The organism is Bradyrhizobium vignae (genome assembly GCF_004114425.1).
Lineage (GTDB): Bacteria > Pseudomonadota > Alphaproteobacteria > Rhizobiales > Xanthobacteraceae > Bradyrhizobium > Bradyrhizobium vignae.
Window position 1 is genome coordinate 1 of the sequence record NZ_RDQF01000023.1, and the last position, 55137, is coordinate 55137.

At 64.1% G+C, this 55137-nt stretch carries 57 protein-coding genes and 1 pseudogene; 37 read left to right on the top strand and 21 right to left on the bottom strand.

Going from position 1 to position 55137, the window contains the following annotated elements:
- Positions 1 to 333 (top strand): hypothetical protein (locus EAV90_RS40175; RefSeq protein ID WP_208738522.1); only part of this gene is annotated, 333 nt, incomplete at its 5' end.
- 454 nt (positions 334 to 787) lie between these two features.
- On the opposite strand, the gene EAV90_RS20400 is transcribed toward EAV90_RS40175, so the two are convergent.
- Positions 788 to 1174: a hypothetical protein gene (locus tag EAV90_RS20400; protein ID WP_162500186.1), complete on the bottom strand. Its 387-nt coding sequence runs from the start codon at positions 1172 to 1174 to the stop codon at positions 788 to 790.
- A gap of 290 nt (positions 1175 to 1464) precedes the next feature.
- Between EAV90_RS20400 and EAV90_RS20405 the strand changes: the two genes are divergently transcribed.
- Positions 1465 to 1716 (top strand): DUF2798 domain-containing protein, encoded by a 252-nt coding sequence (locus EAV90_RS20405; RefSeq protein WP_122406541.1) that lies wholly within the window; start codon positions 1465 to 1467, stop codon positions 1714 to 1716.
- Positions 1717 to 1723: 7 nt separating this feature from the next.
- Here the strand turns inward: EAV90_RS20405 and EAV90_RS20410 are convergent, their stop codons facing one another.
- From EAV90_RS20410 to EAV90_RS20420, 3 genes and pseudogenes are all read right to left on the bottom strand, one after another.
- Positions 1724 to 3511, bottom strand: coding sequence for a chloride channel protein (locus EAV90_RS20410; protein WP_122402211.1), 1788 nt, complete (start codon positions 3509 to 3511; stop codon positions 1724 to 1726).
- Between the two features lie 12 nt (positions 3512 to 3523).
- Complete coding sequence (locus EAV90_RS20415) at positions 3524 to 4177, bottom strand: class II aldolase/adducin family protein (protein WP_208738523.1); 654 nt, start codon at positions 4175 to 4177, stop codon at positions 3524 to 3526.
- A gap of 180 nt (positions 4178 to 4357) precedes the next feature.
- Positions 4358 to 4969: pseudogene (locus EAV90_RS20420) on the bottom strand (MarC family protein); the annotation flags it as partial.
- An 89-nt stretch (positions 4970 to 5058) separates the two neighbouring features.
- Here EAV90_RS20420 and EAV90_RS20425 point away from each other — a divergent pair.
- The 5 genes from EAV90_RS20425 (at position 5059) to EAV90_RS39570 (ending at position 9029) form a co-directional block, all read left to right on the top strand.
- Positions 5059 to 5265, top strand: a complete 207-nt coding sequence (locus EAV90_RS20425) for a hypothetical protein (RefSeq protein ID WP_122402209.1) — start codon at positions 5059 to 5061, stop codon at positions 5263 to 5265.
- A gap of 110 nt (positions 5266 to 5375) precedes the next feature.
- The gene (locus EAV90_RS20430) at positions 5376 to 5942 is read left to right on the top strand and encodes a YciE/YciF ferroxidase family protein (RefSeq protein ID WP_129144488.1); all 567 of its coding nucleotides are present in this window, start codon (positions 5376 to 5378) and stop codon (positions 5940 to 5942) included.
- A 152-nt stretch (positions 5943 to 6094) separates the two neighbouring features.
- Positions 6095 to 6478 (top strand): Hsp20/alpha crystallin family protein, encoded by a 384-nt coding sequence (locus EAV90_RS20435; protein WP_027574581.1) that lies wholly within the window; start codon positions 6095 to 6097, stop codon positions 6476 to 6478.
- An 8-nt stretch (positions 6479 to 6486) separates the two neighbouring features.
- Positions 6487 to 8868, top strand: coding sequence for an endopeptidase La (lon, locus tag EAV90_RS20440; RefSeq protein ID WP_129144489.1), 2382 nt, complete (start codon positions 6487 to 6489; stop codon positions 8866 to 8868).
- Positions 8865 to 9029, top strand: a complete 165-nt coding sequence (locus tag EAV90_RS39570) for a hypothetical protein (protein ID WP_160118809.1) — start codon at positions 8865 to 8867, stop codon at positions 9027 to 9029. Before lon ends, EAV90_RS39570 begins: the two co-directional genes overlap by 4 nt.
- Positions 9030 to 9099: 70 nt before the next feature.
- Here the strand turns inward: EAV90_RS39570 and EAV90_RS20445 are convergent, their stop codons facing one another.
- The 5 genes from EAV90_RS20445 to EAV90_RS39575 form a co-directional block, all read right to left on the bottom strand.
- Complete coding sequence (locus EAV90_RS20445) at positions 9100 to 9402, bottom strand: HU family DNA-binding protein (RefSeq protein WP_027574583.1); 303 nt, start codon at positions 9400 to 9402, stop codon at positions 9100 to 9102.
- 338 nt (positions 9403 to 9740) lie between these two features.
- Positions 9741 to 10973, bottom strand: a complete 1233-nt coding sequence (locus tag EAV90_RS20450) for an acetyl-CoA C-acetyltransferase (protein ID WP_129144490.1) — start codon at positions 10971 to 10973, stop codon at positions 9741 to 9743.
- Between the two features lie 113 nt (positions 10974 to 11086).
- Positions 11087 to 12550 (bottom strand): GH1 family beta-glucosidase, encoded by a 1464-nt coding sequence (locus EAV90_RS20455; RefSeq protein WP_164937027.1) that lies wholly within the window; start codon positions 12548 to 12550, stop codon positions 11087 to 11089.
- A 150-nt stretch (positions 12551 to 12700) separates the two neighbouring features.
- Positions 12701 to 13108, bottom strand: a complete 408-nt coding sequence (locus EAV90_RS20460; RefSeq protein ID WP_122402204.1) for a hypothetical protein — start codon at positions 13106 to 13108, stop codon at positions 12701 to 12703.
- 60 nt (positions 13109 to 13168) lie between these two features.
- Positions 13169 to 13336 carry a hypothetical protein gene (locus EAV90_RS39575; protein ID WP_164937028.1) on the bottom strand — a complete coding sequence of 56 codons (168 nt, stop codon included), beginning with the start codon at positions 13334 to 13336 and terminating at the stop codon, positions 13169 to 13171.
- 125 nt (positions 13337 to 13461) lie between these two features.
- On the opposite strand from EAV90_RS39575, the gene EAV90_RS20465 reads away from it, so the two are divergent.
- Positions 13462 to 13671: an SDR family oxidoreductase gene (locus EAV90_RS20465; protein WP_129144492.1), complete on the top strand. Its 210-nt coding sequence runs from the start codon at positions 13462 to 13464 to the stop codon at positions 13669 to 13671.
- A gap of 102 nt (positions 13672 to 13773) precedes the next feature.
- Here the strand turns inward: EAV90_RS20465 and EAV90_RS20470 are convergent, their stop codons facing one another.
- Entirely contained in the window at positions 13774 to 16230 is a 2457-nt protein-coding gene (locus EAV90_RS20470; RefSeq protein ID WP_208738524.1) for a TonB-dependent receptor, read from the bottom strand.
- Between the two features lie 163 nt (positions 16231 to 16393).
- On the bottom strand, positions 16394 to 17746 hold the full coding sequence (locus EAV90_RS20475) for a histidine kinase (protein WP_122402200.1): 1353 nt from the start codon (positions 17744 to 17746) through the stop codon (positions 16394 to 16396).
- Positions 17747 to 17953: 207 nt separating this feature from the next.
- On the opposite strand from EAV90_RS20475, the gene EAV90_RS20480 reads away from it, so the two are divergent.
- Together EAV90_RS20480 and fghA are read left to right on the top strand one after the other, a co-directional pair.
- Entirely contained in the window at positions 17954 to 18574 is a 621-nt protein-coding gene (locus EAV90_RS20480) for a response regulator (protein ID WP_129144494.1), read from the top strand.
- A 76-nt stretch (positions 18575 to 18650) separates the two neighbouring features.
- Positions 18651 to 19496: an S-formylglutathione hydrolase gene (gene fghA / locus EAV90_RS20485; protein ID WP_129144495.1), complete on the top strand. Its 846-nt coding sequence runs from the start codon at positions 18651 to 18653 to the stop codon at positions 19494 to 19496.
- 42 nt (positions 19497 to 19538) lie between these two features.
- Here fghA and EAV90_RS20490 read toward each other — a convergent pair whose 3' ends face one another.
- Positions 19539 to 20108 carry a DUF3280 domain-containing protein gene (locus EAV90_RS20490; protein ID WP_129144496.1) on the bottom strand — a complete coding sequence of 190 codons (570 nt, stop codon included), beginning with the start codon at positions 20106 to 20108 and terminating at the stop codon, positions 19539 to 19541.
- A 60-nt stretch (positions 20109 to 20168) separates the two neighbouring features.
- Between EAV90_RS20490 and EAV90_RS20495 the strand changes: the two genes are divergently transcribed.
- The 6 genes from EAV90_RS20495 (at position 20169) to EAV90_RS20520 (ending at position 25133) form a co-directional block, all read left to right on the top strand.
- Positions 20169 to 21350: an ABC transporter substrate-binding protein gene (locus EAV90_RS20495; RefSeq protein ID WP_129144497.1), complete on the top strand. Its 1182-nt coding sequence runs from the start codon at positions 20169 to 20171 to the stop codon at positions 21348 to 21350.
- A 109-nt stretch (positions 21351 to 21459) separates the two neighbouring features.
- The gene (locus EAV90_RS20500) at positions 21460 to 22431 is read left to right on the top strand and encodes a YVTN family beta-propeller repeat protein (RefSeq protein ID WP_245509570.1); all 972 of its coding nucleotides are present in this window, start codon (positions 21460 to 21462) and stop codon (positions 22429 to 22431) included.
- Entirely contained in the window at positions 22428 to 23234 is an 807-nt protein-coding gene (locus tag EAV90_RS20505) for an ABC transporter ATP-binding protein (protein WP_129144498.1), read from the top strand. Before EAV90_RS20500 ends, EAV90_RS20505 begins: the two co-directional genes overlap by 4 nt.
- Complete coding sequence (locus EAV90_RS20510; protein WP_129144499.1) at positions 23231 to 24079, top strand: ABC transporter permease; 849 nt, start codon at positions 23231 to 23233, stop codon at positions 24077 to 24079. The genes EAV90_RS20505 and EAV90_RS20510 overlap by 4 nt, the downstream gene beginning before the upstream one ends.
- Positions 24076 to 24690: a hypothetical protein gene (locus tag EAV90_RS20515; RefSeq protein WP_129144500.1), complete on the top strand. Its 615-nt coding sequence runs from the start codon at positions 24076 to 24078 to the stop codon at positions 24688 to 24690. The genes EAV90_RS20510 and EAV90_RS20515 overlap by 4 nt, the downstream gene beginning before the upstream one ends.
- A gap of 137 nt (positions 24691 to 24827) precedes the next feature.
- A complete protein-coding gene (locus EAV90_RS20520) occupies positions 24828 to 25133 on the top strand; it encodes a copper-binding protein (RefSeq protein WP_129144501.1) in 306 nt (101 codons plus the stop codon).
- Positions 25134 to 25188: 55 nt separating this feature from the next.
- Here the strand turns inward: EAV90_RS20520 and EAV90_RS20525 are convergent, their stop codons facing one another.
- Together EAV90_RS20525 and EAV90_RS20530 are read right to left on the bottom strand one after the other, a co-directional pair.
- On the bottom strand, positions 25189 to 25746 hold the full coding sequence (locus EAV90_RS20525; RefSeq protein WP_129144502.1) for a PQQ-dependent catabolism-associated CXXCW motif protein: 558 nt from the start codon (positions 25744 to 25746) through the stop codon (positions 25189 to 25191).
- Positions 25743 to 26627: a substrate-binding domain-containing protein gene (locus EAV90_RS20530; protein WP_122402190.1), complete on the bottom strand. Its 885-nt coding sequence runs from the start codon at positions 26625 to 26627 to the stop codon at positions 25743 to 25745. The genes EAV90_RS20525 and EAV90_RS20530 overlap by 4 nt, the downstream gene beginning before the upstream one ends.
- A 127-nt stretch (positions 26628 to 26754) precedes the next feature.
- Between EAV90_RS20530 and EAV90_RS20535 the strand changes: the two genes are divergently transcribed.
- Together EAV90_RS20535 and EAV90_RS20540 are read left to right on the top strand one after the other, a co-directional pair.
- Positions 26755 to 27678 carry a quinoprotein relay system zinc metallohydrolase 2 gene (locus EAV90_RS20535; protein WP_129144503.1) on the top strand — a complete coding sequence of 308 codons (924 nt, stop codon included), beginning with the start codon at positions 26755 to 26757 and terminating at the stop codon, positions 27676 to 27678.
- A gap of 50 nt (positions 27679 to 27728) precedes the next feature.
- Positions 27729 to 28547: a quinoprotein dehydrogenase-associated SoxYZ-like carrier gene (locus tag EAV90_RS20540; RefSeq protein WP_164937030.1), complete on the top strand. Its 819-nt coding sequence runs from the start codon at positions 27729 to 27731 to the stop codon at positions 28545 to 28547.
- 271 nt (positions 28548 to 28818) lie between these two features.
- Here the strand turns inward: EAV90_RS20540 and EAV90_RS20545 are convergent, their stop codons facing one another.
- Positions 28819 to 29178, bottom strand: a complete 360-nt coding sequence (locus tag EAV90_RS20545; RefSeq protein ID WP_122402187.1) for a hypothetical protein — start codon at positions 29176 to 29178, stop codon at positions 28819 to 28821.
- 87 nt (positions 29179 to 29265) lie between these two features.
- On the opposite strand from EAV90_RS20545, the gene EAV90_RS20550 reads away from it, so the two are divergent.
- The 5 genes from EAV90_RS20550 to EAV90_RS20570 are packed head-to-tail and all read left to right on the top strand — an operon-like array spanning position 29266 to position 32920.
- A complete protein-coding gene (locus EAV90_RS20550; RefSeq protein ID WP_164937035.1) occupies positions 29266 to 30246 on the top strand; it encodes an ABC transporter substrate-binding protein in 981 nt (326 codons plus the stop codon).
- Position 30247: 1 nt separating this feature from the next.
- Entirely contained in the window at positions 30248 to 30985 is a 738-nt protein-coding gene (locus tag EAV90_RS20555) for an ABC transporter permease (RefSeq protein ID WP_122402185.1), read from the top strand.
- Entirely contained in the window at positions 30975 to 31703 is a 729-nt protein-coding gene (locus tag EAV90_RS20560; RefSeq protein WP_129144505.1) for an ABC transporter ATP-binding protein, read from the top strand. The genes EAV90_RS20555 and EAV90_RS20560 overlap by 11 nt, the downstream gene beginning before the upstream one ends.
- 48 nt (positions 31704 to 31751) lie before the next feature.
- On the top strand, positions 31752 to 32546 hold the full coding sequence (locus EAV90_RS20565) for a pentapeptide repeat-containing protein (protein WP_164937031.1): 795 nt from the start codon (positions 31752 to 31754) through the stop codon (positions 32544 to 32546).
- A gap of 26 nt (positions 32547 to 32572) precedes the next feature.
- Entirely contained in the window at positions 32573 to 32920 is a 348-nt protein-coding gene (locus tag EAV90_RS20570) for a hypothetical protein (RefSeq protein ID WP_129144506.1), read from the top strand.
- Between the two features lie 9 nt (positions 32921 to 32929).
- Here the strand turns inward: EAV90_RS20570 and EAV90_RS20575 are convergent, their stop codons facing one another.
- A complete protein-coding gene (locus tag EAV90_RS20575; protein WP_122406536.1) occupies positions 32930 to 33139 on the bottom strand; it encodes a hypothetical protein in 210 nt (69 codons plus the stop codon).
- A 204-nt stretch (positions 33140 to 33343) separates the two neighbouring features.
- Here EAV90_RS20575 and EAV90_RS20580 point away from each other — a divergent pair, with 204 nt between their 5' ends.
- Both EAV90_RS20580 and EAV90_RS20585 read left to right on the top strand, forming a co-directional pair.
- Positions 33344 to 34411 carry an efflux RND transporter periplasmic adaptor subunit gene (locus EAV90_RS20580; RefSeq protein ID WP_245509571.1) on the top strand — a complete coding sequence of 356 codons (1068 nt, stop codon included), beginning with the start codon at positions 33344 to 33346 and terminating at the stop codon, positions 34409 to 34411.
- Positions 34401 to 37535, top strand: coding sequence for an efflux RND transporter permease subunit (locus EAV90_RS20585; RefSeq protein WP_129144507.1), 3135 nt, complete (start codon positions 34401 to 34403; stop codon positions 37533 to 37535). The genes EAV90_RS20580 and EAV90_RS20585 overlap by 11 nt, the downstream gene beginning before the upstream one ends.
- 210 nt (positions 37536 to 37745) lie before the next feature.
- Here EAV90_RS20585 and pqqA read toward each other — a convergent pair whose 3' ends face one another.
- Positions 37746 to 37826, bottom strand: a complete 81-nt coding sequence (gene pqqA, locus EAV90_RS20590) for a pyrroloquinoline quinone precursor peptide PqqA (RefSeq protein ID WP_008562446.1) — start codon at positions 37824 to 37826, stop codon at positions 37746 to 37748.
- Between the two features lie 98 nt (positions 37827 to 37924).
- Between pqqA and EAV90_RS39580 the strand changes: the two genes are divergently transcribed.
- Positions 37925 to 38215 carry a hypothetical protein gene (locus EAV90_RS39580; protein WP_164937032.1) on the top strand — a complete coding sequence of 97 codons (291 nt, stop codon included), beginning with the start codon at positions 37925 to 37927 and terminating at the stop codon, positions 38213 to 38215.
- Positions 38216 to 38378: 163 nt separating this feature from the next.
- Here EAV90_RS39580 and lanM read toward each other — a convergent pair whose 3' ends face one another.
- Positions 38379 to 38771 carry a lanmodulin LanM gene (gene lanM / locus EAV90_RS20600; protein WP_122402182.1) on the bottom strand — a complete coding sequence of 131 codons (393 nt, stop codon included), beginning with the start codon at positions 38769 to 38771 and terminating at the stop codon, positions 38379 to 38381.
- A 341-nt stretch (positions 38772 to 39112) separates the two neighbouring features.
- On the opposite strand from lanM, the gene EAV90_RS20605 reads away from it, so the two are divergent.
- The 4 genes from EAV90_RS20605 (at position 39113) to EAV90_RS20620 (ending at position 42656) form a co-directional block, all read left to right on the top strand.
- Entirely contained in the window at positions 39113 to 40777 is a 1665-nt protein-coding gene (locus tag EAV90_RS20605; RefSeq protein ID WP_129144508.1) for a methanol/ethanol family PQQ-dependent dehydrogenase, read from the top strand.
- A 10-nt stretch (positions 40778 to 40787) separates the two neighbouring features.
- Positions 40788 to 41144 carry a c-type cytochrome gene (locus EAV90_RS20610; protein ID WP_122402180.1) on the top strand — a complete coding sequence of 119 codons (357 nt, stop codon included), beginning with the start codon at positions 40788 to 40790 and terminating at the stop codon, positions 41142 to 41144.
- Positions 41141 to 42070, top strand: a complete 930-nt coding sequence (locus EAV90_RS20615) for a substrate-binding periplasmic protein (RefSeq protein WP_129144509.1) — start codon at positions 41141 to 41143, stop codon at positions 42068 to 42070. Before EAV90_RS20610 ends, EAV90_RS20615 begins: the two co-directional genes overlap by 4 nt.
- A gap of 163 nt (positions 42071 to 42233) precedes the next feature.
- Positions 42234 to 42656, top strand: a complete 423-nt coding sequence (locus EAV90_RS20620; protein WP_129144510.1) for a hypothetical protein — start codon at positions 42234 to 42236, stop codon at positions 42654 to 42656.
- Positions 42657 to 42683: 27 nt separating this feature from the next.
- Here EAV90_RS20620 and EAV90_RS20625 read toward each other — a convergent pair whose 3' ends face one another.
- Positions 42684 to 43652, bottom strand: a complete 969-nt coding sequence (locus tag EAV90_RS20625) for a helix-turn-helix domain-containing protein (protein ID WP_122402177.1) — start codon at positions 43650 to 43652, stop codon at positions 42684 to 42686.
- A 513-nt stretch (positions 43653 to 44165) separates the two neighbouring features.
- Here EAV90_RS20625 and xoxF5 point away from each other — a divergent pair.
- From xoxF5 to EAV90_RS20660, 7 genes are all read left to right on the top strand, one after another.
- Positions 44166 to 45971 (top strand): lanthanide-dependent methanol dehydrogenase XoxF5, encoded by a 1806-nt coding sequence (gene xoxF5 / locus EAV90_RS20630; protein ID WP_129144511.1) that lies wholly within the window; start codon positions 44166 to 44168, stop codon positions 45969 to 45971.
- A gap of 116 nt (positions 45972 to 46087) precedes the next feature.
- Positions 46088 to 46579, top strand: coding sequence for a c-type cytochrome, methanol metabolism-related (locus EAV90_RS20635; protein ID WP_122406534.1), 492 nt, complete (start codon positions 46088 to 46090; stop codon positions 46577 to 46579).
- Positions 46580 to 46640: 61 nt separating this feature from the next.
- Positions 46641 to 47750 carry an S-(hydroxymethyl)glutathione dehydrogenase/class III alcohol dehydrogenase gene (locus EAV90_RS20640; RefSeq protein ID WP_129144512.1) on the top strand — a complete coding sequence of 370 codons (1110 nt, stop codon included), beginning with the start codon at positions 46641 to 46643 and terminating at the stop codon, positions 47748 to 47750.
- Positions 47751 to 47783: 33 nt separating this feature from the next.
- Positions 47784 to 48347: an S-(hydroxymethyl)glutathione synthase gene (gene gfa / locus EAV90_RS20645; RefSeq protein WP_122402174.1), complete on the top strand. Its 564-nt coding sequence runs from the start codon at positions 47784 to 47786 to the stop codon at positions 48345 to 48347.
- A gap of 642 nt (positions 48348 to 48989) precedes the next feature.
- Entirely contained in the window at positions 48990 to 49442 is a 453-nt protein-coding gene (locus EAV90_RS20650; protein ID WP_129144513.1) for a (2Fe-2S)-binding protein, read from the top strand.
- 1 nt (position 49443) lies between these two features.
- On the top strand, positions 49444 to 51756 hold the full coding sequence (locus EAV90_RS20655; protein ID WP_122402172.1) for a xanthine dehydrogenase family protein molybdopterin-binding subunit: 2313 nt from the start codon (positions 49444 to 49446) through the stop codon (positions 51754 to 51756).
- 134 nt (positions 51757 to 51890) lie between these two features.
- Positions 51891 to 52148 carry a hypothetical protein gene (locus EAV90_RS20660; RefSeq protein WP_129144514.1) on the top strand — a complete coding sequence of 86 codons (258 nt, stop codon included), beginning with the start codon at positions 51891 to 51893 and terminating at the stop codon, positions 52146 to 52148.
- Between the two features lie 353 nt (positions 52149 to 52501).
- On the opposite strand, the gene EAV90_RS20665 is transcribed toward EAV90_RS20660, so the two are convergent.
- A complete protein-coding gene (locus tag EAV90_RS20665) occupies positions 52502 to 54229 on the bottom strand; it encodes a methanol/ethanol family PQQ-dependent dehydrogenase (RefSeq protein WP_122402170.1) in 1728 nt (575 codons plus the stop codon).
- 115 nt (positions 54230 to 54344) lie between these two features.
- Positions 54345 to 54995: a QcrA and Rieske domain-containing protein gene (locus tag EAV90_RS20670; protein ID WP_129144515.1), complete on the bottom strand. Its 651-nt coding sequence runs from the start codon at positions 54993 to 54995 to the stop codon at positions 54345 to 54347.
- Positions 54996 to 55137: the final 142 nt, after the last annotated feature.

Sequence of the window (55137 nt, forward strand, 5' to 3'; positions counted from 1 at the left end):
AAGCGATCATTCCACAACCAACCATCCGTTGCTTTCGCCGCAGAAAGCGAGCGCTTGGGCGGCACCTGCGCGAGCCTCCTCGAAAACGTCCGTATCAATCGATGCTCGCGCTACCTTAACGCCTATGGGGAAGACCGGGTGCTGACCTCGCACCCGCGGTCTGCTGCGCGAAAGGATCGCGCAAAGGAGACCGCACAGCAGCATACAGGTGGTGCCAATCACTCGGCCTTCCCTGCGCGATGGTCGGACGGCTTATGCCGCGCTCTCCTGGGAGCCGAATTCCTTCTGGCCTCCCTCGCGCTCGCGGAATTCACCGGCAGCCGCGCCGGTTGACGCGACTGCCGCATTCGCAAGCGCTTGACCGTAGCAACGACGGCCAGGACCACACGGTTTTGCCGTACGCACGGCTTGCCATTTCGCCGCAGTTTTCCCCAGCCCTGTCGACGGAGCTGCGAAACTTACAGGCGAGACCAACCTGACAGCGCCGTTCGTCCGCACGATGCCTTGGGGCTCACGGAGAGCAATCCGCCCTGCCCCTGGCTGTTCGCGCCCGACGCTGCTGCGTCCACCGCAAGCCCGGCTCGCGACAATGACGACCTCATGATCGCCCCTCGAGAATGAGCCGGGATGCGCGACACATACGACAAATCCGAATTTCGGTAAAGTGGAATATTTTCGCGCCCGTGGGTTGACAGAGAAGCGAAACAGGCCCGCGCATCAAAAAAGGGCGGCACAAGGCACCGCCCTTTTCGCGCGATCCAAGCTGGCCAGCATTGAAAACGACCGTTCAATATGGCCCGTAATGGTAGCCGGGATCGTAGTAGGGACTACCGTAGTAGGGACGCGGACCATAACCATAATAATAGCGGTTCTCGTAGTAGTCGCGGCGCCGCTGCTCAGCGATCACTCCGCCGATGATACCCGCGGCGGCGCCCATAAAGGCAAGGCCTGCCGCACTCGGTCCGCGTCGATAATAGTGGCGACGTCGGGCGCTGAAATCGGTGGCGCCGGCGGAGGCCTGACCTGCCGCAGCAGCCTTGGCGGACACGGCCGGGGCCGCATCTGGGGATGCTGCTGCTGAAGGCGCCACCGAAGCGGCGAGCAGCGCCAGAGTCGCGAACGCGGCCAGGACCGTGCTGCGGCGCGCCGCGGAAATCATCGGTGCATCACTCATCTCGATCTTCCTCTGCTTTCGCCCAAACACATCCGTAAGCAAACAGTCCGCAACGCGCAGATCACTGAAATGGTTTCATGAACGCGGCGATCTGCCACGCCTTGAACCATTGTAAACCGAATGATCAGATCCAGCTTGCACCATCCAACCTGAGCGGATAATGAACAGCCGCGCCGTTTTCGGCTGCCGTAAGCGTTTCACGTGAACCAACGCATCAACCGACGCCGTCGGGATCGATGCCATTTGCAGGGTTCAACGTGACTGACGCGTCCTTTTCCAAGAGAGACCAGATGATTGCGGTTCGCAAACTGCCGGCGCGCTATGCGCCGATCGTAATGCCATTCGTGCTATCCATCCTCATGACGGCGGTGGTGTCGATCATCTCGACTCTGCGAAGCCTCGGCGCAACGCCGGCGTTCCTCGCGGCCTGGCCGGGCGCCTGGGCGCTGTCATGGCTGGTCGCCTTTCCGACGCTGCTATTGGTCCTGCCACTGGTCCGCCGGATCGTGGCCTGGCTCGTTGCAGCCCCACCCGGCCGATAGGGGGCGCTTACGACAGCGCCCCGAGCACGCCCCTCGTCGCCTTGTCGATCTCCTCGACATAGCGGCGGCGGGCGAAGGTCTCGGTGAGGAAGCCGACCACCTTGCGGCTGTCGGTGGAATCGACCACCGCCAGCATCTCGGCCTCGGCCTCGTCGAACACGGCCATCGCCGACTTCACGTTCATTTCCGGGATCAGCACGATGTCGACCAGGCGGGCGAGCTCGATCACCTGGATATCGTCGGCGATGGCGTCGAGATCGCTGGAGAACAGGTCGGGCAGCATGACGAGGCCGACATATTCGTCAGCATTGTTGACGATGACGATCCCGGGCCGCGAGCCCAGCGCGAATTCGGCTCGCGTCGCTGCAATCGTCGTGGTCGACGGCACCTTGCCGACATCGGAGCGCATCAAGCGCTCGACCGTGAGATTGCGCAGCCAGCCGACGTCGTTGGCGCTGCGGATGGTCTCGCCGCGCAGATGCAGGCGCCAGGTCGAGAACGAATGGCCGAACATGAAGCGCACGCAGATGGAGGTGACGATGCAGCCGGCCAGCACCACGGCGGTGACGTCGACATTTCGGGTCATCTCGAGCACGAGGAACGACATCGTAAGCGGGCCGCCGACGATGGCGACCCCGAGCGTCGCCATGCCCGTCAGCATCGCGACGAGCGGATCGATCGCGAAGTTCGGGCTGATGAGCAGCAGCACCGCGGCAAAGAACTTTCCGATCAGGCTGCCGACGAACAGCGAGGCGAAGAACAGGCCGCCGCGGAAGCCCGAGGCGAGCGAGATCAGGCAAGCCGTCACCTTCAAGCCGATGATCAGCGCGATCAGACCGATCGCCATGTCGTGAAACAGATCGAGCACCATGGCGCCGTGGCCGGCTGCCAGCACCTGCGGCGTGACGATCCCAAAGCCGCCGACGATGAGGCCGCCGATCACCGGACGCAGCCATACTGGCATCCAGGCGAACAGGCGCTCGAACGTCGGTGAGGAGCGCATCACGGCGATACCGACGCCGCTGGTGACGAGGGCAAGCCCGATCAGAGCCAGGTACTGCTCGACGCCGACGGCGCTGACCTTGGGTATCTCCAGCGAGTAAGGCGCGCCGCCTAGCCATTGCGCGGTCAGGGCACCCGCGAGCGAGGCCGCCAGGATCGGCGCGGCGCTGCCGACCGAATAGACGCCGACGATGAGCTCGCAGGCGTAGAAGGCGCCGGTGATCGGCGCACCGAACGCCGCCGCGATCGCCGCCGCGGCGCCGCAACCGACCATCAGGCGCAGATCGTTGCGGCGCAGGTTGAAGAACTTGCCGAGCAGCGAGGCGATACCCGAGCCGATCTGGGTATAGCCGGCCTCCAGGCCAACCGAGGCGCCGCACCCGTTGGAGATCAGGGTCTGGCTCGACACCACCACGCTGTCCCGCATCGAGAGATTGCCGCCGCGCAGCGCGTTGGCCTCGATCGGGTCGACCGCGTTCGAGATCTTCATGCGCCGCCGCGACCATTCCATGATGCCGAGCGCCAGGCCTCCGAGCGCGGGCGCGATCAGCGCTGCCCAAGGACTGACATACGCGTTCGAGGACAGGCGGACGTCGATGGGAATGCCGTAGATCACGACGTGCGCGATCTGGGCGATTTCGGCCATCAGCGTCACGATGGCGCCCGCGAGCGTGCCGATCACCAGCGCGAACGGGATCAGGTAGAACTCGTTGCTGCGCAACAGGGCGCGTATCCGAACCATGGTGCGGTTCGTCCCCTTGCGATCGACGAGATGTCTGATCCGCACGAACACCTTCTGCCCGCCCTACCCTTCCGACAGGCCGTAACCGGCCATGCGCTGGCGGACCCGTTCGATCTCGTCGCTCGGAAGCAGCGGCGGTTGTCCGATCTGAAGGCAGCCGTGATACTGCCGTGCCAGCGTCTCGACCTCGACGGCGAGCCACATCGCCTTGTCCAGTGTCTTGCCGATCGCGATCATGCCGTGATGGTCGAGCAGGCAGGCAAGCCGGCCCTCCAGCGCCCGCACCGCATGATCGGACAGCTCGACCGTTCCGAACGTCGCATAGGGCGCGCAGCGGATGCTGTCGCCGCCGGCAGCCGCGATCATGTAGTGCACCGGCGGAATCTCCATGCCCATGATCGCCAGGATGGTGCAATAGGTCGGATGGGCGTGCACGACGGCATTGACGTCAGACCGCGACTTCAGGATGTCGCGATGGAAGCGCCATTCGCTCGACGGCTTCTGATCGGGCGCGTGTGCGCCGTCCATCGCCATGAAGACGATCTGGTCCGGGGTCATGGTCTCGTAGGGCACGCTGGTGGGCGTGACCAGGAGTCCATCCACATGCCGGACGCTGATATTCCCTGATGTGCCCTGGTTGATGCCGAGCGCATTCATGCGGCGGCAGGCGTCGATGATGGCTTGCCTCTTGTCGAGTTCGTCCGCAGTCATCGACATCTCGGTTTCTTCTCGGTTTCTTGGCGATGGACGTTAGATGGAAGTACGTCAAAGCCGTGCGGCAGTGCAAGCGAAAGCGACCGGATCGCGCCCCGCCTCGTCGACGGATTCCCCGCTTCCCGAAACAGACCGCAAAATCAACAGATTAGCAGATTGCCGCAGCCTTACGACAGGCTCGCCCCGACCCGCCGCGATCCCGTTGATGACGAACTGCACCGAATAGGCGGCGAGCAGCATGCCGAGCACGCGCGAGAGCACGGCATTTCCAGTGCGCCCGAGCGTGCGCGCGATCAGGCCCGCAGAGACGAAGCACAGCATGCAAAGCAGGCAAACCGCGAGCACCACCGCGATGATGATCGCGAGCTTCGCCCCGTAGCCGGCATCGCCCGACAGCAGCAGCGTGGTCGCGATCGCGCCGGGGCCGGCCATCATCGGAATGGCCAAGGGAAATACCGCGACGTCCGAGGCATGCTCCGCGGTCGCCTTGTCGGCTTCGCGGGCCTCGCGATGCGGACGATCGCCGAAGATCATCTGATAGGAGACGCCGAACAGCAGCAGCCCGCCGGCGATCTGGAAAGCTGGAATGCCGATCCCGAGTTGGCGCAACAGCCAGTTGCCGACCAGCGCGATCACCACCAGGATCGAGGTGGCGATCATCGGCGCGCGCAGCGCGATCGTTCGCTTGACCGGGTCGGGCATGCTCCCGGTCGCAGCGAGGAAGGCCGGTGCAAGACCGACCGGATCGACCACCAGGAGCAGCGTCACGAAGGCTGACAGGGCGAAGTCGAGCATGCGTCGGCGAGGCCCCCCGGGCGCTGGAACGATGGCTGCCGGGCAGACTTAGCCCAGCAAAGCCGCTTTGGAAATCACTGGAGACGACAATGAGCGACAGTGGAATCGGAATGCTCCTCGGCCACCTCTCGGCCAACCTGCTCTGGCTCTGGTTCATCGGCGCGTTCGTGCTCGGCGGGGTTCTCGTTTACGGGGTGATGAAGGCCGGCCACCTGCGCCGCAGCGAGCGGGCGCGCCTCGACCGCGCGACGGACGAGCGTCAGCGCCAGGAAGACCCCTACAAGCGCCCGACCTGAGCGAGCCGCGAGCGCCGGTTGCAGTTTGGAACTTTCGTTCTCCAACGGGTTTTATCGCCCGAGGATTGAGGAAGGCGAGGCCTTCCCGCATCGCCTCACGAGGAGGACGTATGGCTAAACGAGCGAAGAAACGCACAAGCAAGAAGACCGCGGCGCGCCGGCCGCGCCGGCCGCCGAAGATGCTCAGCGATCTGTTTCTGGCGACGCTGAAGGACATCTATTTCGCCGAGAACAAGATCATCAAGACCTTGCCCAAAATGGCGAAGGCAGCGCAGTCGAAAGAGCTGGTGGCCGCCTTCGACAAGCATCTGCGCGAGACCCAGGGGCAGGTCAAGCGGCTGGATCAGATCTTCAAGATGCTGGACAAGCCTGCACGCGGCAAGCCCTGCGAGGCCATCAACGGCATTGCCGACGAGGGCGCCGAGATCATGAAGGAGTTCAAGGGAGCGCCGGCGCTCGACGCGGGACTGCTCGCGGCCGCCCAGGCGGTCGAGCATTACGAGATCTCCCGCTACGGCACGCTGCGCACCTGGGCCGAGGAGCTCGGCATGCAGGAGGCAGCAAGGCTGCTCCAGGAGACGCTGGACGAGGAAGAGGCGACCGATCGCACCCTGACGGAGCTCGCCACCTCCGTGATCAATCTTGAAGCGGAAGAAGAGTACCGCGCTGCGGCCTGACCCGCGCCCCTGGCAATGACGGAACGTCGCGGCCCATGCCGCGGCGTTCGCTTGTTTTGATCGCACGGCGGCGCATGGCACACCGGCGCCGCCGCACTGGATTTCCCGGGAACCAGCCCCATATGCAGGCTTTCCCACCCCGAGCCCGCATCATGCAACCCAAAAATCCTCTCGACTGGATGCTCTCCGAAGCCCTGGACTCGCTGACCCGCGCCGATCGGCTGCGTCAGCAGTTCGGCCGCCAGGAAGCCTGCTGGGAGCCGCCGATCGACGTGCTCGAGACCGAGCGTGAGCTCCTGATCCTGGTCGCGCTTCCCGGCGTCAATCCGGACAATGTCGAGACCGTCATCCATGACGGCGTTCTCATCATCTCCGGTCAGCGCACCCTCCCGCCCGAGCTTCGCAACGCCCGCATCCACCGGCTCGAGCTGCCGCAGGGCCGCTTCGAGCGGCGCATCGCGCTGCCCCTTGGCCGCTACGCCATCAGCCGCTTCGTGATGGACGGCTGCGTCGCACTGCGCCTCGCCAAATCCTGAGGTCGATCATGGCCACCGAACAGATGAACAACGAACAGACCAGTAACGACGTGAAGATCCCCGACGACGCGCTGATCATCGTCCCCGTGCGCGAGATGGTGCTGTTCCCCGGCGCCATCGCGCCGATCACGATCGGCCGGGCGAAGTCCATCGCCGCCGCGCAGCAGGCGCTGCGCGAACAGCGGCCGATCGGCATTGTCCTGCAACGCAGCCCCGAGACCAATGACCCCGGGGCGGACGACCTCTATCGGGTCGCGACCATCGCCAACATCGTGCGGTACATCACCGCGCCCGACGGTACCCATCACATCGTCTGCCAGGGCGTGCAGCGCGCGCGCATCCTCGACTTCCTGCCGGGGACGCCGTTCCCGGCCGCGCGTTTCCAGCAGATCCCCGAGCCGACCACGACCTCCCCCGAGATCGAGGCGCGCGCGCTGAACCTGCAGCGCCAGGCCATCGAGGCGATCGAGCTGTTGCCGCAGGCGCCGCCCGAGCTGGCGGCGATGTTCCAAGGCACCAGCGCGCCCGGCGCGCTGGCGGATCTCGCAACCTCGTTCATGGACATCAAGCCGCAGGACAAGCAGGAGGTGCTGGAGACCATCGACCTCGCTCTGCGCGTCGAGAAGGTCTCGAAGCACCTGGCCGAGCGGCTGGAAGTGCTGCGCATCAGCAAGGAGATCGGCCAGCAGACCCGCGCCAGCTTCGACGAGCGGCAGCGCGAGGCAATCCTGCGCGAGCAGATGGCGACCATCCAGCGCCAGCTCGGCGAAGGCGACGGCAAAGCGGCCGAGGTCACCGAGCTGACGGCTGCGATCGCCAAGGCCAAGATGCCCCCCGAGGCGGAGGCGCATGCCAAGAAGGAGCTGCGCCGCTACGAGCGCATGCCGGAAGCCGCCGGCGAAGCCGGCATGGTCCGCACCTATCTGGACTGGCTGATCGAATTGCCCTGGGCGCTGCCCGAGGAGAAGCCGATCGACATCAAGGAGGCGCGCGCCATCCTGGATGCCGACCATTTTGGCCTGGAGAAGATCAAGAGCCGGATCATCGAATATCTGGCGGTGCGCAAGCTCGCCCCGCAGGGCAAGGCCCCGATCCTGTGCTTCGTCGGCCCGCCCGGCGTCGGCAAGACCTCGCTCGGCCAGTCCATCGCCCGCGCGATGGGGCGCCCGTTCGTACGCGTCAGCCTCGGCGGCGTGCATGATGAGGCCGAGATCCGCGGCCACCGGCGCACCTATATCGGCGCGCTGCCCGGCAACATCATCCAGGGCATCAAGAAGGCGGGTGCCCGGAATTGCGTCATGATGCTGGACGAGATCGACAAGATGGGCCGTGGCGTGCAGGGCGATCCCTCTGCCGCCATGCTGGAGGTGCTCGACCCCGAGCAGAACGGGACGTTCCGGGACAATTACCTCGGCGTGCCCTTCGACCTGTCGCGCGTGGTGTTCATCGCGACCGCGAACATGCTGGACCAGATCCCGGGTCCGCTCTTGGACCGCATGGAGCTGATCAGCCTCGCCGGCTACACCGAGGACGAGAAGCTGGAGATCGCGCGGCGCTATCTGGTGCGGCGGCAGCTCGAGGCCAATGGCCTGACCGCCGAGCAGGCCGAGATCGAGCCGGAGGCGCTGAAGCTGATCGTCAAGGGCTACACCCGCGAGGCCGGCGTGCGTAACCTCGAGCGCGAGATCGGCAAGGTGTTCCGCCATGCCGCGGTGCAGGTCGCCGAAGGCACTGCCACGAAGGTCGTGGTGACGCCGAAGGACATCGCCACCGTCCTCGGGCAGCCGCGCTTCGAAGGCGAGATCGCACTGCGCACCAGCGTTCCCGGGGTCGCCACCGGCCTTGCCTGGACGCCGGTCGGCGGCGACATCCTGTTCATCGAGGCAACGCGCGTGCCCGGCAAGGGCGGTCTGATCCTGACCGGTCAGCTCGGCGACGTCATGCGCGAGAGCGTGCAGGCTGCGATGACGCTGGTGAAGAGCAAAGCCACGCAGCTCGGCATCGATCCGCAAGCGTTCGAGAAGAGCGACATCCACGTTCACGTCCCCGCGGGCGCGACCCCGAAGGACGGGCCGAGCGCGGGCGTCGCGATGTTCACGGCGCTGACCTCCCTGCTCACCAATCGCACGGTGCGCAGCGACACCGCCATGACCGGCGAGATCTCGCTGCGCGGCCTGGTGCTGCCCGTCGGCGGCATCAAGGAGAAGGTGGTGGCTGCGGCGGCTGCCGGCTTGAAGCGGGTAATGCTGCCGGCGCGCAACAAGCGGGACTATGACGACATCCCGAAGAGCGCGCGGGACGAGCTCGAATTCATCTGGCTGGAGCGCGTCGACGAGGCGATCGCCGCGGCGCTCGAGCCGGCTGAAGCCACGGTCGAAGCGGCGGAGTGAAGGCGATGAAGAAACTGCTGGAGAAAGCGAAGAGATCGCGGAGGACGCAGCGGCTGCGCCAGTTGCTCGATCGCGCGATCGACCGGGTTCGCGACACGCTCGCGGCGCCTGAGCCGCGGCTTCAGCCGGTCCCGGTCCGCGTGAAGCGCCGCAAGGGTTGAGCCCTCCGTCTCAGGCCCTCGCGGCTGCCCCAAACAAAAGGCTCCCTCCTTCGAGGGAGCCTTTGCGTTGTCAGGACACGGCGTCCTTGGCGGCCTTGACCGGGCGGGCGCGGACGATCTTCCGGGCCGGCTTGGCCTTGAACATCATCTCTTCACCCGTGAACGGGTTGGTGCCCTTGCGCGCCTTGGTGGCGGGCTTCTTGATGACCACGAACTTGGCGAAGCCCGGCACCAGGAACAGGCCGTTCTTCTTGAGCTCCTTGTGGCCGACGTCGGTCAGCGTCTCCATGACGTTCTTGACGTCACGCTTGGAAAGCTCGGTGGCGGTCGCAATCTTCTCGATCAACTGCGATTTGGACATTTGGGTTGGCATCGTGTCTCCTCTGATTCGTTGCCGGTTGCATATTAGACCAACCGTTGAAGGCCTATAGCCTTCTGCACAGTTTTGTCGCGATTTTACGGGCTTTTCTGGCCCCCTGTGGCAAAAAACCCTGCTTTTTAGCGACTTCCGGAGCGAAAGAAGCCTCGGGCAGCGGTTTTTGCCTTGTTTCAAAGGCCCGCACGCCATCTTGCTAAAGCTGATTCGCTGCTTTCGACAAGCGACGACCGGCTCCTTTGGACAGGGAGGGGGCCGTTTCACCCTGGAAAACAAGGGTTGGATCGCACCGCAGCTGCGACCTCTCCCCGCAAGCGGGAAGAGGTGAGGACGAGCTAGACGCGCTCGATGATGATGGCCGGCGCCATGCCGCCGGCGGCGCACATGGTGACGAGACCACGCTTCAGGTCGCGCCGTTCGAGCTCGTCGAGCACGGTGCCGATCAGGATCGAGCCGGTGGCGCCGATGGGATGGCCAAGCGCGATCGAGCCGCCATTGACGTTGACCTTGGCGCGGTCGAGCTTGAGGTCTCGGATATATTTTTCCGCCACCACCGCAAAGGCCTCGTTGATCTCGAACAGGTCGATGTCATCGATGGTGAGACCCGCCTTCGCCAGCACCTTGCGCGTCGCCGGGACCGGCGCGTTCAGCATCAAGGTCGGCGAATCCCCCATGTTGGCCATCGCGACCACGCGAGCGCGCGGCTTCAGTCCATGCGCCCTGGCGTAAGCGGGCGAGGCCAGCAGGATCGCGGCGGCGCCGTCGACGACGCCGGACGAGTTGCCGGCGTGATGCACGAAGTCGATCTTCAGGTCGGGGTATTTCTGCAGGATCAGGCCGCGATAAGTCGTGCCCTTGTCGTCGAGCGCGTAGTCGGCGATGGCCGGAAACGCCGGCTTCAGGCTGCTGAGGCCTTCCATCGTGGTTTGCGGCCGCGGATACTCCTCGTGATCGAGCGCCAGGCTGCCGTCCTCGCGGTGGACCGGCACGAGGCTCTTCTTGAAGTGGCCGTTCGCGATCGCATGCGCCGCGCGCTTCTGGCTCTCCAGCCCGAGCGCGTCGACGTCCTGCCGGGTGATGCCTTCCAGCGTCGCGATCGCGTCGGCGCAGACGCCCTGATGCGACTGCGGATGCTTGGCCCGCAGGCGCAGATTGCCGCCGTCCATCATCATCGGACCGCCGCCGCGGCGTCCCTCCATAGACATCATCTCGCAGCCGCCGGCGATGACGAGGTCTTCGGCACCCGCCATGATCGAGCTTGCGGCCATGTTGACGCTGGTGATGCCGCTGCCGCAGAAGCGGTCGAGCGTCACCGCGCTGGCGCGCACGTCGTAGCCGGCATCGAGCGCCGACATGCGGCCGAGATCGCCGCTTTGCGTTGCGACCTGCGCGCTGCAGCCCCAGACGATGTCGTCGACATCGGCGGTGTCGATGCCGGTGCGAGCGGCGAGCGCGCGCAGCACGGTTGCCCCGAGCTGCTGCGGATGAATGCCCGAGAGGGCTCCCTTGCCGGCCTTGCCGATGCCCCGCGGGGTCCGGCAGGCATCGATGATCAGTGCGTCAGGCATGGGCGTCGTCCTCTTGTTATGAGCGTTGCGGACGGTTTTGAATCAGGGGGACAGGCGAGTCAATGCGCAGCGCCTCCTTCGCCTCTCCCCGCAAGCGGGAGGGGCGACGGCAATCATACCCCCGCCGCGTTGTTCGCGATCACGTTGCGGTAGAAGCTGGCGCTGAGCTTTGGCGTGCGAACCTGGGTGTCGAAATTGACGTGGTACAGCCCAAAACGCTTGTTGAGGCCATACACCCACTCGAAATTGTCCATCAGGCTCCAGAGAAAATAGCCGCGCACCGGCACGCCCTCACTTGTGGCACGCTGGAGCTGGGCGAGATAGTTGCGCAAATACATGATGCGGTCGGTGTCGTAGATCCTGCCGTCGGGTCTCACCATGTCGTCGCCGGATGCTCCGTTCTCGCTGATATAGATCGCATCCGTCTTCCAGATCTTTGCCGCCAGCTTCGGCACCCAGTAGATCGTCTCGGGCCCGACACGCAGCCAGTCCGAATTCATGTGCGGGAACGATTTCGGGATCGGCAGCGGCATGAAGCCCGCGCCCTGGTCGGAGGCCACCACATAGTTCTGCGGCGCGTAGATGTTGAGGCCGAGGAAATCGATCGGCGAGGAAATGATCTTGAGCTCCGCATCGGTGAATTTCGGCGCGTTGGGCCCGGCATATTTCAGGAAGGCGTCGGTATAGCCGCCGGTCATGATGACGTTGAGATAGCCGGCATTCATCTCGCGCAGCGCGATCTCCGCGGCGCGAACGTTTTCCGGGGTGTCGATCGCGGGCGCGCAGGCGTCGATGTTCTCGGCCGGCCCCACCCTGGTGCCGCGGCCGCCATGGGCGCGCACCGCCTGCACCGCGAGCCCATGCGCCAGCGCGCTGTTGTGCCTGATCTGGTTGACCTCGGCCTGCGGCAGCGTCAGGCCCGGCGCGTCGATGCCGATGCCGTAGCCGAAATAGACGAAGCGGCCGCTCTCGTTCAACGTGAACACGTTTTTGACGCGGTCGGTCAGATGCTCGGCGACATAGGCCGCATAGTCACCGAAGATCTTGCAGGTCTCCGTCGAACGCCAACCGCCGAAGCGATCCTCAAGCGATTGCGGCAGGTCCCAATGATAGAGCGTCAGCCACGGCTCGATGCCGTTCTTCAGGAGTTCGTCGACGAGACGATTGTAGAAGTCGAGCCCCTTCGGGTTGGGCTTGCCGTCGCCGTCCGGAAACACCCGCGGCCAGGCCACCGAGAAGCGATAGGCCCTGCAGCCGAGCTCCTTGATGAGCGCGATGTCCTCCTTGTAGCGGTGATAGTGCTCATTGGCGCGGTCGCCGGTGGTGCCGTCCTCGATCTTGCCGGGAATGCGCACGAACTTGTCCCAGATCGAGGCCCCTCGCCCGTCCTCGTTGACCGCGCCCTCCACCTGATAGGACGAGGTCGCGGTGCCCCAGACAAAGCCCGCCGGAAAGCCGCCTCCATTGCGCGGCGGGGCTGCCGGCTTGGCTTCGGCAGCCTCGAGCGCACCAGCCATCGCAGCTGCGGACAACCCCGCGATTTTCGCAAGCTGGCGACGCGAGACCTTGTACGACATTGATGCTGCCTCCGAAACGATCGTTGCGGCGGCACAATGGCGGGTCGCGGACCATTTGAGAAGCGGCCTTTGGGGATGCCGCATGCAGAATTGCGGGACCCGAGGGCGCGACATATGCGAGCGGCCCCCAGGGGAGTGCCGGCCTCGAGCTCAGCGCGAGCGCTTCGGCAATTTCGGCAGCTTGCCGGGATTGAACGCTGGCACCGGCTCGGTTCGCTCACGTGCCGGCGGCTGCTGTTCCGTCAGAATGAGCGTGCCATGGAGGATCATTCCCGGCACCTGTAGTGCCGTCGCGGTGTAGCTCGCGATCTTGCCGGGGCAGTACCCTTCGATGTCGAGCGTGAGCTCATCTTCAACGCCGAAGACCGTTGCCCGCCCATCGGTATGACGCTTCGTCGATACGGTCGCCGTGAAGCGGTCGCCATCGACCTTGCAGACGCCGTGATAGGTCATCAGGCTGTCGCGGCCCCAAATCTGGCCGTCTGCGACATGGACGATCCCGGTACCCTGGTCGAGCGGCGTCTTGTACCACGCCGCGTAGGTGCCGTCCTTCAGCATGGGAGCAGTCTCCCCTGGTATTGCGACGCCGATAATTGGCATCTTAGCGCCAAGAAACGGTTAATGACCCGCCCCGTGCCAATCCGCTCTTTCCTTGCGCAGCTCGGCCTCGAGCTCCTCGATGATGCTGTGAAGCAGATGCGCGGCAAGCGGATCGGTCACTTCGCGTTCCAAATGCCGGTAACGCGCGATCAGGAATTCCTGCTCTCTCAACTGGCGTTCTGTCATCAGACGGCCCTCCGACACATCGACGCGGAGAGGACCGAGCAGTTTCGTTAAACTTTTCAGATCATTTGCTATGGTTTCTGATGGGTTAAGAGGGCCGCGCGCGCTTCGCTCGCGGGGCCGGGACGATGGCTCATCATCCCTCGTTGACCGGGATGATGGAGCTGTCCACAGAGCAGGCTGAAGCCGTCAAGCAGGAGGAGCGCGGAAAAATCCCGCTCGCCCGACGCGGCGATCCCGACGAGATCGCGGATTGGATCGTGCGGTTCGCGAGCCCCGCCTCTCGATGGGTAACGGGACAGGTTCTCGCAGTGGATGGCGGCCTCGGACTGATCTAGAGCGCGACGAGATCCAGATGAATCATCGTCCGCTTCAACTCGCTGTTTGAGCATGATCTCATGCTCAGCTTCCGTGCGAAGTGTTGACGCTTTCGAGCCGGTCTAGAACGTCACCCGCATCCCCGCATAGAACGCGCGCGGCCTTGCCGGGCTCAGCGAGCGCGGATCGGCGAAGTCATTGCCGCCGTTGGTGAAGTTGGGCAAGGCCTCGCGATCGAAGAACCGTCCGTAGGTCGCGTAGCGCTTGTCGAAGACGTTGTCGACGCGGCCGTAGAGCTGGATGTTCTTCGTCACCTGATAGGAGGTGTGGAGATTGAACACCGTATAGGACGGCAGCTTCGCGAACTGGTTGGACTCGTCGCCGACGAGATATTGGCTGGAGACGAACAGCGCGTTGCCGCCGACCTTCCAGACGTCGGTCACGGCGTAGTCGATGCCGATCTTGACGCGGTGGCGGGGGATGGCCGGGATCTGATTGCCGGGCGAGACGTGGATGTGACCGTTGGCGTCAGCAAATGGGCTGTCGGAGCCGATGGTCAGCGCGTCGAGAAAACGTGCGTCGAGGAAGGCGTAGCTCGCCTGGAACTGGAGCGCCGGCGACTTGATGCTGACCTCGGCTTCGAGCCCCTGCCGCCGCGTCCGGCCCACATTGGCGAAAAAGCCAAATCCAGTCCGGTCCGGAACAGGAACGGCAGCGATGTCGTCGTAATTGGTGGCGCGGAAGCCGCCGACCTTCCAGCCGAGGGTGCCGATGTTCAGCTCCTTGGTGCCGCGCAGGCCCGCCTCCACGGTCTTGGATACGACCTGTTTCAGTGGTGGATCGGAGACGAGAAACGCTGCGATGAGGCAAGGACGGATCGGATCGGAGCACCCGAGTTCCAGCGGCGTCGGCACGCGATTGGCCTCGGAATAGCCGGCATAGGCCGTCAGCTCCGGCGTGATCTTGTAGGTGCCGCCGATGACCGGATTGAAGCGGGTGAAGGTGTGATCACCGTTGAGATCGGTGCCGAGCTGATCCTCGAGCGTGATGCGCGCTACGTTGAAGCGGCCGCCGCCGGTGATGGCGAAAGCATCCGTGACGTTGAACGTATCCATCGCATAGAGGCCGTTATACTGGTTGATGGTCCGCAGCGAGACAGGGCCGGCAACCTCTGGCGTGCCGGTCGCTCCTAGGAACACGCCGCTGCCGCTGACGACGTAATTTTCTCCGATCGAGCCGATTTCGGCGGTCGCGTCGTAGCGCGTGACGCTGGCATCATAGCTCGCGCCCATCACGAAGCGGTTGTCGTGCCCCAACAGTTGATCGGTGTTGGTGGCCTGCCCCGACACGCCGAAGCTGGTCGACCGTATCGAGCTGCGGTCGATCTCGCCGAGGATCGTTCCCGGCGCAAAGGGATTGGCGAGCTGCACGCCGTTCGTGCCGTTCGCGGGCGTGGTATCATTGCCGAAGCAGAGCAGCGTTGGATCCGCACCGCATTCCTGCACGTCGGTCGGATTGCCGTCGACCAGCTTCTGCTCGTATCTGCGCAGATGCGCAGTGCCTTCCAGCGTCCAGGTCGGCGTCGCATCGACCTTTCCGGTGAAATTGAGATAACCGACGCGGTTGCTCGTGGTCTGCGGCGTCGTGTAGGTCGCGCCCCAATATTTGTCGAGAAGCTCGGCCGGTACGGTAGCGCTGGCACCGAAATCGTTCTTGGCCACGCCCATATTGGCGTGGAATTCGCTGTCGCCGGCCTTGTAGGCGACATCGCTGTAGAAGCGCCGCACCGTCGATTGGGAAAAATTGCGGAAGCCGTCGTCGCGCAGTCCTTCGAGCGCGGCATAGACGCCGTAGTTCTTGTCGACCTGCTTGCCCCATTGCGCCGAGCCCTGGATGCGGCCGAACGAGCCGCCCATCACGTCGAGCTCCGCGCCCTGATAGGTGAAGCCGTCCTTCATTTGCAGGTTGAGGGCGCCGCCGAGCGCGTTGAGGCCGAAGGCCGGGTTGTTGGTCACCAGCGTCACCGACCTGATCGCGGCGGTGGGGATCAGGTCCCAATTGACGGCGTCCGAGAAGGCTTCGTTGATGCGGACGCCGTTCTGGTACACGGCAAGGCCCTGCGGCGTGCCCGTCACGGGCGAGGCGACGAAACCGCGGAATTCGACATTCGGCTGGAACGGATTGCCGGTGACTTCGCTGATGTTGACGCCGGCGATGTTGTCGCGCAGGGCATCTGTGACGTTCAGCGAACCGGTACGCTTGATCTGGTTGGCATCGACCGCGTTGATCGCCGATGCGACCTTGTCGACATCGAGACCCCTGCCCGTACCCGGCGAGGTCGGATAGACGTAGATGCGTGTCCTCGGGCTGGCGGACGACGGCGCCCCGACGCGCGCGACCGGTCGCGGCGCCGCGGTACGCCTCGCTGGCGAAGGAGGCGGCGCAGTGACCTCGACCGGCGGCAGGTTCTGGACATTGGTCTCTTCATCCTGCGCGGCCTCGGCGGGACCGGCGAGAACCAGCCCGGTCGAAACCGAAGCGACCAACAAACGACGCTTGAACCGAAGACGCTCGCCCATCCTGCCTTCCCAACCCGTCACCACCGGCCGATTTGATTTTCCCCGTTTGGTCGAGAGGAGTGTAATCGGGGGCCGTTCGCGCACCAGCTATAAAAGGTCGGGCAATATCCGCACCCGTTTTCCCGACCAAATCGGGAATTTTTCCCGATCGCTTCGGGCGCGGTCAGGGGGATGCCGTCGGAATCAGCGCCTCGACGGTCAGGCCCCCGTCACCGGAGACGACGTTGAGCGTGCCGCCCAGCGCCAGGATCCGCTCGCGCATCCCGACGAGGCCGAAGCCGAGCTTCTGGCCCGGCTCCATGCCGCGGCCATTGTCGCTGACCCGCACCCGGGCGCAGCCGCGGCCATCGTCCGATGCCTGCGCCACCGGCTCGATGACGACATTGACCGAGGTCGCGCCGGCGTGGCGGAATACATTGGTGAGCGCCTCCTGCACGATGCGATAGATGGTGAGATCGGCGGTCTCACCGGTTGCGCCCAGCGCCGGCGAGATCACGGTCTCGATGGCGACGTCGGGGTGCGACTCCCGCCACAGCCGCGACAGCGATTCCAGCGCCTGGCGCAGGCCGAGCTCGGCAAGGCCCACGGGCCGAAGGCGCTCCAGCACGCGGCGATTGAACTGCTGGAGTGCATTGATCTGCTCCAGCATGGCGCTGCCATGTTTTCGCACGGCATCCGCACTCGGCGCGCGTCCGTCCGCCTGCTTCGCCAGCGCGCTCGCATGTGCGCGCAGCGAGAACAAGTAAGGCCCGAACTCGTCATGGAGCTCGCGTGCGATCTCCTTGCGCTCGATGTCCTGAAGCGACACCGCACGCTCGGCAAGGCGCCGCTTGTCCTCGACCGCCTCATGAAGCGTCGCGGCAAGGTGGTTGAGCTTGGTGCAGATCGCGCCGAGTTCCGGCGCGCCGCCCGGCGCGACACGGGCCTCGTAATGTCCGCCTTCGAGCTTCCCCATTGCCTCCGCCAGCGACTGCAGCGGTGCCAGCGCCCGGCCGACCACTGTCATCATCAGGAAAAACAGCGCGAGCGCGATCACCGAGCCAACCTCGAGCTGGGTCACGATGCCGTCCCAGATCTCCGCGATCTCGTCGTCGGGATGCGCGGTGATCACGAGCGAGCCGGGCTTGCCATGGATCGAGACGGGCACGCTGACCGCGGCCTGCTCGGGATGAACCAGGCTGACGAACCAGGCCGGCGGACCGCGCGTGTCGGCATCGGGCCGCGGCGGCGTCAGCGGGTTCCCGCCGGAATCGTGAAGCGCGATGCTGACATGGCGCAGCCGGCTGAGATCGCGTGCGATCTGGTTCAGCTTCGCATCGGGGTCGGGCGCCTCGTTCAGGTCCGCCACGATCATCTCGATGAACTCGCGCGCAAGGCGGATCACGCTCTGGTCCTCGGCCTGCACGCGGGGACCTGCTTCCGCGACCTGGCGGCCGATATTGACGGCGAGCCCCAGCGCCAGCAGCAGCGCCAGCAAGAGGTTGATGCGTCCGCGCAAGGATAGATTTTGCCACATTGGTATCGCCTGTGCCTCGCGAAGAATGCCCGCGCCTGTCCGATGACGTTGACAGAGACGAAGCGCCCGATATCTAATCGGAAGCGTACAGCAATCCCGGCCGGGTTGCATGAGGCCACATGAGACACGCGCGTCTCACCTGGTAATCTCATGCGGCGCAGAACAGGCCATCCTATCAGGGGAACGGGCTGTCGCGAGGAACGCCCTATGCGCATTCTGATCGTCGACGATCATCCCATCGTCGCCTCCGGCTGCCGTGCCGTGTTGGCCGACGAGGGCGAGATCGAGATCTTGGAGGCCGCCGACGCCGAAGACGGCGAGAGCGTCTTCATCGTCGAACGCCCCGAGCTCTGCATCATCGACATCAACCTGCCGACCGTCTCCGGCTTCGAGCTCGCGCGCCGCATCCTCGAGCGCGCGCCCGAGGCCCGCATCATCATGTTCAGCATGAACGACGACCCCGCCTTCGCCGCGCGCGCGATCGAGTGCGGCGCAAAGGGGTATGTCTCCAAGACCGGCGATCCCGACGATCTCGTCGAGGCGATCCGTGCCGTCGGGGGCGGCGGGACTTACCTTCCGACCGCGATCGCGCGCAGCATCGCCTTTGCCGGACCCGCGCTGGCGCAAAGTCCGCTGTCGAAGCTGAACGCGCGCGAGATGGAGATCTTGCGCTTGCTGAGTGCCGGAAAGAGCCTGTCGGAGATCGCCTGGCTGGTGCAATCGTCCTACAAGACGGTGGCCAATACCTCGTCCATCATGCGCCAGAAGCTCGGGGTGAAGACTTCGGTCGAGCTGGTGCGGCTGGCGATCGACAGCGGCGTCGCCTGACGACACGAGCCGCCACGAATTCGGTCACACAAGAGTTGCAATCTTGATGTGGTGAGATGCCACGGAGTTTTCAGGCATGACGATCCAGACTGTCTCGACCAATAAATCCTATGGCGGCGTGCAGGGCGTGTATCGCCACGCCAGCCAGGCGACCGGAACCGACATGGTGTTCTCGGTCTATGTCCCGCCGCATGCCGATGGCGCCAAGTTGCCCGTGGTCTGGTACCTCTCCGGGCTCACCTGCACGCATGCCAACGTCACCGAGAAGGGCGAATTCCGCAAAGCCTGCGCCGAGCTCGGCCTGATCTTCGTCGCGCCCGACACCTCACCGCGCGGGCCCGACGTGCCGGGCGATGCCAACAACGCCTATGATTTTGGTCTCGGCGCCGGCTTCTATGTCGACGCCACCCAGGAGCCTTTCGCGCGTAACTATCGCATGTGGAGCTACGTGACGGACGAATTGCCAAAGCTGGTGGCGGAGAATTTTCCGGTCGATGCCAAGCGGCAATCGGTGATGGGGCACTCGATGGGCGGCCACGGCGCGCTGACTGTGGCACTGCGCAACCCGCATCGCTACCGCGCGGCCAGCGCGTTCGCGCCGATCGTGGCGCCCTCGCTCGTGCCGTGGGGCATCAAGGCGCTGACCGGCTATCTCGGGCCGAACAAGGACGCCTGGCGCAATCACGACACCGTGGCGCTGGTCGAGGACGGCGCGAAATTCTCCGGCTTCCTGGTCGACGTCGGCGAGGCCGACAATTTCCTGAAGGAACAGCTCAAGCCGGAGCTGCTCGAAGCCGCCTGCGCAAAGGCGGGCATCCCGCTGACGCTGCGGCGGCAGGCCGGCTACGACCACAGCTACTATTTCATCTCGACCTTCATGAGCGATCACCTGCACTGGCACGCGGCAAGATTGACGGCGTGATTCTCTTCTTCCTCGCCCCGCTTGCGGGGAGAGGCGAAGACCTCACGGCTTGCCGTAGTTCGGCGCCAGCAAGCGGTTGCGGATGAGATAGCTCATCGTGCGTGACCAGGATTCATCGGTGTTGCCGCGCATGTCGGCGCTGGCGGCCGTGATCATGTTGCCGGTCTTCACGTCGCGCAAATAGACGTTGAGATTGATGATCAGGTTCGAGACTTTTTGCACGAGGCCGGTGATTTCCAAATCGGCGCCGAGCTGCCCGGCGAGCTTGAGGTCGCAGCCGCCGCAGGCCTGCAAGTTCGCGTGACGGGCGGCATCCCGTATCGGGGCGATGTCGAGTACCTGGAACCGGCCCGAATCTGCCAATTCCTTGCGCAGCTGCTCGCTGATGCGCTCGAGCCGCCCCTGCTCGGGCTTGGAGCCGTAGAACTCGCCGGGCAGGCTGGTGTCGATCAGCTCGAAATCGAACACCGCGAGTTTCGGCGGATCGGCGAGCGCGGCCGAGCCCATCCACAACAGAGCGGCGAGACATATCAATGCTCGCATGATCTTGATTCCCGGCGTCGCGCGCGCGGAGACGAAATGCGGGGTTGCATGCCCTGACAAATTGGTCATGCTTGAAGCAGAGACAATTCTTCACCGGCGGTCAAGCCGGGGAGATCGTCTGGAGGAAACATGATCCGATGGTTGGCCGGCCTGATCGGCTTTGGTCTTGCCGCGACGAGCGCGCTCGCGGCCGAGCCTGTCGCGATCGGCGTCGGCTATCTCGGCGTCGCCGCTGCCCGATCGACGCTGTCGCTGGTCGAGCAGCCCGCGGAGAATGACGGCGTCGCCGGCGCGCGCCTCGCCATCGAGGACAACAACACCACCGGAAAATTCACAGGCCAGCGGTTTACGCTGGAGGAACGCCGCATCAAGGAAGGTGAGGACGCGGTACAGGCAGCGACCGCGCTTGCCGAGAAAAACGGCTTCATCATCGCCGACCTGCCGGCCGATGCGCTGCTGAAGGTCTCGGATGCCCTGCGCGAGCGCGGCACGCTGCTGTTCAACGTCGGCGCGATCGACGAACGGCTGCGCGAGACCGATTGCCGCGCCAACGTCATCCATACCGCCCCGACCCGCGCAATGCTGGCGGATGCGCTCGGCCAATACCTGGTGTGGAAGAAGTGGTCGCGCTGGCTGCTGGTGGTCGGCTCCCATGACGAGGACAAACTGTTCGCCGACGCGCTGAGGCGCACCGCGACGCGGTTCGGCGCCAAGATCGTGCAGGAGCGCACGTTCGAAGATAAGGGCGGCGCTCGCCGCACCGACTCGGGCGTCACGCTGATCCAGCGCCAGATGCCGGTGTTCACGCAGCAGGCGCCGGCCTATGACGTGCTGGTCGTCGCCGACGAGAGCGAGGTATTCGGTGCGTACCTGCCCTATCGCACCTGGGATCCGCGCCCGGTCGCGGGCTCGGCCGGCCTGGTGCCGCGCAGCTGGGACGCATCTCAGGACCAGTGGGGCGCGATCCAGATGCAGAACCGCTTCATCAAGCTGAACTCGCGGCGCATGACCGCGCTCGACATGCAGGCCTGGACCGCGGTGCGCATGATCGGCGAAGCCACCTCGCGCACCAATTCCGGCGACGTGAAGAAGGTGGCCGACTTCGTCAAGGGCCCGGATTTCTCCGTCGCGGCCTTCAAGGGCACGCGGCTGACGCTGCGCGACTGGAATCTGCAGCTGCGCCAGCCCATCCTGCTGGTGGACGGCCGCATGGTCGTGTCGGTGTCGCCGCAGGAAGGATTCTTGCATCAGGTCTCCGAGCTCGACACGCTCGGCTACGATCGTCCGGAGAGCAAATGCAAGTTGAAGTGAGCGATTTGAGATGAGTTCGAGCTGGCACCGCGACGACGCTGCGCCCCCTCCCCCGCCTGCGGTGAAACAAGCCCGCGAGCAGTTTCAACGAATCGAAGAGCAAGCTCCCTTGCATACGCAGATATTGCGCCTATCACTGTTCGCTGCACTGGCACTGGCCGTGGCACCTGCACATGCGTTCATCGCCTATGTGTCGAACGAGAAGAGCAACACAGTGTCGGTGATCGATACCGACAGCTGGACCGTGACCAAGACCATCAAGGTCGGCCAGCGTCCGCGCGGCATCGAGTTCACGCGTGACGGCAAGTTCGTGATGGTGGCGGTCGGCGACGACGACACCATCCAGCTGATCGACGCCAAGACGCAAAGCGTGGTCGACAGTCTGCCCTCCGGGCCCGACCCCGAATTGTTCGCGCAAGATGCCGCCGGCAAGATCCTCTATGTCGCCAACGAGAACGACAACACGGTCACCGTGATCGACCTCGAGAAGCGCGCGCGCCTCGGCGACATCCAGGTCGGCGTCGAACCCGAGGGCATGACCATCAGCCCGGACGGCAAGACGCTGATCAACACGTCCGAAACCACCAACATGGCGCATTTCATCGATACCAGCTCGCGCCAGATCGTCGCCAACGTGCTGGTCGATGCGCGGCCGCGCTTTGCCGAGTTCAAGCACGACAGCTCGGAGCTCTGGGTGTCCTCGGAGATCGGCGGCACCGTCTCTATCATCGACCCCGGGAAGCACGAGGTGATCGGCAAGGTCACGTTCGAGATTCCGGGCCTGCGGAAAGAAGCGATCCAGCCGGTCGGCATCGGCATGACCAAGGACGACAAGACCGCTTTCATCGCGCTCGGCCCTGCCAACCGCATCGCCGTGGTCGACGTCGCGACGCGCAAGGTGACGAAATATCTCCTGGTCGGGCAGCGGGTCTGGCACATGGCGTTCACGCCCGATGAGAAATATCTGCTCACCACCAACGGCGTATCGAACGACGTGTCCGTGATCGACGTCGCCGCGCAAAAGGTGATCAAGACCATTCAGGTGGGCGAACTGCCCTGGGGGATCACGATCGCGCCATGACCAGCCCTGTCCCCATCACTGAGCCACGCGAGGCGCCAGGATCGCATCCGGCCACCGTGCCTGCACTGTCGATCGACGGCATCAGCCATTCTTACGGCCCGCGGCGCGCGTTGATGGAGGTGTCTTTCAATGTGCAACCCGCAAGCTTCACCGCGTTGCTCGGGCTCAACGGTGCCGGCAAGAGCACGCTGTTCTCGCTGATCACGCGCCTGTTCGGCATCCAGTCCGGCCGTGTTTCCATCTTCGGCCATGACGTCAGCAAGAGTCCCGGCGAAGCGCTGCGGCTGCTCGGGGTCGTGTTCCAGCCGCGCACGCTCGATCTCGATCTGTCGCTGACGCAGAACCTGCTCTATCACGCCGCGCTGCACGGCATCAGCCGCCGCGAGGCCGCCGCGCGCAGTGCCGAGCTGCTCGGCCGCATCGGCCTTTCCGAGCGCGCAGGCAGCAAGGTGCGCGACCTCTCGGGCGGGCAGATGCGGCGGCTGGAGATCGCCCGCGCGCTATTGCACCGGCCGCGGCTGCTGTTGCTCGACGAGCCGACCGTCGGCCTCGACGTCAAGGCGCGCGCCGACATCATCAGCCATGTCCGCCAGCTCGTGACCGAGCAAGGCATCGGCGTGCTCTGGGCCACGCATCTGTTCGACGAGATCCTGCCCGGTGACGATCTCGTGGTGCTGCACCAGGGCAAGGTGCTGGCACAGGGGCCGATGAGCCGCGTCATCGCAGAGGCCGGCGCGCAGGACGTCAACACCGCCTTCATGCGTCTGACCGGCACGCAAACGATGCCGGGAGGTGGCGCATGAGCAGCATCACCACGCGCGAGGCGCCGCGCGGCTTCTCTGGCGCCGAGTACCTGACTTGCCTCATCGGCATCGTCTGGCGCGAGGGATTGCGCTTCCTGCATCAGCGCGAGCGCTTCGTCTCGGCGCTGGTGCGACCACTGGTGTGGCTGTTCATCTTCGCCGCCGGCTTCCGCCAGGTGCTAGGCATCTCCATCATCCCGCCCTACGAGACCTACATCCTCTACGAGGTCTATATCGCGCCCGGGCTGATGGCGATGATCCAGCTCTTCAACGGCATGCAGTCCTCGCTGTCGATGGTCTATGACCGCGAGATGGGCAATATGCGCACGCTGCTGGTGAGCCCGCTGCCGCGCGGGTTCCTGTTGTTCTGCAAGCTGCTTGCGGGGACCGCGGTGTCGCTGCTCCAGGTCTACGCGTTCCTCTTCATCGCCTGGTTCTGGGACATCACCCCGCCGCCATCGGGCTATCTCACCGTGCTGCCGGCGCTGATCCTGTCGGGGTTGATGCTGGGCTCGCTCGGCATGCTGATCTCCTCCGGCATCAAGCAGCTGGAAAACTTCGCCGGCGTGATGAACTTCGTGATCTTCCCGATGTTCTTCGCTTCCTCCGCGCTCTACCCGCTCTGGCGGGTGCAGGAGGGCAGCCCCTATCTCTACTATGTCTGCGAGGCCAATCCGTTCACCCATGCGGTCGAGCTGATCCGCTTCGCACTTTATGGGCAGATCAACTGGATCTCGCTGGCGGTGGTCGTGATCTGCACAATCGTCTTCATGATCGGCGCGATTTTGGCCTATGATCCCTCGCGCGGGCTGGCGCGACGCGGGCCTGCGGGAGGCGAAGGATGAAGCTTCGGGTTCTGGCGACGGCTGTTCTGGCGTTCGCTGTTGCGAGCGCGGCGGCGCGCGCGGCCGACCCGCGCTACCCCGACTGGCCGTGCACACAGGCAAAAGTGCCGGAGATCTCGCTCGCGGCGGTCTGGGCCGGACCGCCGCTCGGCGACGCCGAGACCAAGTGGAAAGACGACGCCAAGATCAGCGCGCTGGTGGCAAAACTGTCGGCGCGCAAGACGCCCCTCGAGGAAGCCGAGAAATCGGTGAAGGAATTTCTGGCGGCTTCCGGCAGCGACAAGGCGACGAATGCAAAGCTCCTGTTCGCCGGCCTATTCGACACGCTCAACGCCCAGCGCTCGCAGGTCATGAGCGGGCTCGAACGCGTCAGCCGCAAGCAACGCGATGCCGCCGACAAGATCCGCGAGGAGACGCTCGAACTCCAAGCGCTCCAGGGCGCCACGCCACGCGACGACGCCAAGGTCGAGGCGCTCAGTAACGAGCTGATCTGGAAGACCCGAATTTTCGAGGACCGCCACAAAGTGGTGCGCTTCGTCTGCGAAGTTCCAACCGCGATCGACCAGCGGCTGTTCGCGCTCGGACGCGTGATCCAGCAGGAAATGGAATAGCGTCGGTCGCGCCGATGGCCCGCGGCGGGTTCCCGCGATCGCCACGGGATCGTTAGCTCTTTTGCGGCGCTATCTGCCGGAACCAAATCGATCCAGGATAGCTTGTCGAAATGAACTCCAGACGTCGGGAGGTCTCGATGGGAACAAAAATATTCGTCTTCGCGGGCGCTGCAGCGCTCAGCATGCTCGCAACGAGCGCCCTTGCTGACGATATGACCGGGATGATCACGCGGATCGATCGGCTCAACGGCACGATCTCGATCCAGCAGACACAGAAAGGCACGGTCGGCGCCAGCGCAGGCAGCGCCGGCGCGCTCCAGGAGTACAAGGCGAAGGATGCCGCGATGCTGGACGCCGTCCATGCCGGCGACAGCGTGACGTATTCGGCGACCGAGACCAACGGCACAGGGACGCTGACCAAGCTGCAGAAGCAGAAGCCGTAGCACTGTCTCTGCCTCTCCCGCTTGCAGGGACAGGCAGAGAACCTACGCCCAATCGTTACTGGTCCGGGCGGGGCTCCGGGTGCGCTTCCTCGGTCGGCAGTTTTGCCCGCTCCCAGCCGTCGGTGCCATCAGGATACCAGGCGACATTGGAATAGCCGGACGCCAATGCACGCTTGGCGGCGTTCCAGGACATCCAGCAGTCGGCCAGACAATAGATCACCAGCAGCGCGGCCTTGTCGCCGCGGGAGGCGCGCGCGAGGCCACGCTGGAGATAATCGTCCATGGCGGATGGCAGCGTGCCGTAGCCGGTGTCGGGCAGCCAGATGCTGCCCGGAATGTTCCTGCGCGGCGCGTCGCGCCACACCGTGCCGGCAGGAAGGTTCTTCGGTTTCGGCGGGCGCGGCATCACGTCGACGAAGGCGCCGCTGTTCGCGCGCCAGATCGTCTCCGCCTCCTCCGTCGTGAGCACGCGCGCGCCAGCGAGCGTCGCCGGCACCGGCGCGCGATAATTGTCGGTGCGATAGCCCTCGGGCTCGAACGGCTCCTGCTGCTGCCCAAATGCCGGCGCCGCCAGGATGGCGGCAGCCAGCGCAGCGGCAACAGGCCATCTCACGGCGTCTTCTTGGCCGTCTCCGCGCCGAGCGGCCGATCACTCTCATCCAGCAGCGGCACGCCGAAATCGAGCAGGATCTTGTTGATCTCGCCCTGGTTCTCCTGGATCAGCTTGTTCAATTGCCGCTTCCAGTTCTGGTCGGCAGGGCGCACGCCCATGCCGATGCGATAGACCAGCTTCGGGCCGGTGGTTTCTTTCACCAGCGGCGTGACGTGAAGCGAAGAACCGGCCTTCTTCGCATAGTAGCCGGCCATCGGTCCCCACAATACGCCGGCATCGATCTTTCCGGCGACGAGGTCATCGATCATCGCCTGCGCCGAATTGTCGAAGCGCGTGTCGATCATCAACGGATAGGGCTTGGCGTCGCCCATCAGGCCGGCCAACGCCATGTTGGTCGCCGGCGGCGTGCCGGCGACGATGCCGATGTGCCTGCCCTTCAGGCGCGCGTCCTCCAGCGTGTCGACATCCTCGAGCCCGCTGCCGACCTTCGCGACCAGCGCATAGGTCGTGCGGTAATAGGGATTGGTGCCCTGCACGAGATCGTCACCTTGCGGGAAGCCCATGATGACGTCGCAGCGATGGGCGCCCAGCGTCATCCGCACGAAACCGGTGGCCTGCGGAAAGAAGACGTAGTCGAGCTTCTTCTGCAGCTTGTCCGCCAGGAATTCGGCGAGCTTGTTCTCGAACCCCTCGCCCTTCTCGTTGGAGAACGGCAGGTTGCGCGGATCGGCGCAAACCCGCAGCACCTTGGGATCGACCAGCTCGAACGAGAGGTCGCCGGTTTCGTTGGTCTGCGCGCTGGCGACACCGCCGAACGCACAGGATGCAACCACGACCCACAGCGAAAACATCCAGCGACGATGTCGTCCGGCCTGCGTCATCGCGCTTCCTCCTCGTTTTGGTTGAATGTTATCCATGCAACGCATGACGCGCCATGTGTGCCATGTTTGTGCCGGCCTCGCTTTGTTGCAGTGCAATGAGACAAACCCTTTGAACTGAGGCGGAAAAGTGTCTCGCATCGCTCTCGTGATCGCAGCCTTGTCCCTGGGACTCGCGACGCTAGCACGCGCCGGGGCGGCCGAATTGCCTGTGAGCGAAGTCGCACCTGGAATCTTCGTACACTCCGGGACCATCGCCCTGATGAACCGCGAGAACGAGGGCGACATTGCCAATGTCGGCTTCGTCGTGGGCGATGAGGCCGTAGCCGTGATCGACACCGGCGGCAGCCGTCGCGAAGGCGAGACGCTGCTGGCCGCCGTGCGGGCCCATACATCCAAGCCGATCCGCTATGTTATCAACACTCACGGTCATCCCGACCATGTCTTCGGCAATGCCGCCTTTGTTGCGGACGGAACCAGCTTCGTCGGCCACAGCAGGCTGCCGCAGGCACTGGCGACGCGCGGGCCGTTCTATCTCGATAATTTCCGCCGCATCATGGGCAGCGAGCTGATCGATGCCGTCAAGATCATCGCCCCGAGCCTGCTGGTTTCGGACACGACGATCCTGGATCTGGGAGCGCGGCGCCTGACGTTGCGCGCCTGGCCGGCCGGACACAGCGACACCGACCTGACCGTGTACGACGAGACGACCAAGACCCTGTTTGCGGGCGACCTGGTCTTTCTCCGCCACATTCCGGTCATGGATGGGAGCATCCGCGGCTGGCTCGACACATTGAACCGGCTCGAGGCGATTCCGGCGCTGCGGGTCGTTCCCGGTCATGGCCCGGTGAGCGGCTGGCCTGCCGCACTGACCGATGAGCGGCGTTACCTGTCAACGCTGCTGTCCGACGTCCGCACGCTGAACAAGAACGGCGAGCCGATCCGCGCCGCCGCGGACAAGGCGGCCGCGTCGGAACGGCCGCATTGGCAGCTGTTCGACGACTACAACGCCCGCAACGCAACTGCAGCATTCTCGGAAATTGAATGGGAGTAGCTGGCGCGCTAGGCTGCAGCGAACGATGTATCGTCCGCAGGACCATGACCATGACGGGATGCACACGCCGCCTGACGCTCACCGGTCTCCTGCTCGGCCTCGCTTTCGCGACGCCCGCGCAGGCCGAAGAGGCCTACGATCCCTGGCCGGGCCTGGTGCAGGACATCTTCAGCAACCGTCCGATGAACGACGGCAGCGGCGTCATCGGCATCGAGATGCCCTATCGCGCCGAGGATGCCGCGATCGTGCCGGTCACCTTGCGCAGCAAGCTGTCGCCTGGCGACAGCAGGCGTATACGTTCGATCACACTGGTGATCGATCGCAATCCCGCGCCTATGGCGGCGAAGTTCGAGCTCGGGCCGGACGCCAATGTCACGGAGATCTCGACACGCGTGCGCGTCAACAATTACACCGACGTGCATGCGGTGGCCGAACTCAGCGACGGCCAGCTCTATGTCTCGAAAGTCTATGTGAAAGCCTCCGGCGGCTGCTCGGCGCCAGCGGCAAAGAATGTCGAGGAAGCCAGGAATCGGCTCGGCCAGATGCGCTACCGGCAGTTCGCACGCGAGGAGGCGCCGGCGAGCCGCGTGCGCGAGGCGCAGATCATGATCGGCCATCCCAACAATTCCGGGCTGCAGATGGACCAAGTCACGCAGCTCTATATCCCGGCCTTCTTCATCAACCAGATCAAGCTGACGCAGGACGACAGCCCGGTGCTGTCGATGGAAGGCGGCATCTCGATCTCGGAAGATCCCAACCTGCGCTTCACCTATGTCTCCAACGGCGCCAAGCATTTCCGCGCCGAGGCAAAGGACACCGATGGGCACGTGTTTCGGAATGAATGGGACGTGGAGAAGCCCGGGACTTAGCGCGCGGCTTGCGCTGCCCTTCCCTCTCCTCTCGCGCTAAAGCGCAATGAGATTTGGATGAATCGTCATCGCGCTTTAGCTTGTTGTTTACGCATGATCTTTCCGGAAAACCGCTTCGCACTTTTCCGGATCATGCTTTAGCGGCGAGACGGGTGAGGGGTATGTCTCCACAGCTGAGCGCGCGGTGAGAACCCCTCATCCGGCGCTTCGCGCCACCTTCTCCCGCAAGGGGCCGCAAGGGAGAAGGGATGGCACCGCCTACGCGCGATAATCAAAAGCATCTCACCTCGGCTTCCGCCTGCGCGCGGCGCAAATCATTCACCGCCGCGTTCGCCTGCTCCGAGGTGCGGAACTGGACGCCGAGATTGCCGCGTACTTGCGACATGCTGAGCGCGGTCTCTGCGGTAACATAGCGCTCGTAGGGCACGATCGAGGCAACCACGTCGATCGAGCAGGAACATTGCTCGATGGACTGTCGGCTCTCGCCATTGGCTTTCATGCAGCCATAGACATATTCCGCGCGCGCCGCGGTCGGATAGTCATTGGCCTCCTCGGCCCGCGCCACGCATGCGGAAGCGGCCAGTACCGCCAATGCGGCGACAATCCGTCCTAGCTGCCCGGCCAGTTTCATGCGCGTCCTCCCGCTGGTTGCGACCAAAGCTATGCTATGCCTATTGTCCTGAAAAGCACTCGGTCAGAGGAAGCGGCTCACAAGGTGATGAGAGTTTGGGGACGAATATTGGCGTTCGCGGTGCCGCTGGCGCTGACGCTAGCCGTGCCGGCCCGCGCTGCGGATACCATCCGCTTGGCGGTGCAGAAGACCGGAACATTCTCCTGGGAGCTGGCCGCGATCCGCAGCGCCGGCCTCGACAAGGAGGCCGGCCTGTCGCTGCAGGTCACCGAGCTCGCGAGCACCGAGGCCGGCAAGATCGCGATGCGCGCCGGCAGCGCCGACATCATCCTGTCCGACTGGCTGTGGGTGTCGCGCGAGCGTGCGCTCGGAGCCAAGCTCACCTTCTATCCCTATTCCAGCGCGCTCGGCGCGGTTATGGTGCCGGCTTCTTCGCCGATCAAGACGCTCGCGGATCTGAAGGGCCGCAAGTTCGCGGTCGCCGGCGGGGCGATCGACAAGAGCTGGCTGCTGCTCCAGGCGCGGATGAAGCAGGACGGCATCGACCTGAAATCGGAAGCAACCATTGTCTACGGCGCGCCGCCCCTGATCGCTGCCAAGGCGCTCGATGGCGAGATGGATGCGAGCCTCAACTTCTGGAACTTCTGCGCCCAGCTCGAAGCCAAGGGTTTTAGACGCCTCACCGGGATCGAGGACATTTTGCCGACGCTGGGCGCCAAGGGCGCCGTCGCCGCGGTCGGCTATGTCTTCGACGAGAACTGGGCCGCGAGCCATCGCGAGGCCGTGGCGCGCTTCATCGCGATGGCCCGCAAGGCCAAGGAGCTGCTGGCGACTTCGGATGCAGCCTGGGACAAGGTCGGGCCGCTCACCGGCGCCACCGACCCGGCCGTGCTCAAGACCTACCGCGATCGCTATCGCGACGGCATTCCGCGCCGGAGCATCGACGACGAGGAGAACGATGCACGCGTGCTCTACCGCGTGCTGGCCGAGATCGGCGGCCGCGACCTCGTCGGCCCCGCAGCCGAGCTCGACCCCGGCACCTTCTATCACGCAGGCCCCGGAGATTGAGGTGCTGCGTCTTCTCTCGTTCGCCCTGTTCCTCGCAATCTGGTGGATCGCCGCGTTGTTCGTCGGGGGCGCAAAGCTGCCCTCCCCGCCGGCCGTGCTCCAGGTCATGATCGCGGAGGCCTCATCCGGCGCGCTGTTCCTGCATCTCGGCGCCACGCTGGCACGCGTCGCGCTCGCCTTCGTGCTGGCGATGTCGCTCGGCAGCGCGATGGGCTACCTGATGGGCCGGGTCAAGCTCGCCGATCGGCTCGGCGATCCCTGGCTGATCCTGCTGCTCAATCTGCCTGCATTGGTCGTGATCGTGCTGGCCTATATCTGGGCGGGCCTCTCCGAGGCTGCCGCAATTGCAGCGATCGCCATCAACAAGCTGCCGACCGCCATCGTCACCTTGCGCGAGGGCACCCGCGCGCTCGACCGCTCGCTCGACGAGATGGCGAGCGTGTTCGCGATGCCGCGCTGGCGCGCCTTCCGCCACGTCGTGCTGCCGCAGCTCGCGCCCTATATCGCAGCCTCCGCGCGCTCCGGGCTGTCGCTGGTGTGGAAGATCGTGCTGGTTGCCGAGTTGCTCGGACGGCCGAACGGCGTCGGCTTCGAGATCGGCGTCGCCTTCCAGCTGTTCGACACGCCGCGGCTGCTGGCCTATTCCCTGACCTTCGCTGCCGTCGTGCTCGTCATCGAAACCTTGCTGGTGCAGCCGTTCGAAGCCCGCGCAAACAGGTGGCGGCCCCGTGCGGCTTGAGGTCGAGATATCAGGCAAGACCTTCAGGAGTGCCGCGGGCGGAACGCACGAGGTGCTGGCGCCGGTCAAGTTCGCGCTTCGGTCCGGCGAGGTCGGCGTGCTGATCGGCCCGTCCGGCTGCGGCAAGAGCACCATGCTGCGCATCATCCTGGGATTGGACCACGACTTTGCAGGCCGCATCGCGCGGCCGCCGGAGGCGCGGATCGGCATGGTGTTCCAGGAGCCGCGACTGCTGCCGTGGCGCTCGGTCGAGCAGAATGTGCGGCTGGCTGCCCCCGACATCGCTGATGCCAGGCTCGCCGAGCTGTTCAAAATCCTCGAGCTGGAAGCGCACCGCGACCACTATCCCGGTGAGCTCTCGCTGGGTTTGGCCCGACGCGTGGCGCTCGCCCGCGCCTTTGCCGTCGAGCCGGATATCCTGGTGCTCGACGAACCGCTGGCGTCGCTCGATGACGCTCTCGCCGGACGCCTGCGCGATGAGATTGCAACGCTCGTCGCGAGCCGTCCGGTGATGACGCTTTTGGTGACACACAGCCTGGACGATGCGGTGCGGCTGGGCGATCGGCTGTTCTTCCTGTCGCCCCGGCCAGCGCGAATCGTGGCCGAGGTGCCTATCGGTCTCCCGCGCGACACACGCGGCGAGGCCGAGATTGCGGCGATCAAGACCAGCCTCGCCCAACGAATTCAAGGCGACCGCACTGAGCGAGATGTCTCGTAGCCGGTCGCCTGGCGAACGTGCTAGACTGGGCCGGCGGCGGAGATGGTGATGACGCGGACGGTCGCCTTCGCGACGCTTGGTCTTGCACTCGTGGCGATGACCGCGAGCGCGCAGGACATGATGCGTGGCGTCGACCTCACCTCGCCCGCGATGGTCTCGGCCGAAATGACGAGGCCCGAGGTCGAGGCCGTGCTGGCCGAAGCCAGCGCTGCGCGGCCTGCCGATTTCACCGGCAAACGCCTGTCGGGCCTCGATCTCTCGGGCCTGGACCTGTCCAACGCGGTTCTCCGCGCCGCGCGGCTCAACAGGACGATACTCCGGGACGCCAAGCTTGACGGTGCAATCCTCGATCAGGCATGGCTGCTGGATGCAGATCTTACCGGCGCAAGCCTGAAGGCCGCCCATCTGTTCGCCTCGCAAATGGCCCGCGCACGTCTCGACGGGGCGAACCTGTCGGGAGCGCGCATCGCTGCCGATCTCACCGGCGCAAGCATGATTGGCGCCTCGATCGCGGACGCGAAGCTTGGCGCCGATATGCGCAACCAGTCGATGGGGCTGATGCGCGCGGTGCTGAGATCCGCCAATCTGGAACGGCTGAACGCGCGCAACGCCGATTTGTCGCGCGTCGACCTCGAATTCGCGACCCTCAGGGGTGCCGACCTGAGCGGGGCATCACTGAAAAACGCCGAACTCGGCGGCGCCGATCTGACCGGCGCCATCGTCATCGATGCCGATTTCGACGGCGCCGATCTCGTCTCGGCGAAGCTGATCGCTCCGAACGGCCTTGACCGCGCCAAGAATTTCGACAAGGCAAGGAACCGCGAGCGCCTGATCAGGGAATGACGGCCCGCCATTGGGAGGACTGGCTGATGCGTTGGATTCTGGCTTTGATCGCGTTGTTGACGCTTGCCGGCGAAGCCGCCGCGCAGGCCAAGGGCAAAGGAATCCGGCTCTGGAATCTGACGACTGAGACGATCTCCGGCTTCCAACTCGCTCCCGCCGGCAGGACCGATTGGGGTCCGAACCAATGCTTGAACGACAAGGACAAGGAGGTCGACCACGACGAGCGGCTGCGCATCATCGGCGTCGAGCCGGGCCAGTATGATGCCAAAGTAAGCTATCCCAACGGCCGGCAGTGCATCGTCCGCGGCATCGAGATCAGGGCCGACGCGGTGTTCTCAATCGCCGATAAAGATCTGAAGGATTGCACCAAGTAGCGCCGCCGCTCATGCCTTGTCATGCGTGTGCGGATATTCGCAGCGCCACCGCACCGCCTGCCATTTCGGATGCTCGCCGACCCATTGCGCGATATAAGGCGGCGCGGCCATCACGCATTGGCGGGGCGACCCGAAATAGTTGAACACCAGATGCTGCTCCTCGCAAGTCGCAGGCGAGAGCACCGCACACACAGTCACCACCAGGTCAATCGGGTTCATGCCGGGATCCTCAGGGATCATGAAGAAATTACCATAGAACCTACGGCTGAGGCAGCCAGAAGTTTCAAACGGGCATGAGCCATGCGGGAATGGTCACTCGCGCCCACACGCTTCGACCGTCACCGCAGTGACGGACGTGCAACCGGCGCCTTGCCGCCCGCCAATTTCGTCAATAAGCTCGTTCCTGAAACTGCTAACAGGCTGATGGCTCTTACGGAAACCTCCCGGCGCGGCGTCGCGCCCGCAGTCTGCGTGCTGATGCTCATCGCCAGCACCTGGGCTGTCACGGGTTACGCCCGGCGAGTTGCCGCGGCGGAGATGCAGCCGGACAAATCGAATTCGGGCCGCACTGAGCCTTCCCGCACCGCAGAAAGCGACCAGCCGGTGGTCAAGCTGACGCCGAGCCAGCAGGCACAGGTCGGGCTCGAAACCGCGGCGCTGGAGGCAGCTCCACATCCCGAGAAATTCCGCGCCTATGGCGCCGTGCTCGATATCTCCCGCATCACGGAGCTCACAAACAGCTACGCCAATGCGCAAGCCCAACTCCAGACGGCGCAGGCGAAGCTCGAAGTCGCCAAGAGCGCATACGACCGGATCAAGAATCTCGTCGACTCCGCCGCCCTCCCGAAGAAGGAAGCCGAGACCGCAGAGGGAACGTTGCGGATCGACAAGGCGGCGCTGACCGCGGCGGAATCGCAGCTCAGGACTCTCGTCGCAACGGCCCGGCAGGAATGGGGCCCGGTCATCGGCCGCGGAATCGTCGAGCGCTCGCCTGCCGTTGTCAGGCTGATCGAACGCGACCAGTTTCTGGTTCAGGTGACGCTGCCGCCCGGCGTGACCGTCGACGGCACTCCGGCCACGGCACTGGCGCAGGCGCCGACGCGGAATGCAAATATCGATCTCCACTACATCTCTCCGGCAACGCGCACCGACCCGCGTATTCAGGGATTGAGCTTCTTCTTCTCCGTGCCGGGCGATAGCGGCTTGCTGCCCGGCATGAACACCACGGTCTATGTGCCTTCGGGCAACACCTACGAGGGCGTGTTCATCGAGGACACCGCGATCGTGCGGTGGCAGGGTCGATCATGGGTCTACCTGCGTGTAGGTCCCGACAGCTTCCGACGGCATCCGATCAGCATGGATCAGCCGGTCTCCGATGACGACTACGTCGTCCGGGACATCCCATCCGGGTCCGAAATCGTCATGCGGGGCGCGCAGGTCCTGTTGTCCGAGGAGGCCAAGAGCGAGCTTCGGGGTCGCGATGACGACTGATGACACCGGCTCCGGCAGGTCAGGGCCGCAAGCCGCCGTCGTCGCATTCGCCATCCGCTTCCGCGGCATCGTGCTCGCGCTTTCGTTTGCCCTCCTGGGCTATGGCCTGTTCGCCCTTGGTGAAGCCAAATACGGCGTCTTCCCTGAATTCGCACCGCCGCAGGTGACGATCCAGACCGAAGCCCCCGGCCTCAGCCCGGAGCATGTCGAGATCCTGGTCACGCAACCGATCGAAACGTCGATCAACGGCCTGGCCGGCGTCGAGAGCCTGCGCTCGTCATCGATCCAGGGCCTCTCGGTCGTGACCGTCGTCTTTCAGCCGCGCAGCGATATCTATCGGGCGCGCCAATTGGTGACCGAACGTCTAACCGTCGCGGCCGCGCGGCTGCCGCAGGGCGTTCAGCCGCCGTCGATGACACCATTGACCCCGCTGGCCGGCACCGTGCTGGTGATTGGCCTCACGTCCGACCAGCGTTCGCTGATGGATTTGCGCACCATTGCCGACTGGACCGTGGCAAGACGGCTTCTGGCGGTGCAAGGCGTGGCCCAAGTCTCGACTTACGGCAAAGACGTCAGGTCTCTCCAAGTGCAGGTCCGCCCGGACGATCTGATCCGCTTCCGGGTCGGTCTGAATGACGTGCTGGCTGCCGCGCGCAAGGCCACCGGCGTTCGCGGCGCCGGCTTCATCGATACCGCCAATCAGCGCATCACGCTGCAAACCCAGGGACAGTCGTTGACGCCCGACCAGCTGGCCCGCACCGTGCTTCTGCACGAAGGCGGCGCCAGCGTGGTTCTCGGCGACGTCGCCACCGTCGTGACCGCTCCCGAGCCGCCGATCGGCGCCGCTCTCATCGACGGCGTGCCTGGCATCATGCTCATGGTCAGCCAGCAATATGGCGCGAATACGCGAGAGGTCACCGCACGCGCGGAAGCTGCACTGCAGGAGCTGCGGCCTGGCCTCGAAGCCGACGGCGTCAGGCTCCATGCGGACATATTTCGTCCGGCCGATTTCATCGATGCGGCGACCGAGAGCGTCCTCAACGCGCTGTTGATCGGCGGAGCACTCGTGGTCGTCGTTCTCTTTCTATTTCTGTTCGACTGGCGCACCTCGATCATCAGTTGCACGGCAATCCCCCTGTCGTTGATAGCTGCAGTGCTCGCACTGCAATGGATGGGCGAAACTCTCAACACGATGACGCTGGGCGGCCTCGCAATCGCGATCGGCGAAGTCGTCGATGACGCCGTGATCGGCGTCGAGAACGTCGTACGCCGGTTACGCGAAAATCGCCGAACGACGGCGCCGAAAGCCGAAGCCCGCGTGGTGCTGGACGCTTTCCTCGAGGTGCGCACCGCAGTTGCCTATGCGACGTTTGCGGTCCTGCTGGTGTTCTTTCCGATCCTGGCGCTTTCCGGCATTGCCGGCCGTCTGTTCGGCCCCCTCGGCATCGCCTACGTCTTCGCGGTGATCGCATCGCTCGCGGTCGCTCTGACGGTGACACCGGCGCTCTCCATGCTGCTCCTCGTCGGCAGAAGCGGCGAACGGCGCCTGCATGAACCCCCGGCAGTGCGCTGGTCCCGCCGCTATTACCAGGCCTTGCTGCGCCGTATCGGCCGCTTCCCGAAGCTGGTGATGACGGCAACCGCGGCCGTCACGATCGCGGGAGCGGCGATGCTGCCTTTCTTCGGCGGAACCTTCCTGCCGGATCTGCGGGAAGGTCATCTGATCCTGCACGTCTCCGCGATCCCAGGCACCTCGCTCGACGAATCTCTTCGCATCGGCAAATTGATGGCCGATACGCTCCGGCACATCCAGGGCATTCGCAGGGTGGCGCAGCACGTAGGCCGGGCCGAGGCCGGCATCGACACGGTTGGTCCGCATTCCAGCGAGTTCGAGGTCGATCTGGAGCCCGGGCTCTCCGGTCGGGCACAATCCGAAGCAGAAGCGCGCATCAGGGCGGCCTTCGCCGACTTTCCCGGGGTTTCCTTCTCGAGCAAGACCTACCTGACCGAGCGCGTCGAGGAAACCGTCTCCGGATTCTCGGCAGCGGTGGTCATCAACATCTACGGGCCTGATCTCGACTCACTTGATCGCGCTGCACGCGACGTCGCACGAGAACTCGACGAAGTCGGGGGTGCCGCCGACGTGCAGCGACGCACGCCTCCGGGCATGCCGCAGGTCAATGTGACGCTTCGGCCGACCGATCTGCAACGCTGGGGACTCGATGCGGTCGAAGTGCTCGAGCTGGTGCGTACCGCCTATCAGGGCGACATCGTCGGCCAGGGATATGAAGGCAATGCCGTCTTCAATATCATCGTCATCCTCGATGCACCCGCCCGGGCGCGGCTCACCCAGATCGGCGACCTGCCGGTGCGCACACCGAGCGGCGCCTACATTCTGCTCAAGCAGATCGCAGACGTCTATGAAACGTCGGGCCGCTATCAGATCCAGCACCAGAATGCGCAGCGCGTACAGACAGTAACGGCGAACGTCAGTGGACGCGATCTCGAATCCTTCGTGGCCGCCGCCAAACGCAAGCTTGCCCGCGAAGTCAAACTCCCGCCCGGCGCCCGCATTGAATTTGCCGGAGCGGCCGAGGCTCAAGCCCGGTCGCGGCGCGATCTCATCGTCAATTCTTTACTGGCAGGGACGGGCATCGTCGTTCTGCTCTCGATGGTCACCGGCCATTGGCGAAATCTGTTGCTGGTGATGATCAATCTACCGTTTGCATTGGTCGGTGGCGTGCTCGCGCTCGCGTTGACGGGCGGCCTGCTTTCGCTCGGGTCGATGGTCGGCTTCGTCACGCTGTTCGGAATCACCTTGCGGAACTCGATCCTCATGATTTCCCACTACGAACATCTCGTCCTGATCGATGGTCGTGTATGGGGACCTGAAACCGCGATCGAGGGGGCGGCGGATCGTCTTGTCCCGATCCTGATGACGTCTCTCGTCACCGGCTTGGGATTGCTGCCGCTCGCCATTGGCGCAGGGGAACCAGGTCGTGAAATCGAAGGCCCGATGGCGATCGTCATCCTTGGCGGCCTCATGACCTCGATGGCACTTAGTCTGCTGGTCCTGCCTACCCTTGCGCTTCGCTACGCACGTTTCAAGGTTCGTGCTGGATGAACGCCGATCCGCGTTACGGCCTCGACCACATCGTCAGGAAAGCGGCAGCAGCGCTGGGTAGGATGACGCACTGGCGGTTGAGGCTTTCGAGCGCGCTCGTCGACCGCCATCGCGGCACGACGTTACGAAGCCAGATGAACTGTTTTGACGCCAAGACACTGCCACGGCTGCGACGGCGTTCGCCATCGAAGCCGCGGCAGATCGTCGGTCTTATTTGCGCGAAGCGCAGGCGTACATGTTGATTTCCATGCCGACCGGCACTTCCACGATCTTCGGAGCTTTCCAAGCCATTCGGGTCTCCCGAGGTATTGAGCGCGACATCGCGCGGCGCAAAACCTAGGGCTGCGTCAGGTGCAGTTCAAGCCTCGATTCGACTGTCGAGCGCGTCTGTGTCGATTCTTCGTGGCTGCATTTCTCTCTCGGACAAAGCCAGTTCCCTCTTGGTCAAAAGCGACCCGCGAGACATCACCTTGTGCAACGCACCGCACGCCGAATCGACAATGGCGCGGTCAGCAGCCCTTGTCGGCCATTTCCGCGTTCGGCTTGGCGCCTTCGGCACGCTGAGCCGCCGTCGGCTCACTCTGCATTTGCCGCTGCGCATCCTCGGACGAAGTCGCCGTTTCACCGCTTGCACGATTCATCGTGCTGGTCAGCGGGTGCTGATTGGTATCAGTCGCTGAACTGGGCGAGTGCGACTGCGCGGAGCCCACGGTGACCGGACCAGAACCAGCATCCTTGTCGGTGCTGGCGCTGCCGGTGTTACAGAGAAGCCCGATGTTCCCGAGCGTCAGACCGGAACGATCGCGAATGTTGCGCTCGTCATGTCCGTTCCGATTGCAGCGCTCACCGCAGCAATCGCAACAGCGCGCGGCCGGCGCGCGAGTTCAGCTCCTTCGCATCCAGCGTTCCGTCCTTGTCGGGATTCGCTGCGTTGAAGCGCTGCTCGACCACGGACAGATATTCGTCGAGCGTAAGGGTCCCGTCCCGGTCGGGATCGGCGGCAGCGAGTTCTTTCGCCGTCAACCGTCCACGCAATTCGCGCGCATCGAGCGTGCCGTCATGATCGCGATCGAGCTTTGCGAACAATGCGGCGGCCGCCTTCTTCACCTCGGCAAGATCGAGCGTGCCGTCATTGTCGGTGTCGAGCAACTTGACCGCATTGCCCGAGGCCGACCACGCCGGACCGGCTGACAATGCAATCGTAAGCGCAAGGGCAATTGAACGACGCGAAATCATCAAAACCTCCCTGACGAAGAGTCCCGGATCGATGGGGACAGAAGCGACATAAATCCACAAGCGGACCCCGGTTCAAGTCCCGAAACGCAACTTGCGCGCGTCACCGCCCGGGAGCCCGGCCGAGCGTCCGGCGATCGGGCACCCGAGACTGCTTCGTACCGCGGAATTATCTCAGCGTGTCCGCACAAGTGGGAGTTGCTCGCGTAAGGTTTCCCTGAGGTGACCGGACCAGCCTCCAGCGATATCGGCACGACACTTGCGACTTTCGTATTGACGCGTTTTGCTTTCCGACGGAGTGTTGCTGCCGCAGCGTCAAAAGGCGCGCAAATTGGGAGGAACGGATGAAACGCTTTGCGATGGCCGCAGGCCTCGTCATGCTTGCGTCAACCTGTGCAAATGCACAAACCAGCGAGCAGCTGGTCAAGGGGGCGACCGACACGTCGAACGTTCTCAATTACGGAATGGGCTACAATCTCCAGCGCTTCTCGACGCTGAACCAGATCAACAAGGACACCGTCAAGAACCTCGTCCCGGTCTGGAACTACTCCTTTAACGACGATCGCAGCGAGGAATCGCAGCCGCTGGTGTACCAGGGCGTGATCTACGTGACCTCGCACAACGCGACCATGGCGGTCGACGCCAAGACCGGCAAGCAGATCTGGAAGACCAAGGTCGAGTATCCCGCCGAGACCCCGCGCATCGTCTGCTGCGGCATCATCAATCGCGGCGCGGCGCTCTACGACGGCAAGGTGTTCCGCACCACGCTCGACGCCCACGTGATCGCGCTCGACGCCAAGAATGGCAAGGAGCTGTGGCGGCAGAAGGCGGCCGACATCAAGGAAGGCTATTCGATGACGGTCGCCCCGCTGGTTGCCGACGGCGTCGTCATCACCGGAATCTCCGGCGCCGAATTCGGCACAAGGGGCTTCATCGACGGCTGGGATCCGGCGACGGGCAAGCACCTCTGGCGCACCTACTCGATCCCCTCGCCGGACGAACCCGGCGGCGACACCTGGAAGGGCGATACCTGGAAGCTCGGCGGCGGCTCGACCTGGATCACGGGTTCTTATGACCCGGAGCTGAACACGGTGTATTGGGGCATCGGCAATCCCGGCCCGTTCAATTCGTCGGTGCGCCCCGGTGACAATCTCTACACCTGCTCCGTGCTGGCGATGGATCCCAAGACCGGCAAGATCAAGTGGCACTATCAGTTCTCGCCGAACAATCCGTTCGACTATGACTCGGTGGCCGAGATGGTGCTCGCCGACATGAACGTCGAGGGCAAGCCGACCAAGGTGCTGATGGACGCCAACCGCAACGGCTTCTTCTACGTGCTCGATCGCACCAACGGCAAGCTGCTCGCGGCCAATCCTTACGTGAAGATCAATTGGGCGACCGGGATCGACATGAAGACCGGACGTCCGATCGAGACCGACGTTTCCAAGGACGCGCGCGAGGGCAAGAAGGTCACGGTCTATCCGTCCATCCTCGGGGGCAAGAACTGGGAGCCGATGTCGTTCAACCCGCAGACCGGCCTCGCCTATGCCAACACGCTCAACTTCGGCGGCAAATACAAGGCGGAGCCCGTCACCTTCAAGCAGGGTGAATGGTATCTCGGCATGGATCTGACCGATCCCTGGGAGTTCGGAGACGGACCGCGCGGTCACCTCAAGGCCATCGACCCCCTGACCGGCAAGTCGAAGTGGGAAGCGCCGAGCGATATTCCGCGCTTCTCGGGCGTGCTGTCGACGGCCGGAGGCGTGGTGTTCTCAGGTCAGCTGACCGGCGAGTTCGAGGCCTTCGATGCCGACACCGGCAGGAAGCTCTGGCAGTTCCAGACCGGGTCCGGCATCGAGGGACAGCCGGTGACCTGGCAGCAGGACGGCGTGCAATATGTTGCGGTGACGAGCGGCTATGGCGGCGTCTACTCGTTGTTCTCCGGCGACGAGCGGCTTGCCAAAGTGCCGCCCGGCGGCTCGCTGTGGGTCTTTGCGGTCAAGCAGTAACCACGGCACGATGCTGAGAGAAGTATCACACAGGACGGTGGCGAGCCTCGCCACCGCCGCGATGCTGACGGTCGCGCTTGCGGCGACCGTTCGCGCCGCGGATGACTCAACCGGCAATCCACTGCAGGCGCAGATCGACCACGGCAAGTCGACCTATGCCGAGAAATGCTCACACTGCCACGGTCCCAACCTGATGAACTCCGGCACCATCACGCCGGACCTGCGCGTCTTCCCGGACGACAAGACGCGCTTCGTCACCACGGTCAAGAACGGCAAGAACAACAAGATGCCGCCCTGGGGCGACATCCTCAGCGACGACCAGATCGGGGATCTCTGGGCCTTCATCTCCAGCCGGAGAAAGCCATGACGGGCCGGCGCCTTGCCTGGAGCGTTGCGGCCGTTCTTTCCATGATGGCGTCGGTCGCGCCTGCGGCCGACGATGCTCTGAAGATCTGTCTCGACGAGGACCGGCCGCCGCTCTCGGTGCATCACCGCGGCAAGCCGGATGCCGGCTTCGACCTGCTGCTGGGCAAGGCGGTTGCGGAGCGGCTCGGACGACCGCTGGCGATCCAGTGGTTCGAGAGCAAACTGGACGAGGATTCGAGCCCGCAGCTCGAAGCCAACGCGCTGCTCTCGGATGGGCGCTGCTCGCTCGTCGGCGGCTACGCGCTGACGCAGGATTCGCTCGTCGTGCCCGGGATGAAGACAGCGCGCTTGCCGGATTTCGCCGGCGCCACACGCGACGATCGGCGCCGCCGCGTCCCGCTGGGCGTGCTCGCGCCGAGCCAGCCTTACATCTATTCGCCGATGACGGTGGTGCTCGGACCGAAGGCCCGCGGCCGCAAGATCGGCGACATCGGCGATCTCGCCGGCCTTCGTCTCGTCATCGAAAGCGGATCGCTTGGCGACGCCATCCTGATGACCTTCGACAAGGGACGCCTGATCGACAACATCACCCATCTCGTCCCCGGTCGCGACGATCTCCTCGGCGCGCTCCAGCGCGGCGACCATGATGCGACGCTGATCGATCTTGCCCGCTTCGATGCCCATCGCGCCGCGCACCCCGACACGGCGGTCACGGCGTCCGGGTACTACTACCCGATCGGAGCCAATCGCGGCTATGTCGGACTCGCCAGCGAAGGCGCACTGATCGAGGCCGTCAACAAGGCGCTGACGGAGCTTGCAGCCGAGGGCAAGATCGCCGAATTCGGCAAGCAGGCCGGCCTCACCTATCTGCCACCGCGCGAGCCCGCGATCCTCGGCGATGTCTGGACCAGGATCATTCAGCGGTGATTGCCTGTCATTCCGGGGCGCCCGCAGGGCGACCCCGGAAATCATTCGCCGCAGCGCATGTAGCCAATGACGCGCACCGGCCTGCAGTCCAACCAAAGCCTAGCGCCGGTCGCGGATTTTCCCCTATGATTGCGCGCCTCTGCGGACAAGAAGGGCCGATCGCATGACACCGGATGCAGTCGCCGTCGCCGTTCTGATCATCCTGCTTTTTCCGATGGGCTATTTCACGCTGGCATCGCCCGCCTTCCTGCTGGTGAGGCTCGACATCCAGCCCGTCGCCCAGCTGCTGCGCGGAATGTTCAACGCTCATTTCCTGGTGATGCGCGTCGCCGCTGCCATCGGAACGATGGCTCTCCTCCTCAACGGTCGCCCGCTTGCCGGGCTCGGCGTCGGGACAATCGCAGCCCTGGCGATCTGGGGACGTCGCTGGTTCATGCAAAGGGTCGATGACCAGCTCAGCGCGACGGAGGCCGGCGATGCCGACGCCCCACGTCGGTTGCGCCGGCTGCATTGGAGCGGAATGCTGGTGAACGCGATGCTGCTCGTCGCTCTCCTGGCCGGCATTCCCTATGTTGCGACGACGTAAGCGCGCCGGAAATTCTCAGGCGTGCGCCTAATGCTCGCCCGAGCTGGCCGCGCCCTGCTGCGCCTTGTGGATCGAGGACGGCACCACGCCGAAATATTTTCGAAACACCCGGCTGAAATGCGATGAGCTGGAGAAGCCCCAGGAGAAGGCGACGTCGGTGATGGTCTTGCCGGCATGGGCCTCGAGCTCCTGGCGGCAGTTCTGCAACCGCGCCTGCCAGATGTAGTCGCTCACCGTGGTGCCGCGCTCCGAGAACAGCATGTGCAGATAGCGCTTGGAGCAGCCGAGCTCGGCCGAGATCTGGTCGATGCACAGGTCAGGATCGCGCAAGTGCTCGCGGATGAAGAACTGCGCGCGCACATACGTCGCTTCGGGTCCGACACGATCGAACATCGTGTCGGCTTCGCGCAGCGGCAGCAGTAACAGATCGATCAGCGAATCGGCGACGCCGACAGCGCTGTTCGCCGAGAGCTTCGCGGCCTCGTCAAAGGTGGCATGGACGAAATCGTGGGCGATCCGTCCAGTGCCCGTCTTCGCCGTCAGCTTATAGGCAGGCATCCGCTGCGACGGGAATCCGCGGTCGCGCAGCAGCGCTTTCGGCACGATCACCACGTCGTGACGGGTAAAGGCGGGGCTGATGATCGAATGCGGGCAGGAGACGTCGTAGGCGATGATGTCGCCGGGATTGATTTCGATGTGGCGGCCTTCCTGCTCGAAATAGGACACGCCGTAGGTCTGGAAGTGGATTTTTATGTACGGGTGCTCGTTGCCCTTGGCGCGCGCAAGCGTGTGCGCGATGCGATGCTGGCTGACCTCGATCTGGCAGAGCTTCAGACGCGAGACCGTGGTGTAATCGATGCGACCTTCGAGCGAGGACGCCTCCAGTGGATCGACGTCGAAATAACCGCACAGGCTCGTCAGCCCGTCGATCCAGCTCTGGATCTGCCGCTTCGGCGTCATTCCCATCGTCGAGAGCGTGTGAATGGTGTCGGACATTAATCCAGCCACTGATTTGATCCGGAGATTCGGCGCGAATCGCAACCAGCGCTGCCGGAGCCCTCAGCCATGATTGCGTGACGTTTACCTCGAATTTGAGCGGTCTCTTGCAACGAGCATCATCGTTCCATTGCCACTCCTGAAACTTAATCCTCCGCCTTAGTTGCAGCGCCGTCAAGGGGAACCTGCGCGCAGACGGGGTCTCAAAGGCGCACCGAAGCCGCTGAATTCGCTACTGCAAAATCAAAATCTTCGCCTCCGTGCGCTGTCGAGCAAAACGGCTTCCCTCTTGGGCAAGTTTCCCGATGACGAAGCCGTTAGTGATTGCGGCAGGAACAACAAGAACGGGCCGCTCCCGCACGTGGACCCGTGGCTCTCATCAGGAGGAGGAAACAGCACAGCATCGTTTCTGGTCCCAATCGTGACCGCCCTGCACGAGCAGACGCCGGACGAGAAGCCCGGCGATTCAGCAATGCTTCGGAAACAATAAACGAGACCAACGGAGGAATGACTATGCGCAAGGTGCTACTGGCGACCTATCTCGGCTCTGCGGCGGCTCTCGCCGTCGGCAGCGCCTCAGCCAATGACGAGCTGATAAAGATGCAGCAGAACCCGAAGGACTGGGTGATGCCGGCAGGTGACTATGCCAACACCCGCTATTCCAAGCTGAACCAGATCAACGCTCAGAACGTCGGCAAGCTCCAGGTCGCGTGGACGTTCTCGACCGGCGTGCTGCGCGGCCATGAAGGCGGCCCGCTGATCATCGGCAACGTCATGTACGTCCACACGCCGTTCCCGAACAAGGTCTACGCTATTGACCTTTCCAACGAGAACAAGATCATCTGGAAGTACGAACCGAAGCAGGATCCGAACGTCATTCCGGTGATGTGCTGCGACACGGTCAACCGCGGCCTCTCCTACGGCGACGGCAAGATCATCCTGCATCAGGCCGACACCAACCTCGTCGCGCTCGACGCCAAGACCGGCCAGGTGGCCTGGTCGGTGACCAACGGCAATCCGGCGAAGGGCGAGACCGGCACATCGGCTCCGCTGGTCGTGAAGGACAAGGTCCTGGTCGGCATCTCCGGCGGTGAGTTCGGCGTGCAGTGCCACGTCACCGCATACGACCTCAAGAGCGGCAAGCAGGTCTGGCGCGCCTATTCCGAAGGTCCGGATGACCAGATCAAGTTCGATCCGGCCAAGACGATGTCGCTCGGCAAGCCGGTCGGAGCCGACTCCAGCTTGAAGACCTGGCAGGGCGATCAGTGGAAGATCGGCGGCGGCTGCACCTGGGGCTGGATGTCCTTCGATCCCGCTCTGAACACGGTGTACTACGGATCGGGCAACCCCTCGACCTGGAATCCGAAGCAGCGTCCGGGTGACAACAAATGGTCGATGACCATCTTCGCGCGCGACGCGGACACCGGCACGGCCAAGTGGGTCTACCAGATGACGCCGCACGACGAGTGGGACTATGACGGCGTCAACGAGATGATCCTCACGGATCAGCAGATCAACGGCCAGCCGCGCAAGCTGCTGACTCATTTCGACCGCAACGGCCTCGCCTACACCATGGACCGCGAGAACGGTGAACTGCTGGTCGCCGAGAAATACGATCCGAAGGTGAATTGGACCTCCGGCGTCGACATGAACAAGAGCTCTCCGACCTATGGCCGCCCGAAGGTGCTCGACGCAGCTTCGACGGACAAGGCGGGCGAGGACGTCAACGTGAAGGGCATCTGCCCGGCCGCGCTCGGCACCAAGGACGAGCAGCCGGCAGCCTACTCGCCGGAAACGCAGCTGTTCTACGTTCCGACCAACCACGTCTGCATGGACTACGAACCGTTCAAGGTGAGCTACACCGCGGGCCAGCCCTATGTGGGCGCGACGCTCTCGATGTATCCGCCGCAGGGTGAAAGCCACATGGGCAACTTCATCGCCTGGGACGGCAAGACCGGCAAGATCGTCTGGTCGAACAAGGAGCAGTTCTCGGTCTGGTCGGGTGCGCTCGCAACGGCCGGCGGCGTGGTGTTCTACGGCACGCTCGAAGGCTATCTGAAGGCGGTCGATGCCAAGTCCGGCAAGGAGCTCTACAAGTTCAAGACTCCCTCCGGCATCATCGGCAACGTCACCACCTATGAGAACAATGGCAAGCAGTACGTTGCCGTGCTCTCCGGCGTGGGCGGCTGGGCCGGCATCGGTCTGGCGGCAGGTCTGACCGATCCGACCGCAGGTCTCGGCGCCGTCGGCGGCTACGCGGCCCTCAGCAACTACACGGCGCTCGGCGGCACGCTGACCGTGTTCTCGTTGCCGAACTAGGCCTCGCTCAGCATCGCTCCGGCGCGTGGAATCACCTCCACGCGCCGGGTCGTCTCCACCGAACGCCTTCGAGGAAAACTCTCTTGCGTAAAATCTGCTCTGTCGTTGCTGTGATGATGATCTTCGTTGCGTCCGGAGGCGTAGCGGTCGCGGAGGGTCCGGGCGACCCGACCGCGGTGAAGAAGGAAGATGACGGGAAGTGGCTCGATAAGGAGGGAAATCCCACCTACAAGATTTCGGCCGACGGCACCGTGGACTGGTTCACCTATTCCGGATACCGCCGCTATCACTCGGACTGCCATGTCTGTCATGGCCCCGACGGCATGGGCTCGACCTATGCCCCGGCGCTGAAGGATTCGCTGAAGACGATGAGCTATGGCGACTTCCTCGGCGTCGTTGCCTCCGGCCGCAAGAACATCTCGACGGCCTCCGAGAACGTGATGCCGGCCTTCGGCGATAATCCGAACGTCGCATGCTACATGGACGATCTCTACGTCTATCTGCGCGCCCGCTCCACCGAAGCATGGGGCCGGCAGCGTCCCTCCAAGAAGGAGGAGAAAACGGAGGCCTACACCAAGGCGGAAGACGCCTGCATGGGCAAGAAATGAACGCTACGAGGACTGCCGAGACTACCTCTTGGCGTCCTGCGAGAATCTGAGGAGTTCTAAGATGAAGACACGTGCCGCCGTTGCTTTCGAAGCCAAGAAGCCGCTCGAGATCGTCGAGGTCGATCTGGAAGGCCCGAAGGCCGGCGAAGTCCTGGTCGAGATCAAGGCGACGGGCATCTGCCATACCGACGCCTACACGCTCGACGGCTTCGACAGCGAGGGAATCTTTCCGTCGATCCTGGGACATGAGGGAGCGGGCATCATCCGCGAGATCGGCCCGGGCGTGACCTCGGTTAAGCCGGGCGATCACGTCATCCCGCTTTACACGCCCGAATGCCGGCAGTGCAAAAGCTGCCTCAGCCAGAAGACCAATCTCTGCACCGCGATCCGCGCGACGCAGGGCAAGGGCGTGATGCCTGACGGCACCAGCCGCTTCTCCTACAAGGGCAAGCCGATCTACCACTACATGGGCTGCTCGACCTTCTCGAACTTCACCGTGCTGCCCGAGATCGCGGTTGCCAAGATCCGCGAGGACGCACCGTTCGACAAGAGCTGCTACATCGGCTGTGGTGTCACCACCGGGGTCGGTGCCGTGGTCAACACTGCCAAGGTCACGCCGGGCTCCAACGTGGTCGTGTTCGGCCTCGGTGGCATCGGCCTTAACGTCATCCAGGGCGCGAAGATGGCCGGCGCCGACAAGATCATCGGTGTCGACATCAACGACTCCAAGGAGGAATGGGGCCGCAGGTTCGGCATGACCGACTTCGTCAACCCGAAGAAGATCACCGGCGACATCGTTCAGCACCTCGTCGGCCTAACCGATGGCGGTGCCGACTACACCTTCGACTGCACCGGCAACACCACCGTGATGCGCCAGGCGCTGGAAGCCTGCCATCGCGGCTGGGGCACTTCGATCATCATCGGCGTCGCCGAAGCCGGCAAGGAGATCGCCACCCGCCCGTTCCAGCTCGTCACCGGGCGCAACTGGCGCGGCACGGCCTTCGGCGGCGCGCGCGGGCGCACCGACGTGCCGAAGATCGTCGACTGGTACATGAACGGAAAGATCCAGATCGATCCGATGATCACCCACGTGCTCAAGCTCGAAGGGATCAACAAGGGTTTTGACCTCATGCATGAGGGCAAATCCATTCGTTCAGTCGTCGTGTACTAGCTCGAAAGCCATCACACCAAGGAGGATCGACCCATGACTGTTGCACTCCATCCCTCGATCGACAACGGCATCAAACAAGGCACCGGCAGCTTTGCCGGCGGCACGCTGGTCTGCAAATGCAACGACCATCCGGTCAAGGTCGGCATCAAAGGCGACGTCGCGCACAATCACGCCTGTGGCTGCACCAAATGCTGGAAACCGCAGGGCGCGATCTTCTCCGTCGTCGCCGTGGTCCCGCGCCAGAACGTCACCGTGCTCGAGAACGGCGATAAGCTCCAGATCGTCGATCCCTCCGCGGTGATCCAGCGCTACGCCTGCAAGGCCTGCGGCACGCACATGTACGGCCGGATCGAGAACAAGAACCATCCGTTCTATGGCCTCGATTTCATCCATCCCGAATTGTTCCAGGAGCAGGGCTCGCAGGCGCCGCAATTCGCCGCCTTCGTCTCCTCGGTGATCGAATCGGGCGTGAAGCCCGAGCAGATGGCCGGCATCCGCTCGCGGCTCAAGGAGATCGGCCTCGAGCCTTATGACTGCCTGTCGCCGGCGCTGATGGACGCGATCGCGACGCATGTCGCGAAAGCCAAAGCCGCCTAGGCAGCCTGCCTGAGCTGGCTGGGCGGCCCGAGCCCTTGGCCAGACCTTCTGCGGCTCGCTGGCGCCTATTGCCACCCGCGAGCCGCACGGGTCCCCGGTCCGGGACCACCGCGGCGATGCCGCCGTTTCTGCACCACGCATATGTGAGGGCCATCAGCTCCTCAGTCCTGGTCTCTGAATGACTGCGCAGGGCCGTCTGCTTCCGGCTTGAAGTTCGCGGTGCTTGCGTTCTCCCTCCCTCGACTGAGGCATCCTGCTTCGTCCGCAGTCTTCCTGGCGGACGAAGCCTTTTTCGCGCCGGTTTCGTAAGCACGCGGCATGAAGCCGCGCCCAGCTTTTGACAAACCATCGATGCAATCTTTTCCCGGTGAGAACACTCGGCTGTGAACGCCGGGCCGGAGCGGTCTCTGCTACGATCGCGCCGTCACGATGCCGCGCGAACTACAATCAATTAAGAACAAAACGGGAGGTATCGAGCATATCCAGACATCGCCATTGGTGTTCCTGCCACGTTTCGGGATTTGCCCGCGCGGGGTGACGGCAGGATGTGGCGAGACGATGCAAGAACCGTCGCCGACCGGCGACGAGGACTTTGAATTTTGCATGCTAATTTTGCATGCTTATGAAGAGCGAGGGACGATCATGATCAAGGTAAAGATCAACGGCCAGGAACAGAGCTGGGACGGCGACCCGGATCTCCCGCTACTCTGGTTCCTGCGTGACGAGGCCGGGCTGACCGGCACCAAATACGGCTGCGGCCAGGCCCTGTGCGGTGCCTGCACCGTCATCGTCGACAAGGAAGCGGTTCGCGCCTGCGTCACGTCGGTCAACGACGTTGCCGGACGCGAGGTCACCACGATCGAGGGATTGCACCCCAACGGCGATCATCCGGTGCAGAAGGCTTGGCGCCAGGTCAACGTGCCCCAATGCGGCTTCTGCCAGACCGGCCAGATCATGCAGGCCGCAGCCCTCTTGATGGACAACCCAAAACCCTCGCATGACCAGATCCGCGAGGCGATGTCCGGCAACATCTGCCGCTGCGGCTGCTACCAGCGCATCGAGAACGCCGTCCATCTCGCATCGACGGGAGTGTGACATGAATTTCATCGACAATCCCCGCAAGCTTCGCGGCTTCGAAAAGCATATCGGGATCCAGAAGGTCTCGCGCCGCAGCATCCTGAAGGGGCTCGGCGTCACCGGCGGCTTCGTGCTCGCCGCCCCCGTGATGTCGCGCCAAGCGCTCGCCTATGAAACCGGTGCCGGCAAGATGCCTCACGGCGTCGTGGTCGATCCGCGCGTGTTCGTTTCGGTCGGCCAGGACGGCATCGTCACCATCATCGCGCACCGTTCGGAAATGGGCACCGGCGTGCGCACCAGCCTGCCGCTGATCGTCGCCGAGGAGATGGAAGCCGACTGGTCCAGGGTCAAGGTGCAGCAGGCCCATGGCGACGAGGTCAGGTTCGGCAACCAGGACACCGATGGCTCACGCAGCACGCGGCACTATTTGATCCCCATGCGCCAGATCGGCGCCTCCGCCCGCACCATGCTGGAGCAGGCCGCTGCAAAGCGCTGGGGCGTGCCGGCGACCGAGGTCAAAGCCGTCAATCACGAGGTCGTTCACAGCGCCAGCGGACGCAAGCTCGGCTTCGGCGAGCTCGCCGCCGATGCCGCCAAGGAATCGGTGCCGAGCATTGAAAGCCTCAAGCTGAAGGATCCCAAGGACTTCCGTTATCTCGGCAAGGGACAGGTCGGCATCGTCGATCTTCACGACATCACCACCGGCAAGGCGCGTTATGGCGCGGATGTTCGCTTGCCTGGCATGAAATATGCCGTGATCGCGCGCCCGCCGGTGACGGGCGGCAAGCTGGTCTCGTTCGATCCGGACGCGGCGCTGAAAGTCCCCGGCGTCGAGAAGGTGATGCAGGTGCGCGGCTGGCCATGGCCGTCGAAGTTCCAGCCGCTCGGCGGCGTTGCCGTGATCGCGCGCAACACCGGCGCGGCGATCAAGGGACGCGACGCGCTGAAGCTGGTCTGGGACGACGGTCCGAACGGCAAATACGACTCGGTCGCCTACCGCAAGGAGCTCGAAGAGGCCTCGCGCAAGCCTGGCCTCGTGCTGCGCCAGGAGGGCGATGCGGAGGCTGCCCTCAAGAGCGCCGACAAAGTGATCGTCGGCGAGTACTACATCCCGCATCTCGCCCATGTCGCCATGGAGCCGCCGGTGGCGGTTGCCGACGTCAAGGGCGACAAGGCGGAGATCTGGGCGCCGGTGCAGAGCCCCGGCGGCACGCGCGAGGACGTCGCCAAGACGCTCGGCATTCCCGAGGACAACGTCACCGTCAATGTGACGCTGCTCGGCGGTGGGTTCGGCCGCAAGTCCAAATGCGATTTTGCGCTCGAAGCCGCGCTCTTGTCGAAGGAGCTCGGTGCGCCGGTGAAGGTGCAGTGGACGCGGGAGGACGACATCCACAACGGCTTCCTGCACACCGTCTCGGTCGAGCGGATCGAAGCCGGTCTCGACAAGAACGGCAAGGTGATCGCTTGGCGCCACCGCAGCGTGGCTCCCAGCATCGCCTCGACCTTTGCCGCCGGCACGGTGCATCAGGCACCGTTCGAGATCGGCATGGGTCTCGTCGATATGCCCTTCGAGATCGCCAACATCTCCTGCGAGAATCCGGAAGCAGCCGCACATACCCGCATCGGCTGGTTCCGCTCGGTCTCGAACATCCCGCGTGCCTTCGCCGTGCAGTCGATGGTCGCCGAGATCGCGCAAGCCACCGGCCGCGACCAGAAGGACATGCTGCTCGAGCTGATCGGCTCGCCGCGCATCGTCAAGCCCAACGTGAAGGACCTGTGGAACTACGGCGAACCCCAGGACAGCTATCCGATCGACACCGCGCGCCTGCGCAAGGTGGTCGAACTGGTCGCCGAAAAGGGCGAATGGGGCCGTCAGGTGCCGAAGGGCCACGGCCTCGGCATCGCCGTGCACCGCAGCTTCGTCAGCTACATCGCAACCATCATCGAGGTTGCCGTCGACGACAAGGGCAAGCTGACGGTGCCTCGGGTCGACACCGCGATCGACTGCGGCACCTATGTCAACCCCGAGCGCATCGCTTCGCAGATCGAGGGCGCGGCGATCATGGGGCTCAGTCTCGCCAAGTACGGCGAGATCACGTTCAAGGACGGCAAGGTGCAGCAGAAGAATTTTGACGACTTCCAGGTCATCCGAATGGACGAGTCCCCACTGGTGACCAACGTCTACATCGTGCCGCCCGGACCCGACACGCCGCCGAGCGGCGTCGGCGAGCCCGGTGTTCCCCCGTTCGCACCGGCCCTGATCAATGCGATCTTCGCCGCGACGGGAAAACGCATCCGCTCGCTTCCGATCGGCAAGCAATTGGAGGCATAGGGCATGATCCGGAAAAGTGGACACCGGTTTTCCGGATAGATCATGCCCAACCAAGGGAGCGCGATAGATGTCTATCGCGCTTCGGAACACAAGCGGCCTCGCGCCGTTTGCATCGATCTGACAGGAGCAGATCGATGACCAACATCTCCAAGGCGCTCGCAGTCTCGCTGTCGAGCGCCTTTCTTTTGACCACCACTGGTGCGTTTGCCCAGACCAACACGACGCCGCCGACGACCGCCACGCGGCCGACAGCGCCCGATCAGAACTCGCTTCCCAACGCCAATGCCCCGCCCGCTTCGACCACCCAGACCACGGGGCAGCACAATCCGGACCCGAAGGTTCGCGAAATGAACCAGAAAGAGAAGGGCAAGGTGGAGCGCGAGGGGAAGTAGGCTTTGCAGGCAGCGCCGTTATGGCCACGGTCCACATCCTCGCCGGTGCCAATTGATGTACCCTCTCCCCCTGTGGGAGAGGGCCGCGAGGCTGGGTGCCACGATCTCGCTTGGGTGAGGGGTTTGCCTCCGCAACAACGGGTCGCACTCGTTACTCGCGGAGAAAACCCCTCATCCGGCGCTTCGCGCCACCTTCTCCCACATCCGCCTTCGCCAGGGCTTCGGCGGACATGAGGGGAGAAGGAAGACAGCGCGCCACAGCAAAAATGCGGCGGGCGTTGCCGTCCGCCGCATTCGCCACCCCCCGGCTGCTCCGCTTCTTTCGATCCGCCCGCGGAGCTATTTCTGCGGAGCTATTTCTTCAGTGCGAAGACCCAGATGACGCCGCCCTGCGGCACATTGGCTTCGATGCCGATATTGTTGGTCACGAGCGCATCCTGGATGCGCTGCGCATCCACGCCCCATCCCGACTGGATCGCGATGTACTGCGTGCCGTCGATCTCGTAGGACACCGGCATGCCCATGATGCCGGAGTTCGTCTTCTGCTCCCACAGCAGCTCGCCGGTCTTGGCGTTGAAGGCGCGGAAGTTGCGGTCGTTGGTACCGCCGGCGAAGACGAGATCGCCCGCAGTCGCCGTCACCGAGCCAAACAGCTGCGATTTCGGGAAGTTGTGCTGCCACACCTTCTTGCCGGTGGCGGGATCCCAGGCCTGAAGCTCACCGAAATGATCCGCGCCAGGCTTCGCCTTGAGGCCGATGTCCTCCGGCTTGGTGCCGAGCCAGAGCTCGCCAGGCTTCAGCGCGACCTTCTCGCCGGTGAAGCCGCCGCAGAAATTCTCGTTGGCGGGTACGTAGACGAGACCGGTCTTCTGGCTGTAAGCCGCGGACGGCCAGTCCTTGCCGCCCCAAAGCGAGGGGCAGAACTCCACGCGTTTACCGAGGACCGGCTTGTGGGCGGGATCGACGATCGGCTTGCCGGTCTCGGGTTCGATGCCCTTCCAGACGTCGGTGGAGACGAACGGCCAGCCGGCGACGTAGTTGATCTTGGTCGGTGTCCGCTCGAGCACCCAGAAAATCGCGTCGCGTCCCGGATGGACCAGACTCTTGATGTTGCGGCCATCGCGCTGCAGGTCGATCAGCATTGGCGCTTCGACCTCGTCCCAGTCCCAGGAATCGTTCTGGTGATACTGGTGATGGGTCTTGATCTTGCCGGTGTTGGGATCGAGCGCGAGCACCGATGATGTGTAGAGATTGTCGCCGGGATGCGAGTCGCCGGGCCAGGGCGCGGCGTTGCCGACGCCCCAATAGATCGTCTTGGTCTCCTTGTCGTAATTGCCGGTCATCCAGGCCGAGCCGCCGCCGTTCTTCCAGTCGTCGCCCTGCCAGGTGTCATGGCCGGGCTCGCCTTCGCCCGGAATGGTGAAGGTGCGCCACAGCTCCTTGCCATCCTTGGCATCGTAGGCGGCGACATAGCCGCGCACGCCGAACTCGCCGCCGGAGCCGCCGACGATGACCTTGCCGTCGACGATGAGCGGCATCAGGGTCATGTACTGGCCCTTCTTGTAGTCCTGCACCTTGGTGTCCCACACCACCTTGCCGGTCTTGGCATCCAGTGCGACGACGTGATCATCCGTCGTGGCAAGGTAGAGCTTGTCCTCCCAGAGGCCGACGCCGCGGCTGGTCGGATGCAGCTGGAACAGATCATCGGGGAGCTGCCGCTTGTAGCGCCAATATTCGTCGCCGGTCTTGGCGTTCAACGCGATCACCTGCCCCATCGGGGTCGCCACGAACATCACGCCGTTGTTGACGATCGGCGGCGCCTCGTGGCCTTCGATGACGCCTGTGGCAAAGGTCCAGACCGGTGTGAGGTTTTTCACGTTGGAGGTGTTGATCTGGTCGAGCGGGCTATAGCCGTGCCCGTCATAGGTGCGCCGGTAGAGCATCCAATTGCTTGGCTCCGGATTTTCCAGCCGCTGCGCGGTGACCGGAGAATAATTCTCGATCGGGCCCGACACGGCGGCCGTCGAGGCGAGGCAGGTGAAGGCGACGAAGCCGGACAGGTACCATTGCTTCCTGGTCATGGACGTTCCCCTTTTTCATCCGTTTGAATTCTTGTGAATTCTTGTCGTTCGTCCCGTCGTCCGCCCATCGGCGGAGGCGGCCTCTCGTGACGCGGGCAATGGCCCGTACCATCCATCATCCTGGCTGCGCGGCACCTACCTTTCCGATGAAGTTGCCGGCGACGCTCAGCGAACCGTCAGCGAGCGCCAACGGCAGCGCTGCAAGCCGTCGCGGCGCCGGCCCGAACACGACCTGCGCGCCCGCGCGGGGATCGTATTCGGAGTTGTGGCACATGCACTTGAGCACCTCCTTGTCACCGACATCGCTCTTCACCCAGGCGGTGACGGGGCAGCCCGCATGCGAGCAGATCGCGGAATAGGCGATGATGCCGTCGACGGCCCGCGCGCGGGTCTTCTCGTCGAGCTCGGCGGGATCGAGCTTGATGATCAGGATCTCGTTGAGCCGTGAGGCACTGCGCACCACCGCTGTGTTGGGATCCTTCGGCCAGGCATGAACCGGCGGTCCGCCCGCCGTCAGATCGGCCGCAGTGATGAGTTTCCCTTCCTTGTCGCCCTCGGAAAAGACGAGCAGATCGCCTTTCTGCGGCCGCTCGTCGGAGCCGGGCGGATCATCTGCACGCGCGTGGGTGGAACAGCCGAGACATGCGGTGGTCGCCAGCGCACCCAGCAGCAGGATTCGTCGCGTCTGCCTCGTGCCTGCGTCAACGTCGGGTTCCGCAGGACCCTCGGAGAACGAGGAATTGGGATCGAACGATGCACAAACCATACGCGCTAGCAGGCGCTGGAACTCTGCCGAAAAGAAGGCGAAGAATTGGCGCCGCAATGCATCAATGTGGCTTTGCTCGCGTGGATTGAACGAGAACGACCGCAAAGCGAGCGCGTTTTCGCGAATTCCATATCGAAATGCG

Bases quoted from the DNA above. Each gene is read 5' to 3' on its own strand.
- EAV90_RS20400 (WP_162500186.1), bottom strand. From the start codon at position 1,174: ATGAGTGATGCACCGATGATTTCCGCGGCGCGCCGCAGCACGGTCCTG.
- EAV90_RS20405 (WP_122406541.1), top strand. From the start codon at position 1,465: ATGATTGCGGTTCGCAAACTGCCGGCGCGCTATGCGCCGATCGTAATG.
- EAV90_RS20415 (WP_208738523.1), bottom strand. From the start codon at position 4,177: ATGTCGATGACTGCGGACGAACTCGACAAGAGGCAAGCCATCATCGAC.
- EAV90_RS20425 (WP_122402209.1), top strand. From the start codon at position 5,059: ATGAGCGACAGTGGAATCGGAATGCTCCTCGGCCACCTCTCGGCCAAC.
- EAV90_RS20430 (WP_129144488.1), top strand. From the start codon at position 5,376: ATGGCTAAACGAGCGAAGAAACGCACAAGCAAGAAGACCGCGGCGCGC.
- EAV90_RS20435 (WP_027574581.1), top strand. From the start codon at position 6,095: ATGCAACCCAAAAATCCTCTCGACTGGATGCTCTCCGAAGCCCTGGAC.
- lon (WP_129144489.1), top strand. From the start codon at position 6,487: ATGGCCACCGAACAGATGAACAACGAACAGACCAGTAACGACGTGAAG.
- EAV90_RS20445 (WP_027574583.1), bottom strand. From the start codon at position 9,402: ATGCCAACCCAAATGTCCAAATCGCAGTTGATCGAGAAGATTGCGACC.
- EAV90_RS20450 (WP_129144490.1), bottom strand. From the start codon at position 10,973: ATGCCTGACGCACTGATCATCGATGCCTGCCGGACCCCGCGGGGCATC.
- EAV90_RS20455 (WP_164937027.1), bottom strand. From the start codon at position 12,550: ATGTCGTACAAGGTCTCGCGTCGCCAGCTTGCGAAAATCGCGGGGTTG.
- EAV90_RS20460 (WP_122402204.1), bottom strand. From the start codon at position 13,108: ATGCTGAAGGACGGCACCTACGCGGCGTGGTACAAGACGCCGCTCGAC.
- EAV90_RS39575 (WP_164937028.1), bottom strand. From the start codon at position 13,336: ATGACAGAACGCCAGTTGAGAGAGCAGGAATTCCTGATCGCGCGTTAC.
- EAV90_RS20465 (WP_129144492.1), top strand. From the start codon at position 13,462: ATGGCTCATCATCCCTCGTTGACCGGGATGATGGAGCTGTCCACAGAG.
- EAV90_RS20470 (WP_208738524.1), bottom strand. From the start codon at position 16,230: ATGGGCGAGCGTCTTCGGTTCAAGCGTCGTTTGTTGGTCGCTTCGGTT.
- EAV90_RS20475 (WP_122402200.1), bottom strand. From the start codon at position 17,746: ATGTGGCAAAATCTATCCTTGCGCGGACGCATCAACCTCTTGCTGGCG.
- EAV90_RS20480 (WP_129144494.1), top strand. From the start codon at position 17,954: ATGCGCATTCTGATCGTCGACGATCATCCCATCGTCGCCTCCGGCTGC.
- fghA (WP_129144495.1), top strand. From the start codon at position 18,651: ATGACGATCCAGACTGTCTCGACCAATAAATCCTATGGCGGCGTGCAG.
- EAV90_RS20490 (WP_129144496.1), bottom strand. From the start codon at position 20,108: ATGACCAATTTGTCAGGGCATGCAACCCCGCATTTCGTCTCCGCGCGC.
- EAV90_RS20495 (WP_129144497.1), top strand. From the start codon at position 20,169: ATGATCCGATGGTTGGCCGGCCTGATCGGCTTTGGTCTTGCCGCGACG.
- EAV90_RS20505 (WP_129144498.1), top strand. From the start codon at position 22,428: ATGACCAGCCCTGTCCCCATCACTGAGCCACGCGAGGCGCCAGGATCG.
- EAV90_RS20510 (WP_129144499.1), top strand. From the start codon at position 23,231: ATGAGCAGCATCACCACGCGCGAGGCGCCGCGCGGCTTCTCTGGCGCC.
- EAV90_RS20515 (WP_129144500.1), top strand. From the start codon at position 24,076: ATGAAGCTTCGGGTTCTGGCGACGGCTGTTCTGGCGTTCGCTGTTGCG.
- EAV90_RS20520 (WP_129144501.1), top strand. From the start codon at position 24,828: ATGGGAACAAAAATATTCGTCTTCGCGGGCGCTGCAGCGCTCAGCATG.
- EAV90_RS20530 (WP_122402190.1), bottom strand. From the start codon at position 26,627: ATGACGCAGGCCGGACGACATCGTCGCTGGATGTTTTCGCTGTGGGTC.
- EAV90_RS20540 (WP_164937030.1), top strand. From the start codon at position 27,729: ATGACGGGATGCACACGCCGCCTGACGCTCACCGGTCTCCTGCTCGGC.
- EAV90_RS20545 (WP_122402187.1), bottom strand. From the start codon at position 29,178: ATGAAACTGGCCGGGCAGCTAGGACGGATTGTCGCCGCATTGGCGGTA.
- EAV90_RS20550 (WP_164937035.1), top strand. From the start codon at position 29,266: ATGAGAGTTTGGGGACGAATATTGGCGTTCGCGGTGCCGCTGGCGCTG.
- EAV90_RS20565 (WP_164937031.1), top strand. From the start codon at position 31,752: ATGACGCGGACGGTCGCCTTCGCGACGCTTGGTCTTGCACTCGTGGCG.
- EAV90_RS20570 (WP_129144506.1), top strand. From the start codon at position 32,573: ATGCGTTGGATTCTGGCTTTGATCGCGTTGTTGACGCTTGCCGGCGAA.
- EAV90_RS20575 (WP_122406536.1), bottom strand. From the start codon at position 33,139: ATGAACCCGATTGACCTGGTGGTGACTGTGTGTGCGGTGCTCTCGCCT.
- EAV90_RS20580 (WP_245509571.1), top strand. From the start codon at position 33,344: ATGGCTCTTACGGAAACCTCCCGGCGCGGCGTCGCGCCCGCAGTCTGC.
- EAV90_RS20585 (WP_129144507.1), top strand. From the start codon at position 34,401: ATGACGACTGATGACACCGGCTCCGGCAGGTCAGGGCCGCAAGCCGCC.
- pqqA (WP_008562446.1), bottom strand. From the start codon at position 37,826: ATGGCTTGGAAAGCTCCGAAGATCGTGGAAGTGCCGGTCGGCATGGAA.
- lanM (WP_122402182.1), bottom strand. From the start codon at position 38,771: ATGATTTCGCGTCGTTCAATTGCCCTTGCGCTTACGATTGCATTGTCA.
- EAV90_RS20605 (WP_129144508.1), top strand. From the start codon at position 39,113: ATGAAACGCTTTGCGATGGCCGCAGGCCTCGTCATGCTTGCGTCAACC.
- EAV90_RS20610 (WP_122402180.1), top strand. From the start codon at position 40,788: ATGCTGAGAGAAGTATCACACAGGACGGTGGCGAGCCTCGCCACCGCC.
- EAV90_RS20615 (WP_129144509.1), top strand. From the start codon at position 41,141: ATGACGGGCCGGCGCCTTGCCTGGAGCGTTGCGGCCGTTCTTTCCATG.
- EAV90_RS20620 (WP_129144510.1), top strand. From the start codon at position 42,234: ATGACACCGGATGCAGTCGCCGTCGCCGTTCTGATCATCCTGCTTTTT.
- EAV90_RS20625 (WP_122402177.1), bottom strand. From the start codon at position 43,652: ATGTCCGACACCATTCACACGCTCTCGACGATGGGAATGACGCCGAAG.
- xoxF5 (WP_129144511.1), top strand. From the start codon at position 44,166: ATGCGCAAGGTGCTACTGGCGACCTATCTCGGCTCTGCGGCGGCTCTC.
- EAV90_RS20635 (WP_122406534.1), top strand. From the start codon at position 46,088: ATGATCTTCGTTGCGTCCGGAGGCGTAGCGGTCGCGGAGGGTCCGGGC.
- EAV90_RS20640 (WP_129144512.1), top strand. From the start codon at position 46,641: ATGAAGACACGTGCCGCCGTTGCTTTCGAAGCCAAGAAGCCGCTCGAG.
- gfa (WP_122402174.1), top strand. From the start codon at position 47,784: ATGACTGTTGCACTCCATCCCTCGATCGACAACGGCATCAAACAAGGC.
- EAV90_RS20650 (WP_129144513.1), top strand. From the start codon at position 48,990: ATGATCAAGGTAAAGATCAACGGCCAGGAACAGAGCTGGGACGGCGAC.
- EAV90_RS20655 (WP_122402172.1), top strand. From the start codon at position 49,444: ATGAATTTCATCGACAATCCCCGCAAGCTTCGCGGCTTCGAAAAGCAT.
- EAV90_RS20660 (WP_129144514.1), top strand. From the start codon at position 51,891: ATGACCAACATCTCCAAGGCGCTCGCAGTCTCGCTGTCGAGCGCCTTT.
- EAV90_RS20665 (WP_122402170.1), bottom strand. From the start codon at position 54,229: ATGACCAGGAAGCAATGGTACCTGTCCGGCTTCGTCGCCTTCACCTGC.
- EAV90_RS20670 (WP_129144515.1), bottom strand. From the start codon at position 54,995: ATGGTTTGTGCATCGTTCGATCCCAATTCCTCGTTCTCCGAGGGTCCT.